The 51172-nt window shown below is 58.0% G+C and carries 56 protein-coding genes and 1 tRNA gene (1 of these 57 running past the window's edge); 32 read left to right on the forward strand and 25 right to left on the reverse strand.

What is annotated here, in order from left to right:
* From ED661_RS18230 to ED661_RS18240, 3 genes are all read right to left on the reverse strand, one after another.
* Positions 1-334, reverse strand: partial view of a methyl-accepting chemotaxis protein gene (locus ED661_RS18230; RefSeq protein WP_122075775.1) — the beginning only. Its footprint begins 1856 nt before the window's first position; 334 of the gene's 2190 nt are visible here — the first part of the coding sequence; its start codon is at positions 332-334; the stop codon falls past the left edge of the window.
* A 352-nt stretch (positions 335-686) separates the two neighbouring features.
* Complete coding sequence (katG, locus tag ED661_RS18235) at positions 687-2903, reverse strand: catalase/peroxidase HPI (protein ID WP_122075777.1); 2217 nt, start codon at positions 2901-2903, stop codon at positions 687-689.
* Between the two features lie 302 nt (positions 2904-3205).
* Entirely contained in the window at positions 3206-4774 is a 1569-nt protein-coding gene (locus ED661_RS18240; RefSeq protein WP_122075779.1) for a hypothetical protein, read from the reverse strand.
* A gap of 66 nt (positions 4775-4840) precedes the next feature.
* Between ED661_RS18240 and ED661_RS18245 the strand changes: the two genes are divergently transcribed.
* Positions 4841-6265, forward strand: a complete 1425-nt coding sequence (locus ED661_RS18245) for an Ig-like domain-containing protein (RefSeq protein ID WP_122075781.1) — start codon at positions 4841-4843, stop codon at positions 6263-6265.
* Between the two features lie 198 nt (positions 6266-6463).
* Here the strand turns inward: ED661_RS18245 and ED661_RS18250 are convergent.
* Positions 6464-6539: transfer RNA gene (locus tag ED661_RS18250), tRNA-Ala, on the reverse strand.
* Between the two features lie 227 nt (positions 6540-6766).
* Positions 6767-7093 (reverse strand): TIGR02300 family protein, encoded by a 327-nt coding sequence (locus tag ED661_RS18255; protein WP_122075783.1) that lies wholly within the window; start codon positions 7091-7093, stop codon positions 6767-6769.
* 100 nt (positions 7094-7193) lie between these two features.
* Here ED661_RS18255 and ED661_RS18260 point away from each other — a divergent pair, with 100 nt between their 5' ends.
* From ED661_RS18260 to ED661_RS18270, 3 genes are all read left to right on the forward strand, one after another.
* A complete protein-coding gene (locus tag ED661_RS18260) occupies positions 7194-7883 on the forward strand; it encodes a M48 family metallopeptidase (RefSeq protein WP_122075785.1) in 690 nt (229 codons plus the stop codon).
* A 70-nt stretch (positions 7884-7953) separates the two neighbouring features.
* On the forward strand, positions 7954-8619 hold the full coding sequence (locus tag ED661_RS18265; protein ID WP_122075787.1) for a GntR family transcriptional regulator: 666 nt from the start codon (positions 7954-7956) through the stop codon (positions 8617-8619).
* Positions 8616-9098, forward strand: a complete 483-nt coding sequence (locus tag ED661_RS18270) for a GNAT family N-acetyltransferase (RefSeq protein ID WP_122075789.1) — start codon at positions 8616-8618, stop codon at positions 9096-9098. The genes ED661_RS18265 and ED661_RS18270 overlap by 4 nt, the downstream gene beginning before the upstream one ends.
* A 126-nt stretch (positions 9099-9224) precedes the next feature.
* On the opposite strand, the gene ED661_RS18275 is transcribed toward ED661_RS18270, so the two are convergent.
* Positions 9225-10187 (reverse strand): acetyl-CoA carboxylase carboxyltransferase subunit alpha, encoded by a 963-nt coding sequence (locus ED661_RS18275; RefSeq protein WP_122075791.1) that lies wholly within the window; start codon positions 10185-10187, stop codon positions 9225-9227.
* A gap of 211 nt (positions 10188-10398) precedes the next feature.
* On the opposite strand from ED661_RS18275, the gene ED661_RS18280 reads away from it, so the two are divergent.
* Positions 10399-11232, forward strand: a complete 834-nt coding sequence (locus ED661_RS18280) for a GyrI-like domain-containing protein (protein ID WP_122075793.1) — start codon at positions 10399-10401, stop codon at positions 11230-11232.
* A gap of 35 nt (positions 11233-11267) precedes the next feature.
* Here ED661_RS18280 and ED661_RS18285 read toward each other — a convergent pair whose 3' ends face one another.
* Positions 11268-11861 carry a LysE family translocator gene (locus ED661_RS18285; RefSeq protein WP_122075795.1) on the reverse strand — a complete coding sequence of 198 codons (594 nt, stop codon included), beginning with the start codon at positions 11859-11861 and terminating at the stop codon, positions 11268-11270.
* A gap of 72 nt (positions 11862-11933) precedes the next feature.
* Here ED661_RS18285 and ED661_RS18290 point away from each other — a divergent pair, with 72 nt between their 5' ends.
* The gene (locus tag ED661_RS18290) at positions 11934-12386 is read left to right on the forward strand and encodes an Lrp/AsnC family transcriptional regulator (RefSeq protein ID WP_122075918.1); all 453 of its coding nucleotides are present in this window, start codon (positions 11934-11936) and stop codon (positions 12384-12386) included.
* Positions 12387-12449: 63 nt separating this feature from the next.
* Here the strand turns inward: ED661_RS18290 and ED661_RS18295 are convergent, their stop codons facing one another.
* Positions 12450-13088 (reverse strand): hypothetical protein, encoded by a 639-nt coding sequence (locus ED661_RS18295; RefSeq protein ID WP_122075797.1) that lies wholly within the window; start codon positions 13086-13088, stop codon positions 12450-12452.
* A gap of 260 nt (positions 13089-13348) precedes the next feature.
* Entirely contained in the window at positions 13349-14308 is a 960-nt protein-coding gene (locus ED661_RS18300; RefSeq protein ID WP_122075800.1) for an L-malyl-CoA/beta-methylmalyl-CoA lyase, read from the reverse strand.
* Positions 14309-14485: 177 nt separating this feature from the next.
* Between ED661_RS18300 and ED661_RS18305 the strand changes: the two genes are divergently transcribed.
* The 4 genes from ED661_RS18305 (at position 14486) to ED661_RS18320 (ending at position 18860) form a co-directional block, all read left to right on the forward strand.
* Complete coding sequence (locus ED661_RS18305) at positions 14486-15754, forward strand: MFS transporter (protein ID WP_122075802.1); 1269 nt, start codon at positions 14486-14488, stop codon at positions 15752-15754.
* A gap of 113 nt (positions 15755-15867) precedes the next feature.
* Positions 15868-16869 carry an N-acetyltransferase DgcN gene (gene dgcN / locus ED661_RS18310; RefSeq protein ID WP_122075805.1) on the forward strand — a complete coding sequence of 334 codons (1002 nt, stop codon included), beginning with the start codon at positions 15868-15870 and terminating at the stop codon, positions 16867-16869.
* A gap of 151 nt (positions 16870-17020) precedes the next feature.
* Positions 17021-17986 (forward strand): N-acetyl-D-Glu racemase DgcA, encoded by a 966-nt coding sequence (gene dgcA, locus ED661_RS18315; RefSeq protein WP_122075807.1) that lies wholly within the window; start codon positions 17021-17023, stop codon positions 17984-17986.
* A gap of 10 nt (positions 17987-17996) precedes the next feature.
* Complete coding sequence (locus ED661_RS18320) at positions 17997-18860, forward strand: D-amino-acid transaminase (protein WP_122075809.1); 864 nt, start codon at positions 17997-17999, stop codon at positions 18858-18860.
* A 60-nt stretch (positions 18861-18920) separates the two neighbouring features.
* Here the strand turns inward: ED661_RS18320 and ED661_RS18325 are convergent, their stop codons facing one another.
* From ED661_RS18325 to ED661_RS18340, 4 genes are all read right to left on the reverse strand, one after another.
* On the reverse strand, positions 18921-19730 hold the full coding sequence (locus ED661_RS18325; protein ID WP_254054883.1) for a dioxygenase: 810 nt from the start codon (positions 19728-19730) through the stop codon (positions 18921-18923).
* A 121-nt stretch (positions 19731-19851) separates the two neighbouring features.
* Positions 19852-20166: a DUF1244 domain-containing protein gene (locus tag ED661_RS18330; protein WP_122075920.1), complete on the reverse strand. Its 315-nt coding sequence runs from the start codon at positions 20164-20166 to the stop codon at positions 19852-19854.
* Between the two features lie 96 nt (positions 20167-20262).
* On the reverse strand, positions 20263-20514 hold the full coding sequence (locus ED661_RS18335) for a DUF6868 family protein (protein ID WP_254054884.1): 252 nt from the start codon (positions 20512-20514) through the stop codon (positions 20263-20265).
* A gap of 127 nt (positions 20515-20641) precedes the next feature.
* The gene (locus tag ED661_RS18340) at positions 20642-21379 is read right to left on the reverse strand and encodes an N-formylglutamate amidohydrolase (RefSeq protein ID WP_122075816.1); all 738 of its coding nucleotides are present in this window, start codon (positions 21377-21379) and stop codon (positions 20642-20644) included.
* A gap of 154 nt (positions 21380-21533) precedes the next feature.
* On the opposite strand from ED661_RS18340, the gene pyk reads away from it, so the two are divergent.
* The 8 genes from pyk to pheT all read left to right on the forward strand — a co-directional run bounded on the left by pyk (position 21534) and on the right by pheT (position 28791).
* Positions 21534-22979, forward strand: coding sequence for a pyruvate kinase (gene pyk, locus ED661_RS18345; protein WP_122075818.1), 1446 nt, complete (start codon positions 21534-21536; stop codon positions 22977-22979).
* Positions 22980-23018: 39 nt separating this feature from the next.
* Complete coding sequence (locus ED661_RS18350) at positions 23019-23240, forward strand: hypothetical protein (protein ID WP_122075820.1); 222 nt, start codon at positions 23019-23021, stop codon at positions 23238-23240.
* Between the two features lie 115 nt (positions 23241-23355).
* Positions 23356-23556, forward strand: coding sequence for a 50S ribosomal protein L35 (gene rpmI / locus ED661_RS18355; RefSeq protein WP_009809912.1), 201 nt, complete (start codon positions 23356-23358; stop codon positions 23554-23556).
* 14 nt (positions 23557-23570) lie between these two features.
* Complete coding sequence (rplT, locus tag ED661_RS18360) at positions 23571-23936, forward strand: 50S ribosomal protein L20 (RefSeq protein ID WP_009809911.1); 366 nt, start codon at positions 23571-23573, stop codon at positions 23934-23936.
* A gap of 217 nt (positions 23937-24153) precedes the next feature.
* A complete protein-coding gene (locus ED661_RS18365; RefSeq protein WP_122075822.1) occupies positions 24154-24537 on the forward strand; it encodes a heavy metal-binding domain-containing protein in 384 nt (127 codons plus the stop codon).
* Positions 24538-24770: 233 nt separating this feature from the next.
* Complete coding sequence (gene pheS, locus ED661_RS18370) at positions 24771-25844, forward strand: phenylalanine--tRNA ligase subunit alpha (protein ID WP_122075824.1); 1074 nt, start codon at positions 24771-24773, stop codon at positions 25842-25844.
* Positions 25845-26144, forward strand: coding sequence for a hypothetical protein (locus tag ED661_RS22010; RefSeq protein WP_162930180.1), 300 nt, complete (start codon positions 25845-25847; stop codon positions 26142-26144).
* 250 nt (positions 26145-26394) lie between these two features.
* Positions 26395-28791 carry a phenylalanine--tRNA ligase subunit beta gene (gene pheT, locus ED661_RS18380; RefSeq protein WP_122075828.1) on the forward strand — a complete coding sequence of 799 codons (2397 nt, stop codon included), beginning with the start codon at positions 26395-26397 and terminating at the stop codon, positions 28789-28791.
* Positions 28792-28951: 160 nt separating this feature from the next.
* On the opposite strand, the gene ED661_RS18385 is transcribed toward pheT, so the two are convergent.
* The gene (locus ED661_RS18385; RefSeq protein WP_122075830.1) at positions 28952-29329 is read right to left on the reverse strand and encodes a VOC family protein; all 378 of its coding nucleotides are present in this window, start codon (positions 29327-29329) and stop codon (positions 28952-28954) included.
* A gap of 39 nt (positions 29330-29368) precedes the next feature.
* On the opposite strand from ED661_RS18385, the gene ED661_RS18390 reads away from it, so the two are divergent.
* The 4 genes from ED661_RS18390 to ED661_RS18405 all read left to right on the forward strand — a co-directional run bounded on the left by ED661_RS18390 (position 29369) and on the right by ED661_RS18405 (position 31640).
* The gene (locus ED661_RS18390; RefSeq protein WP_122075832.1) at positions 29369-29911 is read left to right on the forward strand and encodes a winged helix-turn-helix transcriptional regulator; all 543 of its coding nucleotides are present in this window, start codon (positions 29369-29371) and stop codon (positions 29909-29911) included.
* Positions 29912-30088: 177 nt separating this feature from the next.
* A complete protein-coding gene (locus ED661_RS18395) occupies positions 30089-30538 on the forward strand; it encodes a YtoQ family protein (RefSeq protein WP_122075834.1) in 450 nt (149 codons plus the stop codon).
* Complete coding sequence (locus ED661_RS18400) at positions 30535-31068, forward strand: GNAT family N-acetyltransferase (RefSeq protein ID WP_122075836.1); 534 nt, start codon at positions 30535-30537, stop codon at positions 31066-31068. Before ED661_RS18395 ends, ED661_RS18400 begins: the two co-directional genes overlap by 4 nt.
* 119 nt (positions 31069-31187) lie before the next feature.
* Positions 31188-31640: a hypothetical protein gene (locus tag ED661_RS18405; protein ID WP_122075838.1), complete on the forward strand. Its 453-nt coding sequence runs from the start codon at positions 31188-31190 to the stop codon at positions 31638-31640.
* 103 nt (positions 31641-31743) lie between these two features.
* Here ED661_RS18405 and ED661_RS18410 read toward each other — a convergent pair whose 3' ends face one another.
* The 3 genes from ED661_RS18410 to ald form a co-directional block, all read right to left on the reverse strand.
* Complete coding sequence (locus ED661_RS18410; RefSeq protein WP_122075840.1) at positions 31744-32550, reverse strand: mechanosensitive ion channel family protein; 807 nt, start codon at positions 32548-32550, stop codon at positions 31744-31746.
* A 135-nt stretch (positions 32551-32685) separates the two neighbouring features.
* Positions 32686-33120 (reverse strand): large conductance mechanosensitive channel protein MscL, encoded by a 435-nt coding sequence (gene mscL / locus ED661_RS18415; RefSeq protein ID WP_122075842.1) that lies wholly within the window; start codon positions 33118-33120, stop codon positions 32686-32688.
* A 199-nt stretch (positions 33121-33319) separates the two neighbouring features.
* Positions 33320-34438: an alanine dehydrogenase gene (ald, locus tag ED661_RS18420; protein ID WP_122075844.1), complete on the reverse strand. Its 1119-nt coding sequence runs from the start codon at positions 34436-34438 to the stop codon at positions 33320-33322.
* 136 nt (positions 34439-34574) lie between these two features.
* On the opposite strand from ald, the gene ED661_RS18425 reads away from it, so the two are divergent.
* The 3 genes from ED661_RS18425 (at position 34575) to ppk2 (ending at position 37896) form a co-directional block, all read left to right on the forward strand.
* On the forward strand, positions 34575-35033 hold the full coding sequence (locus ED661_RS18425; protein ID WP_054463497.1) for an Lrp/AsnC family transcriptional regulator: 459 nt from the start codon (positions 34575-34577) through the stop codon (positions 35031-35033).
* A 107-nt stretch (positions 35034-35140) separates the two neighbouring features.
* Positions 35141-36730, forward strand: coding sequence for a GMC family oxidoreductase (locus ED661_RS18430; protein WP_122075846.1), 1590 nt, complete (start codon positions 35141-35143; stop codon positions 36728-36730).
* Positions 36731-36978: 248 nt separating this feature from the next.
* Positions 36979-37896 carry a polyphosphate kinase 2 gene (gene ppk2, locus ED661_RS18435; protein WP_122075923.1) on the forward strand — a complete coding sequence of 306 codons (918 nt, stop codon included), beginning with the start codon at positions 36979-36981 and terminating at the stop codon, positions 37894-37896.
* 126 nt (positions 37897-38022) lie between these two features.
* Here the strand turns inward: ppk2 and ED661_RS18440 are convergent, their stop codons facing one another.
* Positions 38023-38535, reverse strand: a complete 513-nt coding sequence (locus ED661_RS18440) for a MarR family winged helix-turn-helix transcriptional regulator (protein ID WP_122075848.1) — start codon at positions 38533-38535, stop codon at positions 38023-38025.
* An 81-nt stretch (positions 38536-38616) separates the two neighbouring features.
* On the opposite strand from ED661_RS18440, the gene ED661_RS18445 reads away from it, so the two are divergent.
* The gene (locus ED661_RS18445; protein WP_122075850.1) at positions 38617-39789 is read left to right on the forward strand and encodes a cytochrome P450; all 1173 of its coding nucleotides are present in this window, start codon (positions 38617-38619) and stop codon (positions 39787-39789) included.
* A gap of 466 nt (positions 39790-40255) precedes the next feature.
* Here ED661_RS18445 and rpsU read toward each other — a convergent pair whose 3' ends face one another.
* On the reverse strand, positions 40256-40462 hold the full coding sequence (gene rpsU / locus ED661_RS18450; protein ID WP_008207378.1) for a 30S ribosomal protein S21: 207 nt from the start codon (positions 40460-40462) through the stop codon (positions 40256-40258).
* 153 nt (positions 40463-40615) lie between these two features.
* Between rpsU and ED661_RS18455 the strand changes: the two genes are divergently transcribed.
* From ED661_RS18455 to ED661_RS18465, 3 genes are all read left to right on the forward strand, one after another.
* On the forward strand, positions 40616-41308 hold the full coding sequence (locus tag ED661_RS18455) for a COQ9 family protein (RefSeq protein ID WP_122075852.1): 693 nt from the start codon (positions 40616-40618) through the stop codon (positions 41306-41308).
* A gap of 248 nt (positions 41309-41556) precedes the next feature.
* Positions 41557-42006, forward strand: coding sequence for a hypothetical protein (locus ED661_RS18460; RefSeq protein WP_162930181.1), 450 nt, complete (start codon positions 41557-41559; stop codon positions 42004-42006).
* Positions 42007-42120: 114 nt separating this feature from the next.
* Positions 42121-43110 (forward strand): NAD(P)H-quinone oxidoreductase, encoded by a 990-nt coding sequence (locus ED661_RS18465; RefSeq protein WP_122075856.1) that lies wholly within the window; start codon positions 42121-42123, stop codon positions 43108-43110.
* A gap of 117 nt (positions 43111-43227) precedes the next feature.
* On the opposite strand, the gene ED661_RS18470 is transcribed toward ED661_RS18465, so the two are convergent.
* A complete protein-coding gene (locus ED661_RS18470) occupies positions 43228-44085 on the reverse strand; it encodes a DUF2189 domain-containing protein (protein WP_122075858.1) in 858 nt (285 codons plus the stop codon).
* A 449-nt stretch (positions 44086-44534) separates the two neighbouring features.
* Positions 44535-45182: a ribonuclease T2 gene (locus ED661_RS18475; protein ID WP_122075860.1), complete on the reverse strand. Its 648-nt coding sequence runs from the start codon at positions 45180-45182 to the stop codon at positions 44535-44537.
* Between the two features lie 146 nt (positions 45183-45328).
* Between ED661_RS18475 and ED661_RS18480 the strand changes: the two genes are divergently transcribed.
* Positions 45329-46093 carry a DUF1013 domain-containing protein gene (locus ED661_RS18480; protein ID WP_122075862.1) on the forward strand — a complete coding sequence of 255 codons (765 nt, stop codon included), beginning with the start codon at positions 45329-45331 and terminating at the stop codon, positions 46091-46093.
* A 110-nt stretch (positions 46094-46203) separates the two neighbouring features.
* Here the strand turns inward: ED661_RS18480 and recR are convergent, their stop codons facing one another.
* Positions 46204-46803, reverse strand: coding sequence for a recombination mediator RecR (gene recR / locus ED661_RS18485; protein WP_122075864.1), 600 nt, complete (start codon positions 46801-46803; stop codon positions 46204-46206).
* A 540-nt stretch (positions 46804-47343) separates the two neighbouring features.
* On the opposite strand from recR, the gene ED661_RS18490 reads away from it, so the two are divergent.
* On the forward strand, positions 47344-47550 hold the full coding sequence (locus tag ED661_RS18490; protein ID WP_009809887.1) for a cold-shock protein: 207 nt from the start codon (positions 47344-47346) through the stop codon (positions 47548-47550).
* Between the two features lie 323 nt (positions 47551-47873).
* On the opposite strand, the gene ED661_RS18495 is transcribed toward ED661_RS18490, so the two are convergent.
* From ED661_RS18495 to ED661_RS18505, 3 genes are read right to left on the reverse strand one after another with little or no spacing between them, the layout of a single operon-like run.
* Positions 47874-49046 (reverse strand): aminotransferase class V-fold PLP-dependent enzyme, encoded by a 1173-nt coding sequence (locus ED661_RS18495; RefSeq protein WP_122075925.1) that lies wholly within the window; start codon positions 49044-49046, stop codon positions 47874-47876.
* On the reverse strand, positions 49046-49777 hold the full coding sequence (locus ED661_RS18500; protein ID WP_122075866.1) for an HAD-IA family hydrolase: 732 nt from the start codon (positions 49775-49777) through the stop codon (positions 49046-49048). The genes ED661_RS18495 and ED661_RS18500 overlap by 1 nt, the downstream gene beginning before the upstream one ends.
* Positions 49778-49786: 9 nt before the next feature.
* Positions 49787-50500: a class II aldolase/adducin family protein gene (locus ED661_RS18505; protein WP_122075868.1), complete on the reverse strand. Its 714-nt coding sequence runs from the start codon at positions 50498-50500 to the stop codon at positions 49787-49789.
* A gap of 149 nt (positions 50501-50649) precedes the next feature.
* Between ED661_RS18505 and ED661_RS18510 the strand changes: the two genes are divergently transcribed.
* On the forward strand, positions 50650-51172 hold a 523-nt coding region (locus tag ED661_RS18510), incomplete at its 3' end, for a LysR family transcriptional regulator (RefSeq protein WP_162930183.1).

The raw sequence follows: 51172 nt of genomic DNA on the forward strand, positions 1-51172 counted from the left end.
GCAGAGGCTCAACTTGACCTCGCATGCTATCAAGCAGGGGCATTTCTTCTTCAAGCGAGTGCTCTGTATCATATAGGTGCTGCATCGCGCTGGCGTGACGATCAACATATTTGGCGTCACGTCGCAGGAGAAAGTCCTTTTCAAAGCGTCGCGCCATGAGGAACTCGATCTCCATTTTGTCCAGAGACTGGTAGATATGTTCAATGACCAGAACATCTTCCTCCAGCTCATCGCGCATCTCGTGTGTGTAGTAAGAGAATCCAGCAAGTCCAAACATGACAGCACCGGCCATCATGATGAAGAAGAGGAAGACAAAGTTAACTGAAGCTTTCATGGTGTTGCACTCGTCAGTAGGAAAATCTGTTCAGCGCTTAAGATGAGGGGGAAAGGTTAATTTGGCATGCGGCCTTCTGGAAACGGGGCAGAGCCTTCGGAGAGCTGGCCTGGTGACAAACTGTTGTCAGGCAAGAAATATTCTCAGAATGATACTTATTGAAGCCGCGACTTTCACCTATCGGTTGATGTTAACTATCCTGGGTTGCCTTGTTGCGAGGGTGGGACTCCAAAAAGGCGCATTTGTGACGGTGGGTATTGGGGAGAATTGTAACTACTTTGCACAAAGGCCTGCCAAGAATTGACAGGCCTCCGTAGCATTTTGGTGTTTTTCGTTGTCTGGAACGGCTGTTCTAGGTCAGATCAAAGCGATCTGCGTTCATCACCTTGACCCAGGCCGCGGCGAAGTCCTGAACAAAGCGTGCCTTGGCATCGTCCTGTGCGTAGGTCTCTGCAATGGCCCGCAGTTGTGAGTTGGAGCCAAAGGCCAGATCAACCCGGCTGGCGGTCCATTTGGCCGCTCCGCTGGCGCGATCTGTTCCGGCGTAGCTGCCATCCTTTTGGGGCGCCCACTGGGTTCCCATATCGAGCAGATTGACAAAGAAGTCGGTGCTCAGGCTGCCGGGATTGCTGGTGAAGACGCCCATGGAGGAGCCACCATAGTTTGCCCCCAAGACCCGCAAACCGCCAATCAGAACAGTCATTTCCGGCGCTGTCAGGGTCAGCAGTTGAGCCTTGTCCAGCAACATCTCCTCGGGGGCGATGCTATACCGTTTCTTCTGGTAGTTGCGGAAGCCATCGGCCTCTGGTTCCAGAACAGCAAAGCCATCAACATCGGTCTGCGCCTGGCTCGCATCGGTGCGGCCCGGTGCAAATGCCACCTGGACATCCTGACCTGCTGCTTTGGCCGCCTGTTCCACAGCGGCAGAACCGGCCAGAACAATCATATCCGCCAATGAGATCTGACGATCCCCGGATGCGGCGTTAAAGGCGCTGCGGATGGCTTCAAGCCCCTGCAGGACGCTGGCCAGTTGGGCAGGCTGGTTTACCTCCCAGTCTTTCTGTGGGCTGAGCTGGATACGCGCGCCATTAGCGCCGCCGCGTTTGTCGGAGCCCCGGAAGGTTGAGGCAGAGGCCCAAGCGGTGGAGACCAGATCGGCAACCGAGAGGTCGGAGGCGAGAACCTGCGCCTTCAGAGAGGCAACATCAGCCTCATTGACCAGGGCGTGATCCACTGCCGGAACGCAGTCCTGCCAGATCAGCTCTTCTGCCGGGACTTCCTCGCCGAGGTAGAGTGACCGTGGCCCCATATCGCGGTGGGTCAGCTTGAACCAGGCGCGGGCAAAGGCATCCGCCAGCTCTTCTGGGTTCTCGTGGAAGCGTTTGGAGATTGGCCCGTAGATCGGATCCATCCGCATCGCCATATCCGCCGTGGTCATCATGGTCTTGACCTTCTTGCTGGCGTCATGTGCCGCTGGGGCCATGTCCTCTTCGCGGACATTGACCGGCTCCCAGATCCAGGCGCCAGAGGGCGATTTGGTCAAGTTCCAGTCGTAGCCGAACAACAGGTCGAAATAGCCGTTGTCCCACTGGGTTGGGTTGGCGGTCCAAGCGCCCTCAATACCGCTGGTGGTGGTGTCATCGCCTTTGCCGCTTCCGTGGCTGTTGATCCAGCCCAGACCCATGGTCTCAATCGGTGCGGCCTCTGGTTCTGGGCCAACCAGCGCAGGGTCGCCGGCACCATGGGCCTTACCAAAGGTATGCCCCCCGGCGACCAGCGCCACGGTTTCTTCGTCGTTCATCGACATACGGGCAAAGGTATCGCGGATATCACGCCCTGAGGCCAGCGCATCGGGCTGTCCGTCGGGGCCTTCGGGGTTCACATAGATCAGACCCATCTGCACGGCCGCCAGTGGGTTCTCAAGATCACGCTCGCCGGAATAGCGGCTGTCCTGTGCTGAGCTATCCGCCAGCCATTCGTCCTCGCGGCCCCAATAGACATCTTCTTCGGGCTCCCAGACATCGGCACGACCACCGGCAAAGCCAAAGGTCTTGCCGCCCATGCTTTCAATGGCGCAATTGCCGGCCAGGATCATCAGGTCAGCCCAGCTGATCTGGTTGCCGTATTTCTGCTTGATCGGCCACAGCAGTCGCCGCGCCTTGTCGAGGTTGCCATTGTCGGGCCAGCTGTTGAGCGGCGCAAACCGTTGCTGGCCGGTGCCGCCACCACCACGGCCATCCGAGGTGCGATAGGTGCCGGCACTGTGCCATGCCATACGGATGAACAAGCCGCCATAATGGCCATAATCGGCAGGCCACCAATCCTGACTGTCCGTCATCAGCGCAACCAGATCCTGTTTCAGGGCCTTGAGGTCCAGCGATTTGAAAGCCTCGGCATAGTCAAAATCAGAGGCCATTGGATCGGACTTGGCAGAATTCTGATGCAGCAGCTTCAGGTTGAGCTGGTTGGGCCACCAGTCTTTGTTCGATCTCACACCGGTTGAGGCGCTTTGGGCGCCGCTGTGCATCACCGGGCATCCACCTGATTTTGAGGCGTCGTTTCCGTCCATTTTGATCTCCGATCTGGCTTTTTTATGGGCTAGGTGGGCGGGGCAACTGGCCGCTTGGGCCTCCTCCCCTGAAACTATGCTGGCAGGTTACCAAGGTCATGCAATAAAATGAAATTGAACTTATGTATGGTTTTGATAAGAAAGCATTATGATTGGGTGAGCTCTGAAGCCGCTCAAAACACCCGGTAAGATCAGGAGCCGCGCCACTTTTTGGACTGGCGGCGCGGCACTGTTTTAGGGCGAGAGGGGCAATTCAGCCTTCAGTGAGGCAAACGGTCCGGAAGGGATCTTTTGGGCAGAGGTTAGAACCGGGGAAGCAATTGCTCGATGCGATCACAGATCTGGAAATAGCTGGTCGCGCCTCTAAAGTCAGAGGCCAGAACCTGTTTCAGACCGATGCCGTCGAACCTTGCTGAGCCGTTGATAAGACGAGATAAAAAGGCATGGATGTTGCGATCATCGGCAGCCGAAATCCGTTGGGCTATCGCCTCATCCAGGAAGACGCCCTGAAAATTGGGATCGTAGTCCAACAGCGCGGGATAGAGCCGGTTTTGCCAGATTTCATGGCCAATATTGTAGCGGCGGGACCTGCTGGATGAGAGATCCGCTGCGGGCAGGCGCCCATTTGGCAAGATACGCACCATGGGGACGATCTGGGCACCAAAGGTGCTTGTTTCATGGCGCTCCAGGCGGGCGATCTGTTGCGGTTGGGGGGCGGAGCTATCAGCCCAATGTTGAGGATGCGGCCAGAGGGGCGAGGGCGTGGCCTCGTCGGCGTTATGGGAAAACGTAGCCTGGGCTTTTTGGTGATGGGTGAGCACAGCGCTTTGGCTGTTTTGAATCAGAAGATCCTCAAAACTGGCCAGCCGCAGCTTCAGTTTCTCAAAAATGGGCTCTATCTCGCAGGCGATAACGGCCTGCTTGTTGCGACCAGTGGCCTTGGAGGATGTAATTTGTCCGCCAATCTCGCCGCCAATCTGCAAAGCCACGGCATCGCCGGAGGTGGTGGAAACCCAGGCGGAACCGCTGTCGCCGGCGAAAGAGGCCCTGCCACTATCAACTGGGACATCGTCGTCATAGACTAGGTTAAGCCCCTCGATGTCGCGATACTCCAACATGCCAGGGCGCGTTTCATATTGTAGGCGATACAGCCCTCGACCATCGACCCGGGCCTGAGCGCTGTTGGGGGAATGCGAGGTCTTGTTCAGAAGTTCACCAAGTTCGGCGGATCGGGTGCTGCTGATAGAATCAAACCCACCAAATTGCAGGGGCAACCAAGGCTGGTCTGGCAAAAGCTCGGCCAGAGCCGCATCGCCGCTGCGATCCAGCATCCAACGCTTCAGATTGGCAATGTGATTGCGGGGATCAAATTCATCATTACGCTCCTCCACCTGCATTATCGGATCATTGCAGCGCGCTCTTGGGCCGGCCAGAACATGCCAGTTTGACAAAATGCCTGGCTTGCCGGTGGTTTTATCGATGACCACCAGACCAATTGTTCCTGCCCCTTCACCTGATCTCCCACAGGACAGCCCGCCCATGGTAAAGGGTTGCCGCGCGGTTGAACGACGCGCCGCACCGGGCTCCAGTGAGGGTTGATAGGCGGCCTCGATCACATCAAGTGCAATGCCATCGACATGTGTTGGCAACACCTGCGAGGGGAGTAGGGCGTCAATGGGCAATTTGCGCTGCACATGCAGGCGCAGACAGATATCCTTGGTTCGTTGCCCGTGTTGCCAGCGGTACCCGATGTCGACGCCGCAGAAATTAGAACGATTGGCGAAGGCCTGATAGGCCTTGTGCAGGGCATTTTTCATATCCGCAGGCAAAGCTGTTTTGCCGATTGTGTCAGCTGTATGCAGGTCAGCCATATCTCTCTCCCGATTTCACCCTATTGGTGCTTTGGAGAGAGCGTAAATGCAGCCTGTGAAAGCTGCGTGATTTTGCAAATCACAGACCGGAAAGCAGGTGTAGAGGTCACCGGCGCCTCGGCGGCTCTCTCGGCGGCCTCAGCTGTGACGGATGCCTCGGGTCTGGCCTCGGTGACGGCAACGGCCAATGCGACGGCGGGGGGGTATAATGTCACCGCCTCCAGCACCGGTCTGACCTCTGTGACATTTGGGCTGACCAATTTGGATGTCGTGGCCCCCACTGTAACACTGACAACAAGTGCAACATCGGTTTCACCGGGAGAGAGTTTTGACGTCACCGCGACCTTCTCTGAGACTGTGACCGGGTTTTCCATCGTTGATGTCTTGGTCAACAATGGCTCGGCCATTGCGCTTTCCGGGAGTGGGGCTCTCTACACGATCACTGTTCAACCTTCGGGCGCTGGTGATATTGGCATCTCAATTGTGGCTGGGGGGGCACAGGATGTTTCGGGCAACGGCAACCTCGCTTCGGGTGCCATCGCCGTCCAAAGCACCACAATAGAAGAGACCAGCCAGCTCATTGGTCAGTTCATGAATACGCGCGCAACCCAGTTGATCAGCCATCAACCTGATCTGACCGGATTTTTGTCTGGTAACGGAGCTGTGCAAGGGCAGGGGCAGTTTAATCTGGCAGTGACCCGTGGGCAGGGGAACTTTGATATCTCGACCAAACCGGGGTCGCGTGTCTGGACCCGGTTACAAGGCGCTATCAGCCATGAGGGGACCAGCGATAGTGCTTATGTTTTTGGCGCTATTGGCAGTCACTTTGCGGTAAATAGAAACCTGCTGGTTGGTGCAATGTTGCAGCTCGACTATCTGGATCAGGACGATGGTGCGGCGAGTGTCAAAGGTAAGGGCTGGTTGATTGGCCCCTATTTTGTCACCAAGTTCCCTGATCACGACATCTTTGTTGAGGGGCGGTTGCTTTATGGTGAAAGCTCAAACGATGTCTCCCCCTTTGGCACCTATACCGACAAGGTTGAGACTGAGCGCCTGCTGGCCATGTTGAAGGTTTCAGGTTCGATGCTTTACGGCAAAACCACCCTGATTCCGAACGTGAAGCTTACCTATACGACTGATGATCAGCAGGCCTATCGCGACAGTCTTGGCAATCTCATCCCAAGCCAGGGAGTGGCCTGGGGGCAGATTGAACTGGGGCTTGATTTTGAGAAGCCGCTTGAGACCCGCCGCAACACTGGTGAGTTGCTGCTGTTTGGTGGAATCAGTGCAATTGGCAGCTATCTGGAAAACTCTGGTGGTGCGCTAGCGGTCTCGTCAGAGGTGGAGGGCGCGCGTGCGCGGGCTGAACTGGGGCTAAGCTATAAATTCGCTGATCAGGGCGTTTTTCAGGTTGAGACCTTTTATGACGGGCTCGGCATGAGCGGCTATGAGAGCTATGGGCTCCAGGTTGGGCTTGATCTCAAGTTCTAGGCTCTGGTTCTTAGCAACAGTGAAAAGGTGCCCCTCCTAAGGGGGTGCCCTTTTTGCAAGAAAGGGCGGGGATTTCATAGTGCTCAGTACTGCAGAGAAATAACAGCCTGTTGGGGCGGTGCTTGTGTACATTGAACCCAAACAAGCGGCCAGAAACCGCGTACAGGGTTTCATGTTGTGCAAATTTCAAGAGGGATTTGGTGGAGCCTAGGAGGATCGAACTCCTGACCTCCTGCATGCCATGCAGGCGCTCTCCCAGCTGAGCTAAGGCCCCAAATCACACCGTTGCAACGTCCTGGCCATATGGCCGCTCCGTGTCGCGGTGTGAGGGTGATTTAAGGGACGATGCAGCAGGTCGCAAGTGGAAAATGCACCATCGTCGTGAGTTTTTTTGTCAGACGGTTTTACACCGGTTTTGACAGGCCTTTTACCAGCGCCGCCAGCCTGATCCCCAGGCAGCCATAGGGCTGCTTGGGAGAGCTAAAATCACATGAGGTGATTTTAGGAGTCGTCGTCTTCCGATGCGACATCCGCGATCTCTTCGAGAGGTACGGTATCGGTGTCATCGTCATCGTCCAGAACGTCATCGCCCAGATCCAGATCGACATCTTCGTCATCTTCCAGAACGTCGCTGTCATCTGCGTCGTTTTCTTTGGCTTTGGCGCTTGCTGCATCCGCGGCATCGGCTTCGATCATCCGGCTTTTGCCGGTGCTCAGCTCGACCACTTCGCCCGTGTAGGGGCTGACGATCGGATTTTTGTTTAGGTCATAAAACCGCTTGCCGGTGGTTGGGCAGACGCGCTTTACGCCCCATTCTTCGTTGGGCATGTGGGTCCCCTTGATTTACTGGTGAGTCGTATCGACGATTCAGTTGCCTTGCCATATGAGGTGAGCACTGTCAAAGCCTTTGCCATGAAGGGGCGCCGCCATGAGCGCATATCACCTGCCAGGAAGCCCGCCGGTTCCTCTTGTCTTGCGCCGTTCAGCGCGGGCCAAACGGATCAGTCTGCGGATTTCTGCCTTGGACGGGCGGGTCACCCTGACCCTGCCTGCCCGGTTGCCTGCGCGTGAGGCCCTGGACTTTGCCGCCGAGAAGGAAGATTGGATTCGCGATCACCTGGCGCGCCACCCAGAAGTGGTTGAGGTCGGCTTTGGCACGAAACTTCCTGTCGACGGACGGCAGCGGGAAGTCGTCGCAGGACCAAAGCGCGGTGTGCGGCTGGAGCCAGAGACGATTGAGGTTGGCGGGGATAAGCCGGCACGGTCGTTGGAGCGATACCTGAAGGAATTGGCGCGTGATCGGCTGGCCGCCGCCTCAGATCACTATGCGGCCCAGGTGGGGCGCTCCTATGCCAAGCTCAGCCTGCGCGATCCCCGTTCGCGCTGGGGATCTTGTTCTTCGGCAGGGACTTTGATGTATTCCTGGCGGCTGATCCTGGCCCCCACCGAAGTCCTGTCCTATGTGGCCGCGCATGAGGTGGCACATTTGGTCGAGATGAACCATTCCGCAGATTTCTGGGCCGTGGTTGCGCAGCTTTATGGCGACAGTTCTGGACCACGCCAATGGCTGCGCAGCGAAGGCAGCGGGCTGCACCGCTATCGGTTTGCCCCCCGTTAGAGGCGCAATACGGGCTGCGTGACAATTTCTGCTGTTGACCAAGGGTGGGTTTGTGATCACAGCATAGGCCATGTCTATTTCTGCCAAACCCACCGCTTCACCCTCCTCCGATACCACGGCCTCGGCGCATGATCGGGTGTACCGCGCGCTGCGGGCGCGGATCATGTACGGCGATATTGCTCCTGGTGAAGCCCTGACACTGCGCGGTATTGGCCGCGAATTTGGTGTGTCGATGACCCCGGCGCGGGAATCCCTGCGGCGTCTGGTGGCTGAAGGGGCTTTGTCGCTGTCCTCTTCGGGACGGGTTACAACGCCAGAGCTCAGCAATGAGCGGATAGAAGAGCTGGCAGCCCTGCGGGCTTTGCTGGAGGTGGAGCTGTCCAGCCGGGCGCTGCCGCGGGCGCATATGGCGCTGATTGATCGGTTGCACAGCATCAATGTGACCATCGCCGAGATGGTCTCGAAACGCGATGCAGTTGGCTATATCCGCACCAATCTGGAATTTCACCGCACACTTTACCTGCGTGCCCAGGCACCAGCGATGCTGGCCATGGCAGAAACCGTCTGGCTACAGCTGGGTCCAACCATGCGCGCCCTCTATGGACGTCTGCGGCGCACTGACCCGCCGCAGAACCACCGCCTGATTATCGCCGCCCTAAAGGCTGGAGATGAGCCGGGTCTGCGTCTGGCGGTCAGGTCTGATGTGACGCAGGGGCTTAGACTGTTAGTGGTATGATGGAAAATAGATCTTTGGGCATCAGCTATAGGCGTTCTCAGAAAGAGGATGCCAAAGCCGTTTTTGATCTTGTTTCCGCATCCGTTGCAGCGCTGACCCCCAAGCCCTACGCGCCGGAGGTGGTCGCAAGCTGGATGACAGGACGCAGTGTTGCAGACTATGTAGCTGATTGCCAAAGCCAAGAAATCTGGATCGCGCAGGCAGGCGACGCGCCCATTGGCTTCTCGCATGGGGTTTCGGGAGAAGTGGTGCGTCTGTTTGTGGCGGCAGGTCAAACCGGAAAAGGCGCCGGCATCGCGTTGTTTGAACGCGCTTTGGCGGATGCACGCACCGACTGGGACGGGCCAGTCACTATCGAGGCCACTTTGAATGCAGTGTCTTTTTTTAAGAGATTTGGCTTTGTTGAGATCGGGCCTAGCGTCTTTGGCGGGCGCGGGTCGGAGCTCCCGGCGATCAAAAAAATTGTTCATAAGGGGTAGATTCGACCCAAAGTCAGGTCCGCTTGAAGGGGTTCCCATGACCCTTTTGGGCAAGGGCTGATGGAAAAAAAAAGGCCCAATCCCTTTGCCGGGATCGGGCCTTTGAAACCTAAGAGCCGGGGGGATTTACGCGGCGAGGCCTTTGGAGCCGATGTCGAGGAACTTTTGGCGGCGGTCCTTGATCAGCTCAGCGCCATCTTTGTCTTTCAAATCGTCCAGCATCTCCTGGATGGCATTGCCCACCGCGGTCATGGAGGCCTTGGCGTCGCGATGCGCCCCGCCCATGGGTTCGGGGATGATACGGTCGATCACCGCCAGCTCATGCAGGTTCTGCGCCGTGAGACGCAGGGCCTCGGCCGCTTCGCGCATTTTCTCGGCGTCTTTCCACAGGATCGAGGCGCAGCCTTCGGGGGAAATCACTGAATAGACAGCATGTTCCAGCATCGCCACGCGGTTGGCGGTGGCAAAGGCCACGGCGCCGCCAGAGCCGCCTTCGCCGATAATCACGGAAATCACTGGCACACCGATTTTCAGGCTCATCTCAGTTGAGCGGGCAATCGCCTCGGACTGGCCGCGCTCTTCGGCACCTTTGCCGGGGTAGGCGCCCGTGGTGTCGACCAGTGTCACAACCGGCAAACCAAAGCGTCCGGCCATCTCCATCAGGCGCACGGCTTTGCGATAGCCCTCGGGGCGGGCCATGCCAAAGTTATGCAGGATGCGGGCCTTGGTGTTGGAGCCCTTTTCATGGCCGATCACCATCACTGGCTGGTCGTTGAACCGTGCCAGTCCACCCATAACGGCGAGATCATCGGCAAAGTTACGATCTCCCGCCAGAGGCGTGTATTCGGTGAACAGCGCGTCGATGTAATCGCGGCAATGGGGCCGATCGGGGTGACGAGCCACCTGACATTTGCGCCAGGGGGTCAGCTCTTTGTAGAGATCTTTCAGCAGCTGCTCGGCTTTGGCGTCCAGCGCCGCGGCCTCATCCGCTATGTCCATCTCCTCGTTGGCCCGTGCCAAGGCTCGGAGCTCTTCTGCTTTGCCTTCAATTTCGGCCAGCGGTTTTTCAAATTCCAGGTACTGAGTCATATCGCCTCGCTCACGCGGTTTTGCCGTATATGGCCTTCTGTGCGCGCAGATGCAACTCTGTGCCTTGCCTTGGGTCAACGAAATGCACTTGGCTTGGCGTGCTGCGGCCCTGTCACGGGCCAATATTGTGCAACAGCGCAGCAGGTCAGCAAGATTTGTGATCCCGACCCGTGGCACATCTCCTCCGGCAAGAGAGAAGGATATCCCGGTAATGACCGCCACCTATGAAAAGCGCATCCTGCGGGTGCTCGACTATATCCATGACCACCCCGCAGGGGATCTGTCGCTGGACCAGCTGGCAGATGTTGCGGCGATGTCGCGGTTTCACTGGCACCGGGTGTTTCGTGCGGTCACCGGCGAGACCTGTGCGCAGGCGGTGCGTCGCATTCGCCTGCATCGGGCCGCCAGTGCGCTCCTGTTGACCCAGGACAGTCTCGCGCAGATCGCCCAGGCGGTGGGCTATCCCAACCAAGGCTCCTTCTCTCGCGCATTCACCGAGGCCTATGGTGCCAGCCCTGCGGGCTTTCGCAAGGCGCCGTCCCATTTCCCCTCTCGACCTGACTTTAAGACCGGAGATTACCCCATGCATCCTGTTGCTTTACGTGAAGAACCCGCGCGCCGTCTTGTGGGCCTTGCCCATCAGGGCAGCTATCATTTGATCGGCAAACGCTTTGAGAGCTTTGGCGCTCTTTGTGAAACACGCAGTCTTTGGCCTCAGATGGGCCCGCTGACGGCGATTTACTACGATGATCCTGACAGCATCCCGGAGACCGCGCTGCGCAGTTTTGCCGGCGGTGTTTTCACCGGCGCAGAGATCCCTGAAGGGATGGAAGAAAAGCAGATTGTCGGCGGCAAGACAGCAGTGCTCACCTATAAGGGGGCCTATTCCGGGATATCAGCTGCCTATCACAGCCTGTTTGGCGGTTGGCTGCCTTCCTCGGGCGAAGAGCCCGCCGAGGCGCCCTGTTACGAGATCTATCTCAACAACCCACGCGAGGTGGCCCCCGAGGAGCTGCTGACTGAGATCTGCCTGCCGCTCAAATAGGACAGGCTGATCTGCTCAGGATCTGGCCATGACAGTTATGGCCAGATCACCGGATAGAGCGAAGCCACCAAGAGGGCGGCCATGAGCCAGTTGAACTGGGTGAGCCGGCGGGGGTTGGTGAGAAAGCGCGCCATTTGTTGACCCAGAACGGTCCAGGATCCAACTGAGGGCAGGTTGATGGCGCCAAACACTGCGGCCACCACAAAGATCGCCCAAAGCGTTTGACTCGGCGTATAGGCGCTGATCGCGGTGAGGGCCATGGCCCAGGCCTTTGGGTTGACCCATTGAAAGGCGGCAGCCTGCAGAAAGGTCATTGGCGTGCCGCTGCTTCCGGAAGCCTCTGCCGGGCCCGCATTGGCAATTTTCCAGGCGAGGTAAAGCAGATACAGCACCGAAGCCAGCTTGAGAATGGTGTAGCTTATGGGGAAGGCGTCAAAGATCTGTACCAATCCTGCGCCGACGAGGATCACCATAAAGACAAAGCCAAGCGCGACCCCCAGCATGTGGGGAATGGTACGGCGGAAGCCAAAATTGGCGCCCGACGCCATCAGCATCAGATTGTTGGGGCCGGGGGTGATTGAGGACACAAAGGCGAAGAGCGCAAGCGCGAGGAAGAGTTCATAAGTCATGGCGCATAAATGACGCGTTTGACCCCGAATGAAATTGCGTTGTTGTGCGGTTTTTGGCTAATACTGCAATCCATGGCGAAGAATGATAAAATAAACCAACAAATATTGCAGGAATTGCTGCGCGATGGGCGTATCAGCAATCTGGAGCTTGCGGACCGGGTTGGCCTGTCCCCCTCTGCCTGCCTGCGTCGAGTGCAGGATCTGGAACAGGCCGGAGTGATCACGGGCTACCGAGCGGTTTTGGATCGCGATGCCATGGGCGCGGGCTTTGTCACCTATATTGGTGTTGCTCTGGGCGAACATACCAAAGAGGCGCAGCAGGCCTTTGAGCGGGCGATGGATGAGGCGCGTGAGGTGGTGGAATGCCACAATATCACGGGAACGATCGAATATCTGTTACGGGTCGAATGCGCTGATCTGCCCAGCTACAAACTGTTCCATACCGATATTCTCGGCACCTCGCCCTTTGTCACGGCGATTACTACCTATGTGGTAATGGGCTCGCCCAAAGACCTGCGTGGCTAGACCCTGCAGGGGGTGTTTTTTGAATATTTATAGAAAGGTGATGGGAGCGGTAGAGTAATTTGCCTATGCACCTTTTGGGGAGAGGGAGTCATGGCCCGCGGGCAGCAGGGCCTGCAGGGCGGTCTCGGGCGAGGTGAGGACGGGGATATCCAGCTGAGAGGCCAGGTTGGGGCCTGCCTCTTTCATGGAGGCCTGAGCCAAAACCACAGCGGAGGTTTTAGGGCGGGTTGCAAGCGCCGCGAGAACGGCTGTTGTGATGGCCTCGGCAAAGGCGGTCATGTCGCCTGTCTCGAACAGATGCCAGAGATCTGTGAGGTTGAGGAGGGTGAAATCTGGTGACGCTCCGATTTCAGAGAAGGCGCGGCGGAGCAGGGCGCTGGAGGGGGTACGTGTGCTGTCCAGGCAATAGGCCATCAGCACCGGGCCGCCGGTCAGAGCTGCCTGTTGCATCATTGGCCAGTCGATCCGGGTGGCACCTGCGATTTCGGCCACTTCCCCGATGGTGGTGCAGCTGCACAGAACCGGGCCTTTCAGGCCTTTGATGGTGCTGGCGATTTCATCACGCAGGCTATCATCAATGCCGTCTCGCGCGCGGGCCAGCCAATCGGCGCGGACAATTTGGCTGAGGCTTGCGTCGGGCGCCAGTGAGGCAAAGCTGGCAACATGTACCTCGGCTGTGTGTATCAGCGTTAGATCTGCCATATGAGTTCCCCTGTTCGCGGTGTATTTATGAAGCAGTATCCTATCTGTTCCCGGGGGTCTTGGACTAAGGGTTTCTTACTCTGGTCGCAGGGACCAGCCCCAAGGGTCTGGCGATGGTTCATTGGAGTGACTTGCCCCGTTTCCGGAAAGCGGGAACATAGAAGGGCGGCACACAGAAGAGGCGCCCCAATTGGAGCGCCCCGAAGTGGAATTTAGAAGAAAACAAAGGCCGACTTGTTAACGGGTCCAGCTGCCAAAAATCAGCCGTTGGCGATCAGTTCGGACTGGGCCACGATCACTTCGGCCTGCTTGATTGAGGCGATGTCGACCAGGCGGCCTTTGTAGACGGTGGCGCCTTCGCCGTTGGCCTTGGCCTGTTCCATCGCCGCGAGGATCTCACGGGCCTCTGCAACGGCTTCCTCAGATGGGGTGAAGACCTCATTGGCCAGGCCGATCTGTTTGGGATGGATGGCCCATTTGCCAACCATGCCGAGGGTGGCAGAGCGTTTTGCCTGGGCGATATAGCCCTCATCGTCAGAGAAGTCGCCAAAGGGACCATCAACGGGCAGTACCCCATGGGTGCGGCAGGCGGCGACGATGGCGGCCTGGGCCCAGTGCCAGGGGTCGGACCAGTGCTTTTCGCCTTCGCGCAGCATGTAGTAGTTTTCCTGAGTGCCGCCGATACCGGTGGTCTGCATGCCCATCGAGGCGGCAAAATCCGCCGCACCCAGCGACATGGCCTGCATCCGGGGGCTGCTGGCGGCAATGGCCTCTACATGGGCGATGCCGGCAGCCGATTCGATGATGACCTCAAAAGACACGGGTTTGCTGCGGCCCTTGGCGCGCTCAATCGCAGTGACCAGCGCATCCACGGCATAGACATCTTCGGCGCAGCCCACCTTGGGGATCATGATCTGATCCAGACGGTCACCGGCCTGTTCCAGCAGATCGACGACATCGCGGTACCAGTAGGGGGTGTCGAGGCTGTTGATCCGCACCGACATGTATTTGTTGCCCCAATCCACGGTATTGAGCGCCTCAATGACATTGGCACGGGCCACGTCCTTATCGGTGGGGGCAACCGAATCTTCGAGATCGAGGTTGATTACATCAGCAGCAGAGGCCGCCATTTTGGCAAAGAGTTTGGTGTTGGAGCCTGGGCCAAACAGCTGGCAGCGGTTGGGGCGGGCAGGGGCGGCGGGCTGAAGGCGAAAGCTCATCGGTAGTGTCTCCCAAAGGTAATGAAATTGCGTGACGTTTGTGTTGGGTGATATTTAGTTGCGCCCCGCTTCGCAAGTGAATTGTGCATCCGCAGAAATACGACGCTGCGATGCGGCGGCGTATTTGTTGCCGCAAATAAGCAAGCTTGCCAGAGGTAATCCTGTCAGCTCTGCGATATGAAACGCGCATTCCTTGAAAACTGGGCCCTGTTCCTGGGCATGATTCTTTTGATGGTGGCCAATGGGCTGCTGGTTACTTTGCTGACAATCCGGGGCGCCAGCCTCGGGTTTTCGGAGTTCACAATCTCGCTGATGCAGGCGGCCTATCCGCTGGGAGCGCTGATCGGCACCGCAGTGGCGCCGCGCATGGTGGAAAAGGTCGGCCATATCCGCGCCTTCTCGGCGCTGGCCTCATTGGTTTCAATCGCGGCGATCTTGCATCTGTTGACCTCGGACCCAATTTCCTGGTCGGCGATGCGGTTCCTGGCCGGATTCTGCTACCCTGGTCTCTATGTGATCACCGAAAGCTGGCTGCAAGCCAAGGCGGAGAACCACAACCGGGCTCAGATCCTGTCGATCTATTTTATGATCTGGATGGCGGGACCGGCTATTGGCACCGCCATGGTTGCCCTGCCGGACCCAGGCGGCAATCTGTTGTTCGGTGTGGTATCCATCCTGATATCCCTGTCGATTGTTCCTCTGCTATTGTCCGGCAATAGGGCGCCTGACTATGAGGTGCCTGACCGGATGTCGGTGAGGAAGCTCTATAAGGTGTCGCCCATGGCTGTGGTTGGCAATCTTGTCAGCGCCATGGCCGTGGCCGCCTGGTTTATTACCCTGCCACTGTATGCCCTGTCTCTGGGGATGAGTGCGGCCCAGGCCTCTGGGGTTCTGGTGGTGGCGATGGTGGTCGGGGCATTGGTGCAATACCCGGTGGGCTGGGTAAGCGACAAGACGGATCGCAGACTGGTGCTTTTAGGGCTTGGCCTGACTGGGGCCGGGGCCTGCTTCTGGATGTTGATCAGCCCCTCGCAGACCTCGGTGGTGATCGGTTTTGGCCTGCTCGCGGGGGCCAGCCTGCCAATGTATGCGGTCTGTACCGCCCATGCGAATGACCAGTTGAAATCTTCACAGATCGTGCCTGCGAGCGGCACCATGTTGTTCCTGCTCAATCTCGGCCAGTTCATTGGCACTTTGGTGGGGCCAAATACGGTCAGCATTGCTGACGGAAAGGGCTTCCTCCTGGTGCTCGCGGCCCTGTGTTTACTGGTTGTTGGAGTGGCAATTCTGCGACGTGGTCAGGAGGAGGCTCCGGAAGAAACTGGCAGTTTGCAGGCCATTGCGGTGCTTGGTGCTTCGCAATCCGGGGTGTTGCAGGCCGAATCCTGGTTGGAGGAGGAAGAAAGTGGCGCAGAGCCGGACCTATCGGAGAAATCTTCGAAATAGCCTCAATGCCATCGCAGAATCTTGCGTCAAGAGGCGGAGAATCTGCAAAAAGGGTATGAACTTGCGGCAAATTCCTCCGAAAATCGGCGTTAAGATAGCAAAGGAAACCCGTCATGATCGAGACACCATATCTGTTGTTCCTGGGCGATGCGCCCGACATGTTGGCAGCCAAGGTTGCCATTGGCATCCGCGACTGGCGTCCGGATCACGCGGTAGGTCAGATCCGCCTGCCCGGTTGTGGTGCCGATCTTGGTCTGACCGAGATGACCCTGGCCGAGGCCAAGGCGGCAGGCGCCAAGACACTGGTGATTGGCGTGGCCAACCGGGGGGGTGTTATTTCCGCCGCCTGGAAAGAAGTGCTGATCCAAGCGCTGGAGATGGGCTATGATCTGGCCTCGGGCCTGCATAACCTGCTGCGCGACGAAGGCGATCTGGTGGCTGCGGCCCAGACCCATGGCGGCACTCTGCATGACGTGCGCGTGCCCACCGATGGCTATCCAATTGCCAATGGCGTGACCCGCACCGGCAAGCGTTGCCTGGCGGTTGGTACCGATTGCTCGGTTGGCAAGATGTACACGGCTTTGGCAATGGACGCCGAAATGCAGAAGCGCGGTATGAAATCGACCTTCCGCGCCACCGGCCAGACCGGCATCCTGATCACCGGCCACGGCGTGCCGCTGGACGCTGTCATTGCCGACTTCATGGCGGGTTCGGTGGAATATCTGACCCCCGACAACGATGAAGACCACTGGGATCTGATCGAGGGCCAGGGCTCTCTGTTCCACGTCTCCTACTCCGGCGTTACCATGGCGCTGGTGCATGGCGGTCAGGCTGATGCGCTGATCCTTTGCCACGAGCCAACCCGCTCGCATATGCGTGGTTTGCCGGGTTATACCGTGCCCTCGCTGGAAGAGCTGCGTGACGTGGCCTTGCCGCTGGCACAGCGGGCAAACCCGGCTTGCAAGATCGTGGGCATCTCGGTGAATACCCAGCATCTGTCTGAAGATGAGGCGGTGAAATACCTGGCCGAGACTGAGGCGCGTATGGGCCTGCCGGCGGTTGACCCCTATCGCCATGGCGCTGGCCGCCTGGTGGATGCGCTGGCTGCCTGCTGATCCAGAATTCTGACCGGAGGCCCTGATCGTCAGGGCAGGAGCCTCCGGCGGGAATATTTTTTAGAAAGATGATATAGCAGAAGGCCGGGTTAGGCTGGCCTTCAAGCGCGGCTTTTTGTATCTGCAAAGAGTAGCAATAAAGGGCAGGACCATGAAAATCACCGTTACACCGGATGTCTTTAAACTGGCGCAGGTTTTTACCATCTCACGCGGATCGCGGACCGAAGCCAAGGTGTTGACGGTAAAGGTAGAAAAAGACGGTTTTGTGGGCTGGGGCGAATGTGTCCCCTATGCGCGCTACAATGAAACGCTGGAGAGCGTGACGGCCGAGATCGAGGGTCTGCCTGCCGAATTCAGCCGCGATGAGTTGCAGGATCTGCTGCCAGCGGGTGCGGCCCGCAATGCGGTTGATTGCGCGCTTTGGGATCTGGAGGCCAAACAGGCGGGCAAGCGCGTTTGGGAACTGGCCGGGCTGCCCGCGCCGGGGCCTGAGATTACCGCCTATACCCTGTCGCTGGCCAGTCCTGAGGAGATGCAAAAACAGGCGGCGGAAAATGCCCATCGTCCGCTGTTGAAAATCAAACTTGGCACCCCTGATGACATGCCTCGGCTTGAGGCCGTGCGCGCAGGGGCGCCCGATGCCAAGATCATCATCGACGCCAATGAGGGCTGGTCGGCAGAAGTCTATGCTGAGCTGGCGCCGCATCTGGTGCGGCTGGGCGTGGAGCTGGTCGAGCAACCCCTGCCGGCGGGCGAAGATGCGGCCCTGATTGGCATGGAGCGCCCGGTGCCAGTCTGCGCCGATGAAAGCTGCCATGATCGCGCCAGCCTGCCCAAGCTCAAAGGTAAATATGATGTGGTCAACATCAAACTGGACAAAACCGGCGGGTTGACTGAGGCGCTGAAACTGCGGTCTGAGGCGCTGGCGCTGGGCTATGATGTGATGGTTGGCTGCATGGTTGGCTCCTCGCTGGCGATGGCCCCTGCGACATTGCTGGCACAGGGTGTTTTGGTGACAGACCTTGACGGGCCGCTTCTCTTGGCAGAAGACCGCGAGGAACCATTGAAATTTGACGCCGCCGGGGTGCATCCGCCCAAGGCTGAACTCTGGGGTTGAGGAGACCACGATGACCCGTACCGTTTATGTAAATGGCGAATACCTGCCCGAGACAGAAGCAACTGTTTCGATCTTTGACCGTGGCTTTCTGATGGCCGATGGCGTCTATGAGGTGACTTCCGTTCTGGACGGTAAGCTGATCGATTTTGAGGGCCACGCCGTACGTCTGGAGCGCTCGTTGAACGAGCTGGAGATGCCCGCAGCTTGCTCCAAGGAAGAGCTGTTGGAAATCCACCGTGAGCTGGTCAAGCGCAACGAGATTGTCGAAGGCCTGGTCTATCTGCAGATCACCCGGGGCTCCGACGGCGATCGCGATTTTGTTTTCCCCGATCCGGAAACCACCAAGCCGTCCATCGTGCTGTTTACCCAGAACAAGCCGGGTCTGGCCGACAATCCTGCTGCCAAGAAGGGCGCCAAGATTATCTCGATCGAGGACATCCGCTGGGGTCGTCGCGATATCAAGACCGTGCAGCTGCTCTACCCGTCGATGGGCAAGATGATGGCCAAGAAGGCGGGCGCCGATGATGCCTGGCTGATTGAGGATGGCTATGTCACCGAGGGCACCTCGAACAACGCCTATTTTGTCAAGAAGGGCAAGATCGTGACCCGGCCGCTGTCAAACGACATCCTACATGGCATTACCCGCAAGGCGGTCCTGCGCATGGCGGAAGAGGCGCAGATGGAAGTGGAAGAGCGCCTGTTCACCATTGATGAGGCCAAAGAGGCGGATGAGGCTTTCACCACTTCGGCCAGTGCCTTTGTGATGCCGGTTGTGGAGATCGATGGTGTGGCCTTGGGCGACGGGACCCCTGGCCCCATCGCCAAGCGCCTGCGCGAGATCTACCTGGACGAAAGTATGAAGGCCGCGATCTGACTTTCAAGGAACGCAAGCGTTTCAAGGACCCGCGTCTATGCTGATGCGGGCCTTTCCTGTTCAGCCGAAGCGGTAGCCAGAGGCGGTCACCCCGCCAAAGATATTCTTTTGGTGATAGATCCGCGTTGCGGGTTCGTTCTCGGCCGCGCCGAGAGCTGCAAAGATGGGTGCAAGGTGGTCCTCTTTGGCGTGGCAGATGTGGGCGGCTGGGGCCTGTTCCCAGTTGAGCAGGGCGGAGTTGCGTGCCTCTTTGGGCAAGGCAAGGGCGCGATGCAGCCAGCTGTCGAATTGCTCTGATGGGTCTTTTGCCGCAGGTCCGAACAGGGCCAGGTTGTGATAGCTGAGCCCGGAACCGATGATCACGACGCCCTCCTCGCGCAATGGCGTCAGGGCGCGGCCCATTCGCAAATGTTCTGCGGGATCGTAGCCATGCCGCAGCGATATCTGCAAGAGTGGGATATCGGCCTTTGGGTACATCACAGCCATCGGGACAAAGGTGCCGTGATCAAACCCCATGTCAGGATCCGGTCTGGTCGGAAGCTCCGCCTGAGCGATCAGCTCCGCGCAGCGTGCGGCAAGATTCGGCGCGCCGGGCGCGGGGTAGGTGATCTCATAGGTGTCCTGCGGAAAACCGTGATAGTCATAGACCATTGGCGGCCTGGCGGCGGACATTACAGAAAAGCTGCTGCTTTCCCAGTGGCCGGAGATCACCAACACGGCTTTTGGTCGGGCCGGCAGCTGCGCAGGCAGCTTGGCCAGAGAGGCTTCGAGTGGAGTAAATTCTAAGCGCCAATCGGCCATCCAGGGCCAGGGGCCGCCGCCGTGAGAGATGAAAAAGGCCGGCATACGGTTGGGATGTGGCTGGGGCAAGGTTTCACTCCGGGGTCAAGGCTATTGCCGTTGACCCTAGGCATTGCCGCAACCCCAAGACAGATGCCGGTCTGCACAGGGGCTGTGTGTGGCCGCGCTGAGGGGCCGCCCACCGCAGACCTTAGGACTTGTCGGTGACGTTCTCTTTAAAGGCGGCTTCAAACTCGGCCTGTTTTTCGGGGCCGGCCTCTGTTTGGTAGTTGGCTTTCCACTCGTCAATGGTCATGCCGTAGTAGATCTCGCGGGCTTCGACCTTGTCCATCGCGATGCCGCGTTCATTGGCGGCCTCTTGATACCAGCGGCTGAGACAGTTGCGGCAGAATCCGGTCAGGTTCATCATGTCGATGTTCTGCACATCGGTGCGGTCTTCCATCAGGTGCTTTTGCAGACGACGAAAGGCGGCGGCCTGGAGTTCGATCTCAGTCTGTGGGTCGATCTGCTTGTCCATTGCTCTGCTCCTGATTTGGCTGGCGTCCTGAGATGTCTTAGCAATCCAGATCGACCAGCACAATGCGCGGCTTTGACCCCGCGGTTATAGGAGCTTGAGCGCTAGATAGGGTATGAGAGCGGTGACAAAGATGAGAATCTTATAGGTTGCGAGATAGGAGAAATATCCATTCTTCACGCTTGTCGCATCCATTCCGAGCAGGGCGCCATGCAGGGCGGCGAGCCGGTCGCGAAATCCCAGAAGGATCAGAGTTGTGACGCCGAGAAATCCAATATGGAGCACGGTCATCCATCCAAAGAATGCAGTCAGGGTTTCAACAGTGAGGTCCCGTATCACAATGATCTCCTTTCACGAGTTCTCAGAGCAGATCTTACCTCTATAAATGGTTTCCCTGGTGCCTGACCACAAGGGGCATGGGTCGGAAATCAACCCACCTTTCCACTCTTTGTGACATCCGATTTGACTACAGATGTGACATCGCCAAAGCCTGCGGCAGAACATCTGCCAAGCGGTCTGCCCAGTATTCTTGCCCGGCCGCCTCTGCGATCAGGTCATTGCGCAGCTCGATTAGGGTGTTGGGGCGACCCATCTTGGTGCCATGGGTGTCGATAGCATCGCCCGGCAGGTAGCCGGTATAGGGCTCGTTGATGCCGACACATAGGTCTCCGGGGGCCTGGAGCGCGGCGATCAGATGCGGGGAGAACCGTTCATTGTCTGAGTGCAGGATGCCGATCTCCCAGGGGCGTGGCTCACGGCCACGCAGCTGTGGCGTAAAGGAGTGAACCGAGACGATCACAGTATCCGGGCGAGCGGCGAGTTTGGCCAGAGCCGCGTGATAGGGGCGATAGCAGCGATCCAGGCGGAGCGCGCGCTCCGTCGCATCGACCTGGCGGTTGGCGGGAATGATGGTGCCATCATAGAGCTGCATCACTAGGGTTGGATCGTCTTCGCCGCGATTGGGGTCGATCACCAGGCGGGAGAAATTTGACGCCACAACAGGGGCATCAAGGCGCAGGCCCAACAGTTGGCACACTGCTAGTGCACCAGGGTCATAGGCGATATGGCGCTGCATATCAGCGGACGGTAGTCCGAGATCCCCATTGCCTACAAATGGCGGGACCATATTGCTGGCATGATCGCAGGTGATAAGCCAGCGGGCAGGGCGGTCGGCCCCTTCGATAAAAAATGGTGTGTATGTCATGGATATGTCGCCTGTTGTTGCGAATACCTTTACTGCAGTTGCAGCAGAATGGGAATTGGGCGATAAGGCCCCAAAAGTTGTTTGCGGTAACATTTTGTTTTACTGTCACATGTTTTGCCCTGTGATCCATGATATGCCCTAGAGGAGAACCCTTATGAAACGCTCGCGCAATGTGAAGATTGTCGCCACTCTTGGGCCCGCATCGGAAACCTACGACAGCATTCGGGCCCTGTTCGAGGCCGGCGCGGATGTGTTTCGCCTGAACATGTCCCATGGGACGCAGCCCGAGATCGCAGAAAAGCACGCGATCATTCGACAGGTGGAGCAGGATCTGGACCGCTCCATCGGCATCCTGGCGGATCTGCAGGGACCAAAGCTGCGGGTTGGCGTTTTTGCCAATGGCTCTGAAGAGCTGGTGCCCGGCGCTGCCTTCCGAATGGACCTCAATGAGGCCGAAGGCGACCTCTCACGTGTTTGCCTGCCGCATCCAGAGATTTTTGCAGCTCTTGAGCCGGGCGCGCATCTGCTGGTCAATGATGGCAAGATCCGTCTCAAGGTCACGGCCTGTGGCGCTGACTTTGCCGAGTGTGAAGTGGTGATTGGCGGGACAATCTCCAATCGCAAAGGCGTCAACGTTCCGGATGTGGAATTGCCTCTGGCGGCGCTGTCTGAAAAAGACCGCGCAGATCTGGAATTCGCCTGTGGACTTGGCGTCGACTGGCTGGCCCTGTCCTTTGTGCAACGGGCAAAGGATGTGTTTGAGGCCAAAGGATTGGCAGATGGCCGGGCAGCGGTGCTCTCCAAGATCGAAAAACCCTCTGCCGTAGACCGCTTTGATGAAATCCTTGACGCCTCAGACGGCATCATGGTGGCGCGCGGCGATCTTGGCGTGGAACTGCCAGTGGCTGCGGTGCCTCCCATCCAGAAACGCCTGGTCCGCAAATGTCGTGCTGCGGCCAAACCGGTGATTGTAGCTACCCAGATGCTGGAGAGCATGATCGAAAGCCCGATGCCAACCCGGGCTGAAGTGTCTGATGTGGCGACCGCCATCTATGAGGGCTCTGATGCCATCATGCTGAGCGCCGAGTCAGCGGCTGGCAGCTATCCGATCGAGGCCGTACAGACCATGGATCAGGTCGCGACCGAGGTCGAAGCCGACCCGACTTATTCGCAAATCATCGCGGCCTCGCGTTCGGCAAAAGGCGACACCGTTGCGGATGCCATTGTGTCAGCCGCGCGTGAGATTGCCGAAAAGACTGAGATCAAGGCGATCTGCTGCTTTACCCATAGCGGCACCACGGCCCTGTTGACCGCGCGGGAGCGTCCCGGTGTGCCGATCATCGCGCTGACGCCTTTGCAGCGCACTGCCCGGCGTCTGGCGCTGAGCTGGGGCTGCTACTGTGTGCTGACCTCAGATCAGTCGCGCTTCAAAGGCGCGGTTGTGGGGGCTGCGCGGGCGGCGCGGGCTGGGGGCTTTGCCAGTGAGACGGACCAGATCGTGGTGACGGCCGGGGTGCCCTTTAACGTGCCGGGTACCACCAACATCCTGCGGGTTGCCCCCTGTGATGAGCGTTTGATTTACAGCACCGACCCGGAGTAGACTCACAACATATTGTTTGAATGTGTTGTAAGAGGTGAAATGGATACTGATCTGGCGTTGATCTTGGGGATCGTCCTGGGGGGGCTTTCTGTGCCCTCCATTTTGTCAGCCATGAGCGAGGCGCGCCCACCGCGGGTCTCCAGCCTGTTATTGCTTTCCGGCGTTGGTTTGATCGCCTATGCGGTGATGACCCATCCGGGCGGTTACCGCCTGGAACAGATCCCGGATATCTTTTTCTCGGTTCTGGGGCGTTTTGTCTGATAAAACACTTGCCCTTTCTGGGCAGTTTTCGTACATGGCGCACCTGTTCGCGTGGCCGGCCCGAAGTGGCATGCCGAGTCGCGCATCGACCGAACCCGCATTGAAGGAGACGGAAATGCCCAAAATGAAGACCAAATCGAGCGCCAAAAAGCGCTTTAAGGTGACAGCGACCGGCAAGGTCCTGGCAGCTCAGGCCGGCAAACAGCACGGCATGATCAAGCGCACCAAGAAATTCATCCGTAACGCACGCGGCACCTCGGAGCTCTCCGCTCCCGACGCCAAGATCGTCAAGGGCTATATGCCCTACGACCGCTAAGAGGAGTTTGAGATATGTCCCGCGTTAAAGGTGGTACCGTAACCCACGCCCGTCACAAGAAGGTCATCAAGGCAGCCAAAGGTTATTATGGCCGCCGCAAGAGCACCTTTAAAGTCGCCCGTCAGGCCGTCGACAAGGCAAATCAATACGCAACACGTGACCGGAAGCAGCGTAAGCGCAATTTCCGCGCTCTGTGGATCCAGCGTATCAACGCCGCCGTCCGCAGCCACGACGAAGCCCTGACATACAGCCGCTTCATCAACGGTCTGAACCTAGCCGGTATCGAAGTTGACCGTAAAGTTCTGGCCGATCTGGCCGTCCACGAGCCCGAAGCCTTTGGTGCCATCGTGCGCCAGGCCCAGTCCGCACTGGCAGCCTAAAGCTTTTACGGCTTAGAAAATTTTAAAGGCCGCTCCTTTGGGGCGGCCTTTTTCGTATGCGCCGTGGCGTAATCGAAAGCACAATTGACGCAATTTTAGCGAATGTATATGTCCTGAAAGGCAACCTATGTGCTGCTCTGCATATCGCTCCAGCATGTGAATTTCTCCAAGAAAGAACCTTTGTTTTACTCAGGGTACTTTTGAGCAAGGAACTACAATGAAACGAATTCTTCTGACGCTACCTTTTTTGATGCTTGCGGCTTGCGCCGATCAAATGACCTACCCGGCTGGGATTGAACGCGACGCTCAGGCGGTTGCTCAGGTGAGCGCGACGCCGGTAGAGCAGCTGCCGGTCCTGGTGTCGGACACAATCAATGGCGGCAAGTTCCAAGTCGTTGGTGAACTATCCACCACAGTTGGCAAGGCCACGGCCTTCCACCCGAACCCAACCCCCGCACAGGCACGTAGAAAGCTTCAGGTCGAAGCCGCTGAACTTGGTGCGGATGCGGTGATCAATGCGCGCATTGGCAATATTCAGGTCTGCCCCTTTAGCTGGGCTTGCCGGGTGTCCACGGGAACTGCGGTCAAGCTGTTGAACTAGACCTGAACGAAGGCGCGCGTGTTGGGCCCGAGTTTCGCAAAGGTGATCGAGTCCGCTCCTCTGGGGCGGGCTCATTGGTTTGTGATTTGCCCGATCTCCGGGGGCCAAGCTGCAGTGATAAGCGCCGCCATAGCGCCATAGCGCCAAGGCATCTTTTGTCTCTGGGGTCAGTCCCCCTTGCTTTCGCCCGTTCTTATGATAGCAGAGCCTAAGCTCAAACTCAGGGGACCGTCATGGACGATCTTAAAGCAAAATACCTCGGGCAGATTGCCGATGCTTCGGATGAAAACGCGCTGGAGACCATCCGGGTCGCCGCCGTGGGTAAAAAAGGCGAAGTCGCACTGAAGATGCGCGAGCTGGGCAAGATGACGCCCGAAGAGCGCCAGGTGGCTGGCCCGGCACTGAATGCGCTGAAGGATGAGATCAACTCGGCCCTGGCCGCCAAAAAGTCCGGTCTGGCTGATGCCGCCCTGGATGAGCGTCTGCGCACCGAATGGCTGGATGTAACCTTGCCGACGCGCCCCGCGCGTCAGGGCAGCCTGCACCCGATCAGCCAGGCTCAGGAAGAGCTGACCGCCATTTTTGCCGAGCTGGGCTTTTCCGTCGCTGAAGGCCCGCGCATTGACACCGACTGGTATAACTTTGACGCGTTGAACATCCCCGGCCACCACCCGGCTCGCGCCGAGATGGACACGTTTTACATGCACCGTGCCGAGGGCGACGACCGCCCGCCGCATGTGCTGCGCACCCATACCAGCCCTGTACAGATCCGCTCGATGGAAAAGATGGGCGCGCCTTTGCGCATCATCTGTCCCGGTGGTGTGTACCGCGCAGATTATGACCAGACCCATACGCCGATGTTCCACCAGGTCGAAGGTCTGGCATTGGACAAGAACATCTCGATGGCGAACCTCAAGTGGGTGCTGGAAGAGTTTGTCAAAAGCTTCTTTGAAGTGGATGATGTCGAGCTGCGCTTCCGCGCGTCACACTTCCCCTTCACCGAACCCTCCGCCGAGGTCGACATTCGCTGTTCCTGGGACAATGGTCAGCTGAAGATCGGCGAGGGTGACGACTGGATGGAGATTCTCGGCTCCGGCATGGTGCACCCCAAGGTGATCGCAGCTGGCGGAATTGACCCCGATATCTATCAGGGCTTTGCCTTTGGCATTGGTATCGACCGTCTGGCGATGCTGAAATACGGCATCCCCGACCTGCGCGCCTTCTTTGACAGCGATCTGCGCTGGCTGCGCCACTACGGCTTCCAATGCCTAGACGTGCCAACGTTGCATGGCGGTTTGAGCCGTTAAATGTATGTGCTCAGCCTGTACCTCTCGCGCTATGTGAGCTGGTGTCAGGCAGTTTCAAAACGAACGCCCCGCTGGAAAATCAATCTGGCGGGGCTGTTGTTTTTTGCGATGACCGTCGTTCTCATTACTGCGACGCCCGAAAAAATAGCGTGGCCAATAGTCTTTCTTGCAGGGGCTCCAATCAGCGTGTTCTTTGAACTGGATCGACGCGCGCGGAGGGAGCGGGCGCAGCAAAAAAGGCATGCCAGTGCGCAACTCCGCAAGACTCAAAGCCTGCTTGGAGGCTTCAAACACAAGTAGACAGATCTTCCGCCCGGCGGCACCGCCGGGCCGCGCCTGACCTTTCCCCCGGGAAGGCGCTTTGCACCTCCCCAAGGTCAGGCACTGCCCTTTTCTCAATTCCTTTCGGTTGCGATAGATTTACGCCACGCATTTCAGCCGCAGTTGCGTGCTGACGGTCAGGGGAGCGCCAGCAAGACTTGCGCCGGGCGTCATTCTTTGTCATTGCCTATGCCTGTATACGCATGGCTTGCCATAGGACCCTTGACCGATGAAATTCACTCTTTCCTGGCTGAAAGATCACCTCGACACTGACGCATCAGTGGATGAGATCGCTGAAACCCTGACTGACCTCGGCCTTGAGGTCGAAGAGATCAGCAACCCCGGTGATCGGCTCAAGGATTTTACCCTGGGCTATGTCAAACACGCCGAAAAACACCCCGATGCGGATAAGCTGCGGGTCTGTCAGGTTGTGACCGATGAAGGCGAGATGCAGATCATCTGTGGCGCGCCAAACGCACGGGAAGGCATCACTGTGGTTGTCTGCAAACCGGGCATGTATATCCCCGGCCTCGACATCACCATTGGTGTTGGCAAAATCCGCGGTGTTGAGAGCTTTGGCATGATGGCCTCCGAGCGTGAGCTGGAGCTGTCGGACGAACATGACGGTATTATCGAGCTGGCTTCGGGTGAAGTGGGCGACCGCTTTGTCGACTGGCTGGCGGCGAACCAGCCCGCCAAGGTGGATCCGATGATCGAGATCGCCATCACCCCGAACCGCCCCGACGCGCTGGGTATTCACGGCATTGCCCGCGATCTGGCGGCACGTGGTCTTGGCACCCTTAAAACACCGGAATTTGCACCAATTGCCAGCAGCTTCCCCTGCCCAATCAAGGTCACCATCGATGAGGACACATTGGATGGCTGCCCGCTGTTCTCTGGCCGCCTGATCAAAGGCGTCAAGAACGGCCCCAGCCCGCAATGGCTGCAGGACCGCCTGACCGCGATTGGTCTGCGCCCGATTTCGACCCTCGTCGATATCACCAATTTCTTCACCTATGACCAGAACCGCCCGCTGCATGTCTTTGATGCGGCCAAGGTTTCTGGCGATCTACGGGTGCACCGGGCTGCCGGTGGTGAAGTGCTGAAGGCGCTTGACGAAAAAGAGTATACCTTTGCGGCTGGGCAGATGGTGATCTCAGATGAAAACGGCCCCGAAAGCATCGCGGGTATCATGGGCGGCGAAGAAACCGGCTGCACCGATGAGACCGTTGACGTCTTCCTTGAGAGCGCCTTTTGGGACCATGTGCAGATCGCGCTCACCGGCCGCGCGCTCAAGATCAACTCCGATGCACGCTACCGCTTTGAACGCGGCGTTGACCCGGAATTCACCATCCAGGGTCTGCATCTGGCGACCCAGATGATCCTTGAACTCTGCGGTGGTGAGGCCTCGGAGGTGATGATCGCCGGTGATGTGCCGGATCATTCCCGCGCCTATAAGCTGGACGCTGAACGGGTGCAGTCACTGGTGGGGATGGATATCCCCGAGAGCGATCAGCGCCAGACCCTGACCCGCCTCGGCTTTCGCCTTGAAGGCAATATGGCCAATGTACCCAGCTGGCGCCCCGACGTGCAGGGCGAAGCGGATCTGGTTGAAGAGGTCGCCCGGATTGCCTCGCTGACCAAATTGCAGGGCATTCCGCTGCCGCGCGCCACCGATGGTATCCCCAAGGCGGTAATGACACCGCAGCAACGCCGCCAGCAGATGGCGCGGCGCACCGCTGCCAGCCTCGGCTACAACGAGGTGGTGAGCTATACTTTCATCGACCAGCCTTCGGCGGCGCTGTTTGGCGGTGGCGATGATGCCACCATGCTGGCCAATCCGATCTCATCCGAGATGTCGCATATGCGTCCGGCCCTGCTGCCGGGCCTGTTGCAGGCGGCCGCGCGCAACCAGGCGCGCGGTTTCATGGATCTGGCCCTGTTCGAGGTTGGCCCAGCCTTCCATGGTGGCGAGCCGGGTGAGCAGCACAATCTGATCACCGGCATTCTGGTTGGCGACACCGGCCCTAAGGATGTGCATGGCACCGCACGCGGCGTTGATACTTTTGACGCCAAGGCCGATATCGAGGCCATCCTGGCCGCCATCGGTGCTCCGGCCAAGGTGCAAATCCTGCGCGGCGCGCAGGACTGGTGGCATCCGGGCCGTCACGGCAAGATCTGTTTGGGTCCCAAAAAGGTGCTCGGCATCTTTGGCGAGCTGCACCCCAAGGTGATCAATTCCATGGGTGTCAAAGGTCCGGTTGTGGCCTTCACCATCTGGCCCGATGAAGTGCCATTGCCCCGCAAGAGCGGCGCTACCCGTGCCGCCCTGGGCCAAAGCGATCTGCAGGCGGTCGAGCGCGATTTTGCCTTTGTGGTCGATGCCGAGGTTGAGGCGTTGACGCTGGTCAATGCCGCTGCCGGTGCCGACAAGGCGCTGATCACCGATGTGCGCATCTTTGATGAATTCATTGGCGGCTCACTGGGAGAAGGCAAAAAGAGCCTGGCTCTGACCGTGCGTCTGCAGCCCAGTGATAAGACGCTGAAAGAAAAGGACATCGAGGCAGTGAGTGAGAAAATCATTGCCAAGGTGACCAAGGCCACAGGTGGCACCCTACGGGGCTAAGGCGCGCGTTAAGGCCGCTAAAAATTGCAAAGGCGTGTCCATAGCGGCACGCCTTTTTTAGGTCATGTTTACAGGTGGTGTAAGTCTGCATCGTGCCCAAAGGCATTATGCTGCGCGGTGTTCGAATGGCAGCTAAATGGACTGCGCTTTTCGGGGATAATCAGGATCTACCCGTCAAATCTTCTGCGAGCATGAGAGCGTTTCCATCGGGGTCATAAAAAGTTGCTGTCTTGACCATACCTTCGACAACATCTGTTTCACCATCGAATTTAACTTTAGCTTGCTCCAGCTTCTGCCTCGCCGCGTCCAGGTCAGCTATCCCAAAGACGGGCACGCAGTTGCCGGGTGCAGGTTCGACATGCTCGCCAAGCCCAATGGTAACGCCGACAGTATTCGTTTGAAGTTCTGACCAACCTGCGTCGTCTGCGTGGTAGATGGTCTCAAATCCCAACATGCTGCCGTACCATTCAGCACTCCTGTGGCGATCCCTGACGGACAGAGAAATATTGATGGTTTTGTCGGGCGAAATAAGCGACATGGTCTTTCCTTTTCGTGCTAAATATATTAACTATACTTTATGGACATAATGCTGTTTGTCAACATCACTTCAAGAGCTTGGGCACTGCCCATTCTATCGAAGCTGCACGAAGGTATTGCAGGTCGACAGGCGCCTTTGCTGGCAGCAACTGGTGCGAGCAGGACCGCTTTTGCCCAAAGCTTGGATCATCTCATCACGATGGGGTTGCTAGAACGCAATCCTGGCTACGGTCACCCTCTGCGCCCAGAGTTTCGGCTTACATCGGTGGGAATGTCCGCCGCTGCAATTGCCAACAGAATTCAATGCGCAACCGCTGATGCCGATCAAAGCCTGCTCCGTCGATCATGGACACTCCCGGTGTTAACATCGCTTCATACACCGGTCCGCTTCAATGACATCAAGCGAAATTTGCCGTCCATTACGGATCGAGCATTGTCGCAATCATTGAAAACGCTGGAAGTCAGAAGCTGGGTTTCTCGTCGCGTTGATGAGACTGCTCGCCCACCCAGACCAATTTACGCTGCTGTGAACACTGGCCAAGTGATAAGTAAGGTAACTGCAACCGAAATCAGCTTCGTCTAGCAAAACCAGGCTTTCACTTGGAAGCGCAGGTGGGCAGCACTTTCCGCATAGCCAGCCGCAGGGGTTTGCAGATGTCGTTCTGGTTTTGAGAGATCCGCGATGACTGGTCTCCGCTCTGGATCCGTTCTATCCATTGTCCAACTCAGGCTGATAGCGAGCACAGAAGGAAGCGTACAAATGACACTCAAGGTTTATCTTTCCGGGGAAATCCACACCGATTGGCGTGAACAAATCACTGAAGGTGCCGAGGGGTTGGATGTGAGCTTTCAAAGCCCGGTGACGGATCATGCTTCGAGCGATGACTGTGGCGTGGCCATTCTGGGGGGCGAGGACAGTAAATTCTGGCATGACCACAAGGGCGCCAAGCTCAACGCCATCCGCACCCGCAAGGGGCTGGAGGAGGCCGATGTTGTGGTGGTGCGCTTTGGCGAGAAGTACAAACAATGGAACGCCGCCTTTGATGCGGGCTATGCGGCAGCTCTGGGCAAATCCATCATCGTGCTCAGCCAGCCGGAACATCAGCACGCCCTGAAAGAGGTGCATGCCGCCGCCCTGGCCGTAGCGGATGAGCCGCGTCAGGTGGTGGAGATCCTCACCTATGTGCTGAAGGGCGCACTGCCGGTATGACTACGCCGACCCTCCAGACCGACCGCTTGATCCTGCGCCCCCACGGAGTGGAGGATTTTGATGAAGTCGCGGCACTGTGGGCGGATCCACAGGTGGTGAAATATATCGGCGGTGCGCCCAACAGTGCTGAACAGTCCTGGGCGCGCTTGCTGCGCTACATAGGTCATTGGCAGGCTCTGGGCTTTGGCTATTGGGCTGTCTGTGATCGTGAAAGTGGCGAGTTTCTGGGTGAGGTTGGTTTTGCCAATTATCGCCGCGAGATCTCACCCCCCTTGCCGGAGGTCCCCGAGGCAGGATGGGTTCTGGCGACCAAGGCCCATGGGCGCGGATTGGCCAGTGAGGCGGTGGGCTGCATCCACCACTGGGCTGACCAGGTGCAGCACTGGCCACAGACCGTGGCAATCTTTGCGCCTGAGCACGCAGCCTCGCAGCAGGTCGCGGCCAAACAGGGCTATCAGACCTCCGGGGAGGCAGCCTACTTTGACGAAAAGATCCTGGTGATGTCGCGCCAAAGATCTGCTTCTGTTTGAACCGCAAGGGAGGGTGGTGAAACCACTCGTTAACGGGCGCCGCGTAGACTGTGCCGCAGCACATATACCCCACAAACACTTGGGGGGCCTCGCCTTAGGGGCCCTAACGGACACTATCTATGCAGAACCGTCGACGCGCGCCCAATGAAATCACCCCCCAAAGTGAAGACACGGGTCTGTTCAAAAAAGACCTGGGCCAGTTCCGGGTGTCCCTGGTGCCACATATCAAACGCAGCAGCCGTGGGGATCTGGTGGTTCGCGGATACCTCAATGACAAGCAAGAGATTTTTGTGGTCTTTGCAGGACGGCGGGCCAAGGATGCCCTGGCAGTGGAGACCCGGGTGAATTCCATGTTTGCCAAAGCAACACAAGCGGCAGTTCGCTCGGGCAGCAGACCGCCAGAGGTCAACCAAATTCGCTTAGGCGTTCATGTCGAAGGCGCTTGGAGGTCTCGCTTTCAGCGCGATGTCTCCGGCTGGGACCATCGCAGCTATCAGCTCCTGGCCTCTCGTTGGGCCTTTGCGGATGCTGAAGGCATGACCAATCTGGGTGGCCGGCCGCCATTTTCCTGACAGCACCCTGCCTTTGGCGGGGTGCCGGGCCCAACGGGAAGAGGCTTTTCAAAAAAAGCCGATGACGGGCGGGAGCCCCCCCTGTTGACTTCTGATCCGAGCCTTAGGCCTCGCGTTTGATTTCCACCGTGTGCGGGTAGGGGATCGAGATGCCCTTGGCGTCAAAGGCTTCTTTTACGCCCTGGGTCATGGCGAATTTCACCTCCCAATAATCCGCAGCATCCACCCAGATACGGGTGGTCAGATCGACCGAGCTATCGCCCAGATTGGTCACCCGCACCCAGGGCTCGGGGTCTTGTTTGATCCGGCTGTCAGCGGCGGCCTGGTCCAGAATGATCGCCTTGGCCTCATCGGCGCTGTCGCCGTAATCAATACCAAAGACCAGATCTACACGCCGGGTCTCATGGTGCGAGAAATTGGTGATCACTGCGCCCCAGGCCTGACCATTGGGAATGATGATCTGCACATTGTCCGGGGTTGCCAGTTCGGTCACAAACAGGTTGAGATCTTTGACCGTGCCTGCGGTGCCGCCAATGTCGACATATTGGCCGATCTTATAGGGGCGAAACAGCACCAGCATAAAACCAGCCGCCAGATCGCTCAGCGTGCCTTGCAGGGCCAGGCCAATGGCCAGAGTGGCGGCACCCATCATGGCCACCAGGCTGGTGGCTTCGATGCCAAAGATGCCGAGGACGGCAATCAGCACCACGGCGATCAGCACCCAGCGCACCATGCTGGCGACAAAATTGCCAAGGGTGGGGTCGATTTCTGGTGTCGCATTGATGCGTTTGCGAATGGCGCGGCTCACCATGCCTGCCGCTATCCAGCCAATAATCAGTACGGCCAGCGCCTTGCCGCCGTTCAAGACCATAGGCCAATAGGCAAAGCCCTGTTCGATAATGTCTTCCATGTCCGTGTCACTCTTTCGAATTTGTGATTTTGCGCGGATGAAGCACATTCGGATTGCCCCCGGCAAGGGGGAGATTGATAAGAAAAGGCCCCCAAAGTGATTTGGGGGCCAGGGTGCTGTGCTCACCACATGTGTTTACTTTTTGAGCGCGTCGCGAATTTCCATCAGGATATCCAACTCACTGGGGCCTGCTGGGGCTTCTGGCTCCGGTGCGGCTTCTTCTTTGCGGGCGGCGGCCTCTTTCACCTGGTTGACGTAGCGCACCAGCATGAAGACAACAAAGGCGATGATCAGGAAATTGATCACCGCCATGATAAAGGCACCATGGGCAAAGACGGCGGCCCCTGCCTCGCGGGCGGCTTCCAGACTGGCTCCGGCGGCGACTTCTCCAGACAGGACAATATAGGAATTGGTGAAATCAACCCCACCGGTGAACAGCCCAACAAGAGGATTGATCAGATCCCCAACCAAGGATTTGACGATGGCGGTAAAGGCGGCGCCGATGATGATCCCGACGGCCATGTCCATGACATTGCCCTTGGCGATGAAGTCTTTGAATTCTGATAGCATCTGTTTCCCCTGTTTCTGACTGCGCCCTTCGGGAGTTCTGTCCTCTGGCGCGATCTTTTAAGAGGACTGCAGAATGTGTCTTTCTGGCTAGGGGAAAAATTGCGTTCGGCCATCGCAATGCAAATTTTGGGTCAATTGGACACAAAAAGCCCGCCAGTCGGGAGAAACTGGCGGGCCATGAGCTTTTAACGCGTGTTGATCAGGATTTCAGCGCCAAGCTCGGGGAGATCACATCCAGGCCCAGAGCCTTGCCTACCGCATAATAGGTCAGCTTGCCTGCGTGCACGTTCAGGCCATTCAGCAGGTGCGGGTCATCTTCGCAGGCCTGACGCCAGCCTTTGTTGGCCAGGTTCAGCATGAAGGGCAGGGTGGCATTGCCCAGAGCCTGGGTCGAGGTGCGGGCCACCGCGCCGGGCATGTTTGCAACGCAGTAATGCATGATACCGTCGACCTCATAGATCGGGTCGGCATGGGTGGTGGCGCGGGAGGTTTCAAAGCAACCACCCTGGTCGATGGCGACATCCACCAGAACCGCGCCGGGCTTCATCTCGGACAGCTGTGCGCGCGACACCAGTTTGGGCGCTTCGGCGCCAGGGATCAACACCGCGCCAATCACCATATCTGCTTCACGTACCAGCTCGGCGGTGGCGCCAGCGGTGGAATACTGGTTCTTGAAGTCGCGGCCAAAGACATCGTCGAGATACTTTAGACGGGGCAGCGAGCGGTCCAGGATGGTCACATCCGCGCCCATGCCAGCGGCGATCTTGGCCGCATGGGTGCCCACAACGCCGCCACCAATGACCACAACCTTGGCCGGGGCAACACCGGGCACGCCGCCCATCAGCACACCGCGGCCACCATTGGCCTTTTGCAGGGTGTAGCTGCCCACCTGCGGGGCCAGGCGGCCGGCCACTTCGGACATCGGTGCCAGCAGCGGCAATCCGCCCCGGTCGTCAGTCACGGTTTCATAGGCGATGGCGGTACAGCCGCTTTCCAGCAGGTCATGGGTCTGCTCTGGATCGGGAGCGAGGTGCAGATAGGTGAACAGCAGCTGACCTTCGCGCAGCATCTTGCGCTCAACCGCCTGGGGCTCTTTTACCTTCACGATCATATCGGCCGTGGCAAAGATCTCTTCAGCCGTGTCGAGGATCACAGCACCGGCAGCGGTATAATCCGCATCGGTAAAGCCCGCGCCCATCCCGGCGCCCTGCTGAATGACAACCTGATGGCCATTGTTGACCGCCTCGCGGGCGGCGTCAGGCGTCATGCCAACGCGAAATTCCTGGGGTTTGATCTCTGTGGGGCAACCGATTTTCATGATGCTTCCTCCATTTCCTTTGCGTCAGTCTGACGCAGCTTTGGAAAAAGATGCTGCTTTTTTGAGCATAATAAAAACATGACATTCGAAGATTCTTCACCTAAATAGGCGAAACCTAGCAAGGATCTTTGAAGAAATGTCTCTGGATAACACGGATCGTCGGATTCTACAGGTGCTGCAACGGCAGGGGCGGATTTCCAATGCCGAGCTGAGCGAACGGGTCAATCTGTCGGCCTCGGCCTGTCATCGCCGCGTACAGCGGCTTGAAACTGATGGCTATATCAAAGACTACGTTGCATTGTTGGATGCTCGCAAGATGGCCGTGCCCACTACGGTGTTTGTAGAGATCACCCTGCAAAGCCAGGCGGATGAGCTGCTGGACGCATTTGAGCGCGCGGTGGCGCGTATTCCGGATGTGCTGGAATGCCATTTGATGGCAGGATCGGCGGACTATCTGCTCAAGGTGGTTGCCGAAAATACCGATGACTTTGCCCGTATCCACCGCCAGCACCTGACGCGCCTACCTGGGGTGGCGCAGATGCAGTCGAGTTTCGCGCTGCGAACGGTCTTCAAGACCACCGCGCTGCCGGTCTAGAAAGGTCCGCACAAGCCTCTGAGAGAAAATGGGTTTTGCAGATTTCCCTCTGTCGTGACTGGCGCAACTGTGGTCTGTTGCCAGGGGATTGAGGCAGGAGATTTACAATGGAGTGGGACTATATCGTGGTGGGCGCGGGCAGCGCCGGATGTGTTGTCGCCAAACGGCTGAGCGAAGCGGGCCATAGGGTACTGTTGCTCGAAGCGGGGGGCAAGGATAATTACCACTGGGTCCATATCCCCATGGGCTATCTCTATTGTATCGACAATCCCCGCACCGACTGGATGTATCGCACCGCCGCCGAAACTGGCCTGAACGGGCGCAGCCTGCTCTATCCACGTGGCAAGGTTCTGGGCGGCTGCTCCTCGATCAATGGGATGCTTTATCTGCGTGGCCAGGCGGCGGATTATGACGGTTGGCGTCAGCGCGGGCTGGTCGGCTGGGGCTGGGATGATGTGCTGCCCTATTTCAAGAAATCCGAAGACTATGTCGAAGGTGCCTCTGATATGCATGGCGCTGGTGGCGAATGGCGGGTGGAGAACCAGCGCCTGCACTGGGATGTGCTGGATGACTGGATGGAGGCCGCCGCCAGTTGGGGGATGCCAAAGGTCACTGATTTCAACACCGGCACCAACGAAGGCGTTGGCTATTTTCGGGTCAACCAGCGTTCTGGCTGGCGGATGAACACGGCCAAGGCCTTTTTGCGGACCGTCACCGGGAATACACTCAAGGTCGAAACCAAGGCCCACACCCGTCGCATCCTGATCGAAGAGGGGCGCGCGGTTGGCGTGGAATATGACAAGGGCGGTGCGACCCACCAGGTGCGGGCGCGCGGCGAGGTGGTGCTCTCGGCTGGGGCGGTGAACTCGCCGCAGATCCTGCAATTGTCCGGTCTGGGGCAGGGAGAGTTGTTGCAGGAACACGGCATCGCAGTTGAGCGCGACATGCCCGCCATTGGCGCCAATCTGCAAGATCACCTGCAGCTGCGTTGTGCCTGGCGCCTGGGCAAGGGCAAGACGTTGAATACCCTGGCAAACTCGATGCTGGGCAAGGTCAAGATTGGCCTGGAATATGCGCTGAAACGCTCTGGCCCGATGTCGATGGCACCCAGCCAGTTGGGGGCCTTTTCGCGTTCACGCCCCGATCTGGCAACGCCGGATCTGGAATACCATGTGCAGCCGCTGACGCTGGAGGCCTTTGGCCAGCCGCTGCATGATTTTCCTGGGTTGACGGCCAGTGTCTGCAATCTACGCCCCGAAAGCCGCGGTACGGTGCAGATCACCTCAGCTGATCCACATCAGGCGCCCGAGATTGCCCCGAACTACCTGTCGACCGAAGGCGACCGGCAAGTGGCGGTGGCAGCAATCCGTCAGGCGCGGGCAATCATGGCGCAGCCTGCGATGCGGGGGTATGCACCACAAGAGATGAAACCCGGTGGCGCCTCGGATGCGGTGGAGGATCTGGTGCAGGCGGCCGGTGAAATTGGCACCACAATTTTCCACCCCACCTGTACGGTGCATATGGGGGTTGATGAGGCTGCGCCACTGGATGGCGAGCTGCGCCTACGCGGTGTTCAGGGGCTGCGGGTTGCCGATGCCAGTGTCATGCCGACAATCCCCAGTGGCAATACCAATGCGCCCAGCATCATGATCGGCGAGAAGGCCGCTGATCTGATTTTAGCCGCTGCGCGCGGCTAACACCTGTATGAGGGAGCGGTGCGCCCGGCAGTGATGCCGGGATGTCGCATCCGCAGAAATTGCGGTTGCACCTCAGGCTGAAACGCGGTTCCATCTGAGCATGGCGCAAAGCAGCGAAGGGCCCTGATTTGGGAGCTTGGGCTTTGCCAAGGGTCACGATTTGGCAGGGTTTTCCGCCCGTGACATCAAAGGATCACACTGGCTTGGTAGTGGGATCCGCACAGACAACACAGTGAAGGAATATGCCCGTGACCAGCGATATCGACTCCGACTCCTATGACTGGCTTGAGGCTGAGCTTCAGGACACATTGGACGAGGATATCGAAATTGAGTTTGCCGAGCCGATGTTGTCGATGGAGCTGCGCAAGATCTACCGGGAGCAGCACCCCGAAATGCTGGATCGCAAAGTCTATTTTCGCAACCTGCTGCGCCTGCAGGCGGAGCTGATCAAGCTGCAGGACTGGGTGGTGGAAACCGGGGCCAAGGTTTTGGTGATCATGGAAGGGCGTGACAGTGCCGGCAAGGGCGGAGTGATCAAGCGGATCACCCAGCGGCTCAATCCACGGGTGGCCCGGGTGGTGGCGCTGCCTGCGCCCAGCCGGCGCGAGCAAAGCCAGTGGTACTTCCAGCGTTATGTGCCGCATCTGCCCTCGGCTGGCGAGATCGTGCTGTTTGACCGTTCCTGGTATAACCGGGCGGGTGTCGAGCGGGTGATGGGCTTTGCCGATGATCAGCAGGTCGAGAACTTCTTTCGCGATGTGCCGGAATTTGAACGCATGCTGGTGCGCTCAAATACCATCGTGCTGAAATACTGGTTCTCGATCACCGATGAGGAGCAGCAGCTGCGCTTCATGATGCGTATTCATGACCCAATGAAACAGTGGAAGCTATCGCCGATGGATCTGGAAAGCCGGATCCGCTGGGAGCAATATACCAAATCCAAAGAAGAGATGTTTGAACGCACAAATATCCCCGAGGCGCCCTGGTACATTGTTGAAGGCAACGACAAAAAGCGAGAGCGGCTGAACTGTATCGAGCATCTGCTGAGCAAGATCCCCTATCGGGAGGTGGAAAGCGAGAAGGTCTCACTGCCGGACCGCGAATATAATCCGGATTACGAACGCCGGGTGCTGCCAGACGAGCTGCATGTGCCAAAGATCTACTAGCCACCACGGCCAGAGAGCCCTGCCAATGAGGAAAGGGGGGGGCTCCCGCCACCTTAGCGACCTTCTGACGAAGGCCGTATAGTGTTGGGCCTGGCACTGTGCCTTACGGCACAGTGCGGCAGCGCCTTAGTCTGATGGCTCGATATTGGCGAGAAACCGTTGGAGATAGTCGGTGAAACGGGCGATCTCATCCTGGGAAAACCCCCGCAGCAGCCCGTTCTGGCGTTCCAGCGCGCGTGGCAGGATTCTGCCGTGCAGCTCCTGCCCCTTTGGGGTCAGGCTCCAGGATTTGCGCCGCTCGTCCTCTCCCAGAGCTTGGGACTGTGCCAAACCGTTCCCTTCTAAGCGTTGCAAGGACCGGCTGACGGCCGCCTTGTCGATCCCGGTAATGCGTGCGGCCTCGGCGACAGAGCAGCCAGGGCTGCGTGTCAACATTACCAGCATGCGCCAATCCATCACGCCGATGCCAAACTCCGCCTGATAGGCACGGGTTGCTTCCCGCGTCAGCCGGCTGCCGGCAAAACTCACCAGCACCACCGGGCTGTTGCGCAGGCTCAGTGTTGGGGCGGCAGGATCATCCGGGCTGCCATCGGCAGTGACCAGGAACATATCATCGGGCAGGGAAGGGGCTTCGCTCATATGCCCATCTTATGTTGGGCGTGTTGACATATCAACTCATTCATCCTTCAGTGAGGTGACCAGAGCGTAGGGGAGGGTGAAATGGCACGGGCTGAACAGTATAACGTTGATCTGGAACGTTTTTGGCAGGACCCCTATCCTGACCTTGCAAAGATGCGGGCGCGGGCTGCGGTGGTCTATGTGCCACAGCTCCAAGCCTATCTTATCACCCGTCGTGACGATATCTTTCGCGAAGAAAAGAAGGTGGAGGTGTTCTCCTCTGCGCAGCCGGACGGGTTGATGGTCCAGTTGATGGGCGAGAATATGATGCGCAAAGATGGCGATGCGCATATGCAGGAACGCCGGGCGATTTTCCCCACGGTCTCTCCCAAAACGGTACGCGATCACTGGCTGGCCCAGTTTCGCGCCGTGACGCAGGGCGTACTGGCCGAGCTGGAACCAAAGAAGAGCTGCGACTTGGTGCATGACTACGCCATGGTGGTTTCGGGCGAGGCGCTGAAACGGATCACCGGGCTGACCAATTTGACGGCGCAGGAGATGGACCAGGTGAGCCAGCATATGATTGATGGCTGTGCAAACTATGGGGCGGATCGCGAGGTGGAGCAGCGTTGCCACGCGGCGACCAGAAGGATTGATGACTGTATCAGTACCAGGTTGGCGGGAGATTTGGACCCTGATGATCTCTCCCTCTTGGCGGTGCAGAAGCGGGCCGGGCTGGAGGAGGCTGCGATCCGGGCGAATATCAAACTTGCCATCTCGGGCGGTCAGAACGAGCCGCGTGATGCCATCGCCGGCACGGCCTGGGCCCTGTTGCGCCACCCCGACCAGCTTGCCGAGGTCCTGGCGGGAGGTGCCACCTGGATGCAGGCCTTTGAAGAATATGCGCGCTGGATCTCACCGATTGGCATGTCGCCACGTCGGGTTGCCAAAGAATATGCGCTGCACGGCGTGACCCTCCTGCCTGAAGATCGGGTATTCTTGATGTATGGGGCGGGCAACCGGGATGAACGGGTCTTTGCGCATCCTGAGGTCTTTGATTTGCATCAGGAGTCTTCGGCTGCGATTTCATTTGGGGCTGGGCCACATTTTTGTGCCGGGGCCTGGGTGTCCAAGGCGCTGATCGCCCAGGCTGCCCTGCCCATGCTGTTTGAGGCGATGGAGGGGCTGCATCTTACAGAGGAAGCGTCGTTTGGCGGTTGGGCCTTTCGCGGGCCACTGTCGGTTCCCGTTGCCTGGTCTTCAACGTCAAGCTGACGAGCCAGTCCCACAGACCGGGAGCCCCCTTCGGAGCGGGTGAGACAAACTGGGAAATATGGGAGGGGGCTGGGGTCCCGAGATGACAAATGCCTTGAGCGCAGGGGGGCAAGGCGCGCCGTTTTGACTAGGGGCGCTATGTCACCTCGGGTAGAGCCGGGTGTTCCAGATCCGGCTACAAGCACATGGGCGGGGAAACCCAGAGGTGCCGCCCAGTACAAACACCTTAAGGGAATTTGTTTTCAAAATACACGTTAAAGTGTAGTTTTTGGAACTTTTTTGTGCCAGGCTTTTGAGGGATAAGGGAAACCGGGCTTGCCAGGGGCAAAGGGATTTCCTCCGCATGGAGCCTTGCGGGCAGAAAAACGGGGCTCCAAAAATGACAAACCCCCGAGCCCAGGGCGCGGGGGTCATCAACTTTGTGTCCAGAAAAGAACTGGAAGCCAAAAAAGCGGATAGAAGGAGCTTAGAGCATACCTTCGCGCTGTGCTTTCTTACGTGCCAGTTTACGGGCACGGCGGATCGCTTCAGCTTTCTCGCGCGCTTTTTTCTCGGACGGCTTTTCGAAATGTTGCTTGAGCTTCATTTCGCGAAAGACGCCTTCACGCTGCAGCTTTTTCTTCAGAGCGCGGAGCGCCTGATCGACATTGTTGTCACGAACACTAACCTGCATGTGGTTTTCACCACCTTTCTAGATAGAGTTGCAAGGATTTGCAGGAAGTGGCCATATAGCAAAGCTCCTGTTTGTTGTCTAGTACTGTGATATCAAGGCGCGACTCCCTACCTATTGAGGGAGACCTCACATTTTCATTTCGGGAGAAACCCCATGAGCAGCCAGGAAAATCAGACAACTTCTGACACCGATCTGGTGACCCAATTGCTGGATGCAGCCCTGCTGCATGTGGTGTTTGATGGCTGGTCCGAGGCTACATTTGAGGCCGCAATTGCTGATGCTGGCGTTAATCCGGTGCTGGCGCGGGCGCTCTGTCCGCGTGGTGCGGTAGATCTGGCGCTGGCCTATCATAGGCGCGGCGATCAGATGATGTTGGCGCGGCTGGCAGAGGCGGATCTGTCTGAGCTGCGGTTTCGTGACCGAATCGCCGCCATGGTCCGGTATCGATTGGAAGCCGCCGAGGATAAGGAAGCCGTGCGCCGTGGTGTGACGCTTTTTGCCTTGCCACAACATGCCGCCGCAGGGGCCAAGGCTGTTTGGGGCACCTGTGATGCGATCTGGACGGCGCTGGGTGATCGTTCCGATGATCTGAACTGGTATAGCAAGCGCACCATCTTGTCGGGGGTTTACTCTTCAACGCTACTGTATTGGTTGGGTGATGACAGTCCCAACCATCAGGCGACCTGGGAGTTCTTGGATCGCCGGATCGACAATGTGATGCAGTTCGAGAAGGTCAAAGCGGACATGCGCAAGAACCCTCTGCTGAAACCCCTGATGGCAGGGACGGGGTGGCTGTCGTCGCAGGTCAAGCGCCCCGCTTCCAGAGATGATCTGCCGGGGCGATAGAAAACCCGGCACCTCTTCCAGCGGAGCCAGTGTCTTTTTCTGCAATCTCGGCCATGTCGGGATGCGGTTTTCCAAATGTAAAGAATAGAAACGTCCGGGTGACTACCATCAGAGTGACACTGGTGGGCGCAGGGATGGGGTTGGCAGCTTTAAGCTGTATTGGTGATGTGCTGTTGATCTTGTGCGGGAAAAGGTGGCTTGATAGGTAATCCCTTCAATGTAAATCTAAAATTTGAACGGGAAAGTTAATGGCTAAGCACCTCAGAGGGCTCTGTATTGCATTTTGTGTATTAGGAGTTGCGGCTTGTAATACAACCACCGATCAAGACACCACCAGTGCGCCACCGCAAACAGAGGCTGTTTCACCTGACATGTATAAGGAGAATGGTTTCCAAGAGTTTTCCTACAGAGCCTCCGGGAAAACCTATACTCTTTTGGTGCAAAGGAAGGCCAAGGGGAACTTCGGCTTGGACCGCGTTCATGCTCATGTCAGCAAAGGCACCCCGTTTACTGCTACAGTAGCGGATGATGCTGAGGTGCAGAATATGGTTCGAGATGCCTATAGATCGTTGAAGCTCTGTCCGGAAAGCTTGCATCCTGGCATTGTCAATTTGGGCTATGGTCCGCTCATGGTTGGAGATAAACCCACCTGGAATGTTTTCCTGCGTTGTAGTGAAAAACTTCAGGAAAACATCTAGTTGAAATCCAACGTCTGAGGGGCGCGTCGGTATTCCGGGCGTCCTGCCTTTTTTCGTTTGTGCTACGCGCCGCTGATGGTACGCAGTTGGCAAGGATCAAAAGGATGTATTCCCATGACCAAGATGATGCGGGCGGTGGAAATCGTAAAGCCAGGTGGACCAGAGATGCTCACACTTTGTGAGCGGCCCTTGCCTGAGCCGGAGCATGGCCAAGTGGTGCTGAAAGTGGCCTATGCGGGGGTTAACCGCCCGGATGCCCTGCAACGGGCGGGCGCCTACAATCCGCCCCCCGGTGCCAGCGATCTGCCGGGGCTGGAGGCTGCGGGCGAAGTTGTGGCCCTTGGCGCTGGTGTCACTGGGTTGGAAATTGGCGATCGGGTCTGCGCCTTGCTGCCCGGTGGCGGCTACGCTGAATATGTCGCCACCCCGGCGGCCCATTGTCTGCCCATTCCAGAGGGGATGAGCCTGAAACAGGCGGCCTGCCTGCCGGAGACCTGCTTTACCGTCTGGTCCAATGTCTTCACCCGTGGCGGGCTGGAGGCTGGCGAGCGGTTTCTGGTGCATGGTGGCTCTTCGGGGATTGGCACAACGGCGATCCAGCTGGCCTCGGCGCTGGGCGCGCGGGTTTTCACCACTGCTGGCTCGGATGAGAAATGCCAGGCCTGTCTGGACCTGGGGGCTGAGCGCGCCATCAACTACAAAACCGAGGATTTTGTCGAGGTGCTGCGCGCTGAGGGTGGCGCTGATCTGATCCTCGACATGGTCGGCGGGGATTATATTCCCCGCAATATCAAAACGCTCGCGGATGATGGCCGTATGGTGCATATCGCCTTTCTGTCCGGTCCCAAGGCAGAGCTGAACTTTGCTCAGATCATGGCCCGCCGTCTGACGGTGACAGGATCAACCCTGCGGCCGCAAAGCGATCTGGCCAAGGCGCGTATTGCTCAGGATCTGTTTGAGGTGGTCTGGCCGCTGATCGAAGCCGGCAAACTGGCCCCGGTGATGGACAGCGAATTCCCGCTGGAAGAGGCCTCTGCGGCCCATGCCCGCATGGAGAGCTCGGGCCATATCGGCAAGATCGTGTTGAAGGTCGCGGGGGACTGAAACCAGAGAAGAGGCCTGCTGTAGTCCACGACTGGAGGCAAGTCTGTTCAAAACCCTAACAGAAAGGCGCGCCCCGGGATGAGGGCGCGCCTTAGGTGCTTTGCGAGGGATGATCGCTCAGCACACTGCTTGTCTGTATAGATGCCAACTGGCATGACCCAGGACCGGGATCACCAGCACCAGCCCGGCAAAGGCGGGCAGGGAGCCGAGGAAAATGGCCACAGCAACAATGGCCCCCCAGGTAAGCGTCACGAGCGGGTTCTTGCGCACCACGCTGATGGATGTGGCAACTGCAACAGGCAGCCCCACATTGCGCTCCAGCAGCAGCGGGAAGGAGACCAGACTGATGGCAAGCGCCGTAACGGCAAATACCGTCCCGGCGAGGCCTCCCCAGAACATCATTTTCCAACCCTCGGATTGCTGAATGATCGCGAGCAGGAAAGAGCTAACGGAGCTTGGTGCTTCCGGACCGAGTGTTCTGCTGTAAATGCCATTGGCGACCAGCAGCCAGGCGGTGAACAGAACTGCCAGATAAAAGCCAAGGGTCAGGATCGACAGCAGCGCGGGGGAGCGCAGGACGTTGAAGGCATCACTCCAACGCGGAGGGAAGCCAGCAGCGCGGCGCGCCGACATCTCATATAGCCCCACTGACGCGGCAGGCCCGACCAGGGCAAAGCCCAGGATCATTGGGAAGATCAGTGGCAAGAGATTGACCTGCAGGCTGAGGATCACCAAGCCAATACCAATCAGGGGATAGCACAGGATCAGGAACATGGCGTCACTGCGACAGGCAGCAAAATCCTCAACCCCGGCCTTGAGTGCCGCCCGCAGATCCGAAAACTCCAGATAGTTCACAATTGGCGCCGCACTCGCCTCATCACTGCCGAGATGCGTGACAGACTTCGAGACATGCGCCGAGGTTAAGCCTAGGCTCTGGGCCAGCCAGCTGAGCGGGTTTCCAATTGTCTGTGTCATGGCCGTGCTCCCTTTCGCCCCCTTATTGAGGTTTGTTTAACGAATGCCGCAAAGGGGTGTGTTCCGGATGAGAGCCGGGACACACCGGGGGGTGTGCAGGCCGATGCGACACGTGAACCATCCTAACATGAGCTAGTGCAGTCCCGGATCACATCCAGCCCGCGCAGCCTCACATCTTTGCCAAGGTGGCGTGAGGTGGGGTTTCAACACGGGTTTAAACCCAAAGAGATAAACCAGCCTGCGCAGTCTTCGGGGGGGCGGGGCAAGGGAGTTTTGTTTAAGGGGGCAAGACTGATGAGGATGCCGGGGGGAATGAGACGCTGCATAACGCTCAACGTTTGGTGAGCCACTGCTGTGTCGCAAACTGGCCCACAGTGAATCCAAACCCCCCGCAGGGCGGCAGGGTTTGTCATGGCAAGGCGGGAGGGGGCTGGGCCCCGAATCTTAGGCTATCGTACCGGGGTAAACCGCGCGTCCTTCAGCGTGCAATCCTTGATCACATCGCGACCGCAAGGCACGGGTTGCATGTCACGTGACAGGCACAGGCGGACCTCTTGGATGTGGTGGTCGCGGCAGGTCACCGTGACACTATCGGCTTCAAACTCCGGGTTGGCCCCCAAAAACGCCTGTTCAATCAGGCTGGCGGGCAGGGTCACAGAGCGTTCCAGCTTGCGAAAGACCGCTGGGCGGTTGACGCTGTCATAGGCCGTGCGGGACAGATCCAGATAGGCATGAGCCGGGAGGCCAGAACAGGTGCCGTGTTTCTTCCACTGGTGCCATGCCAGGCCGGGAGTCCCCATGATATCAGCCATTTCGGCGGTCTCGCTGCGCCGGGGCGGGGCCTCGGGGGTGTTGCAATAGCTGGGCCAGCCGCGATGAAACTGCGGCCAGAGCCCATGCAGGGTCCAGCCATGATCATGGCGCGGGTCACATTGATCGGAGCCTTTGGCATCGCCTTCGATTTCACACCAATTGGGCGACCAGCTGAGCGCTAAGACGTAATAGTCGAACTCCCCCGCCGTTTCGCCATCTGCCTGAACCGCAGGGGCCAAGATCGCGGTAAGCGCCAAAATTGCTGCGAATAAGAACCTGTGCATCGCCTCTTTCCTTATGAAAACAGCGCGACTATATAGGACTGAAGTTCCCCGACAATGGAAACCGACCCCAAACCACCGGGGCAGCCTAATTCAGGCGACGGGAAAGTTGTATTTCGGGACAGGATGTAGGTTTAGGAGATGAGCACATGGCAAAACCATTGATGGCCAAGGCAACCGCCGTGTGGCTGGTGGACAATACGACGATCAGCTTCAAGCAGATCGCGGATTTCGTCGGCATGCACGAGTTGGAAATTCAAGGCATCGCGGATGGCGATGTGGCGACTGGTGTCAAAGGTTTTGACCCGGTGACCAACAATCAGCTGACCCAGGAAGAGATCGACAAGGCCGAGGCCAGCCCGCTCTACAAACTGAAGCTCAAGTTCTACGCCGCAGCTGCGGGGGAAGAAAAACGCCGCGGGCCGCGCTACACGCCGCTGTCCAAACGTCAGGATCGTCCCAACTCGATCCTGTGGCTGGTGAAATTCCACCCAGAACTATCGGACGGCCAGATTGCCAAGCTGGTAGGCACCACCAAGCCAACCATCCAGTCGATCCGCGAACGCACCCATTGGAACATTTCCAACATGCAGCCGATTGATCCGGTTGCCCTGGGGCTTTGCAAACAGTCTGAGCTGGACACGATCGTGCAAAAAGCCGCCGCCAAGAAGGCTGCCGAAGGTGGCGTGATGAGCGATGACGAGCGTCGCAAGCTGGTTTCCACCGAGCAGTCGCTTGGCATGGACGCAGAGCCCAAGATCCCTGCCGGGATTGAAGGTCTCGAAGGCTTCACTCTGGGTGGCGGCAATGAACGTCCCTCGGCTGATCCCGTGGCCGATGCGGATAGCTTCTTTAATCTGCCGGATGCGGATGATGAGAACGAAGAGGACAACTCTGACGATCCACGCGGCTAATACCTTGCGCTGTATCGCAGATGTTTCAAAGGCCATGCCCCTGGGGTGTGGCCTTTTTGCTGAGGGCCGCTGCGCCCGGGCGGGACTGCGGAATACCAAAGCCCTTGGGTTTATAGCATCTTGCGGGCCTTCAGGGCTGCGATAATGGTGCCATCATCCAGATAGTCCAGCTCCCCACCAATTGGCACGCCCTGCGCCAGGGTGGTGAGCTGCACCTGACCTTCCAACTGATCGGCAATGTAATGCGCCGTGGTCTGGCCGTCGATGGTCGCATTGAGGGCCAAAATGACCTCCTTCACGCCTTCGCTTGCAACCCGGTCTATCAGTCGGGGAATTCGGAGTTCCTCTGGGCCTATGGCATCCAGCGCCGACAGGGTGCCGCCCAAGACGTGATAGCGCCCTTTGAAACTCGCGGCCCGCTCCATCGCCCAGAGATCCGAGACGGTTTCCACCACGCAGATTTCCCCGTTTGCGCGTTTCTCATCCGTGCAAATCCCGCAGATGTCGCGGGTGCCGACATTGCCGCAGTTCAGACATTCGCGCGCGCTGGCAGCCACCTGACCCAGGCTTTCGGCAAGCGGGGTCAGCAACAGCGACCGTTTGCGAATAAGATGCAGCACCGCCCGGCGCGCCGACCGTGGCCCCATGCCAGGCAGTTTCGCCATCAGAGCAATCAGATGCTCGATCTCGCTGATGCTGTCGTCATTCATATTTGCGGTCCTTTGCGGTTGACGCATATAGGCGCAAAGCACCGGGGCGCCGCAAGGCCCAAGGGGTGACTATAGGGCTTTGTTTCCAGGCTCGGTCCAGGAATTCAATGGCAGGTGCTTGTTTTGCCAATAGGGCTTTCGAATCAATGCCGGGTTGGGAAAGCGGGGTCCTTGAGACGGGCTTCAGTTGTTTTTGCTGCGTTTTCTTACCCAATCGTGGCAAGATACCGCTGCTTAAAGGGGCGAAAAACAGCTGGACTGACCGCAACATGACAGAGTGTAGGCACGGTTTAGGGTATATTTATAAGCATTATTGGTGCCACCTACTGCCAAGATGCGCATTGCTCTGAATAGGCAGCCGCAAACCCTGATCGTATATTCACCCTTGAAAAAAGTAGAGCCCGCGCGCATATAGGCTGGGCTAACGTTTTTCTTTTTCGACCCACTGTCTCCCGTTCACGGCGTTCAGTCTTTCGATCCAGACCTACCACGCCGGGCTGCCGCACCAACGCGGGCAGCAAATTATAGGAGACTACGGACATGGCTTCAGGCACCGTAAAATGGTTTAACTCGACCAAAGGCTTCGGCTTCATCGCACCCGATGGCGGCAGCAAAGACGTATTTGTACACATTTCTGCTGTTGAGCGTTCCGGTCTGACCGGTCTGGCCGACAACCAGAAAGTGACTTTTGACATCGAACCCGGCCGTGACGGTCGTGAGTCCGCTGTGAACCTCGAACTGGCCTAAGCCTTTTTCGAGTGAGAGTTTAAGACGCGGTCTCCCTGGTGGAGGCCGCGTTTTTTGTTGGCTGGTTCCCTACGCCCTGACCAGGCCCTGTTGCTGGAAGGGTAATTAGCCAGGATCGCGTTTTCGGGGTTGCGAGTTATCTGCCTACGCCCTCAGGCAATCGCGGGCCTTGCTGCGTCAAAGGGTCGCCTGCAACTGCGCCTGAGTCGACGGGGCGCTGTCAAAGCGCGTTTTGACAATTCGTGAAACTAGATCCGACGGCCTTCGGAGGCTTGCTATGGGGACGAACCTGCCGTTCGACGTTGAAGGGCGAAAGTCTGCTTCTAGTAAATCGCCTTCACAGCATCGACAAACCGAGCGATCTCATCCTGCGTGTTGAAGTAATGCACGGATGCCCTGATCATCGCCGGAAGGTTGCGGGCTTCGAAATCCAGTCTGGCTCCGGTAACAGGAGCGACCGACACATTGATCCCTTGGTTGCGAAGACTGTCGGCGATTGCTTTGGATTCGATGCCATCTTTGGTAAATGTGACAATCCCGGACTTCCTTAGGCCGAGGTCATGTACTGACACGCCATTTACCGTTGAGAGTTCATCGCGCAGGCCCTGCGCAAGCGTGGTTACGCGATCCTCAATTTGAGGCACCCCCACGGCACGGGCATATCGCACGGCTTCCATCAAACCAACGCGACCGGCGACGTAACTCTCCCAATTCTGAAAACGCCTCGCGCCGTCCGCCAGCTCGTATCCGTTTTTCTCGGTCCAGGTTGCAGAGTGCAGATCAACAAATGGTGGGTCGATCTGGTCGAGGATTTCCTTTCGGACATAGAGAAACCCAGTCCCTCTGGGACCGCGTAAAAACTTGCGCCCCGTGCCGGAAAGCATGTCACATCCGATCTCTGCGACATCAACATGAAGCTGACCAACAGACTGGCAGGCATCAAGCAGATAGAGAACGCCGTGCTTCTTTGCGATTTTCCCAACTTCAGCGGCGGGGTTCACAAGGCCTCCCTGTGTCGGCACATGGGTGATCGCGATCAGTTTTGTTCTTGGTCCAATCATGCCGTCCAAGGCTTCCACGTCGATTTGGCCTGAGGCATCAGACGGCACCAGATCAATCTCGAATCCGAGACGCCGAGACTGTTGCAGGAAGGCGAGGTAATTGGACGCGTATTCGGACTCGTGGGTGATCACCCTGTCACCCGCTTTCAGGTTCAGCCCGTAGAAAACCATATCCCAGGCCCGCGTGGCGTTCTCGATATAGGCGATCTCGCTAGGATCGGCGTTCAGCAGACCTGCAAACTCGGTGTTGAAGGCCTGAATATCTTCTTGGGCACGCCGTTCCGCCTCATAACCGCCAACCTCGTTTTCGTCGCGCAGGACGCGCTGCAGCGCATCGAAAACCGGCGCGGGCATCAACGACGACCCTGCGCTGTTAAAGTGTAGAACGTGCTTGCAGCCGGGAGTTTCGGAGCGGATTCTTTCAATATCTATCATCATTTACCTGCTTTGATTTGATTGTTTGCCACGAGGCTGGACTGTGTGGCCTCGACAATTGCCATGAGATTTGACGCGGTGGCATGTGGGATGGCCTTGCTGCCGTCATCGGATCGCTTTGAGCGCTTCACCCAGATACTCTTCATGCCCAACTCGGTGGCGGGCCGAGCCTCCCCGAGACCTTCTGCGATATGGATGATGCGACGCGGCTGCTCATCAAGTTTGCGTAGGGCAGCCTCGAAAATCGGCCTGTCTGGCTTGTAGGTTGAGGTCTGTTGAGAGGTGAAGACCTCATCGAAGGGCGCACTGATCTGGGTCAGCGTCCCGGCGATCAGGTCGTCATCGACATTCGAGATAATCGCGAGGCGAAAGTGCTTTGCAAGCTGCGTCAGCGCCTCATTGGTTTCCGCGAAGACTGGCCACGTCGGGAGGGACTGCGGGAAGGCCGTGCTGAGTTCGGGGATCGAGCTTCCGAGCAGCTTTTCGGCGATGCGATCAGCAACATTCTCGAGGACCGAACTGTAGGGAAATATCCCTTCGCGAATGACAAGCGCATCCAGCTCCAGAAACAAGCTTATAAGCACGTCCTCGGACACGAGCTGATCTGAAAAACCATAGATACTGCGCAGCGCCTTTACGGCTCCGCCTTCCCAATCCACGAGCGTTCCGTAGCAATCGAAGGTAAGGGTCGTTGGCCTGTTGTCTGAGAACAGCCTGTTTAGATCATCCATGTCGCTATCCTATTCCCTGAAATCCGGCTGTGTTCGCTCAAGGAGGCGCTTCATGCCGTCCAGATAACCGGGTTCGCCGTTGCACTCTTCCTTGGCGAGCATCTCAGCGAATTCTTCGCTCATGCGTTCGGTGCTGGCCCCGGTTGCTGCTGCGAGGAGCTGTAACTCGCAGGCCCGCTCAAGCTGGTAGGCCGATACCGAAGCGTCGGCGAGAGATGATGCGGCGATCAGGACGCCGTGGTTCTTCATGAAAAGAACCTTCTTTGTGCCGAGAGCCTCTGCCATTTCCTCGCCTTCAGCCGTATTGGTGCGCGGCACAGCGTAGGTCGTCAGATAGCTGATCTTCCCATGAAAGTAGGCTGCTGTTTGGCTCAATCGGGTGTCGAAGCGCATGTCTTGGAGAACCGTCAACGCTGTCGCGTGTGGAGAATGGAAGTGCAGGATGCAGCCAATGTCTGGCCGAGCTTCATAAATCGGAAGATGGATTGGCAGAGCGTCATGGTTCGCTTCACCGTCACCGGCGATCAGCTCACCATCCCGGCCATACAGGAGCAAGGATCTGGAGGAGACGATTGAAAAATGAGTAGAGCCGGGGGTGACGAGGTACTGTTCACCGCCTCCGAGCTTGCAGCTGAAGTGCGTCCAGGTCCCTTCATTCAAACCTTCCATTGCGGCGATCCTATGGACGGCAGCAAGATCTAGGCGTGCGTTTGCCTCATTCATGTTCTGATACCTTCCCAGTGTTGGCCGGTGTCGTCTCTCTCAGTCATGAGGCAGTGCGCGCACCAAGACTGGATCCGAGGTATCGCTCTTTCAGTTATATGTGAAACGAATTATATTTCTCAGATTGATGGCAAATGGAAATATCAATTATGCAGCGTGATCTGGAAATCGACCTTTTGCGGTCGTTCATGGCGGTTGCGGCTCACCTGAGCTTCACCAAAGCGGCACAGTCGGTCTCGCGGACACAGTCCGCCGTAAGTCTTCAGATCAAGCGTCTGGAAGAAATCGTGGGAAGGCCGCTCTTCGAGCGGACACGCCAATCGGTCGTCATCACCCCGACCGGGGAAGCCTTGAAGGTCTATGCGAAGCGCATCCTGCTCGCGAACGATGCTGCGCTTTCCCAGTTTCGGCATCCCGAGGCTGAGGGTCGCGTTCGCATCGGTGCGCCAGACGACTACGCAACTCTCGTGCTGCCCAAAATATTGTCGATCATCAGCGCGCAGCATCCACGGCTTCGGATCGAGGTTGTTTGTGAGAACACGCCGGATTTGCTTAGGGCACTTGATGGTGGCGACCTTGATATCGCGATTGGGGTTCACACGGCTGGCTCCGTGTCCGGGCAGATCATCTGCTACGAACCGCTCCACTGGGTGGCCGCACCCGGCTATACAG

This window comes from Pseudophaeobacter sp. EL27 (genome assembly GCF_900313025.1).
Taxonomy (GTDB): domain Bacteria; phylum Pseudomonadota; class Alphaproteobacteria; order Rhodobacterales; family Rhodobacteraceae; genus Pseudophaeobacter.

Bases quoted from the DNA above. Each gene is read 5' to 3' on its own strand.
- ED661_RS18340 (WP_122075816.1), bottom strand. From the start codon at position 21,379: ATGACATACACACCATTTTTTATCGAAGGGGCCGACCGCCCTGCCCGC.
- ED661_RS18470 (WP_122075858.1), bottom strand. From the start codon at position 44,085: ATGACACAGACAATTGGAAACCCGCTCAGCTGGCTGGCCCAGAGCCTA.
- ED661_RS18295 (WP_122075797.1), bottom strand. From the start codon at position 13,088: ATGGCAGATCTAACGCTGATACACACAGCCGAGGTACATGTTGCCAGC.
- ED661_RS18280 (WP_122075793.1), top strand. From the start codon at position 10,399: ATGACCGCCACCTATGAAAAGCGCATCCTGCGGGTGCTCGACTATATC.
- ED661_RS18305 (WP_122075802.1), top strand. From the start codon at position 14,486: ATGAAACGCGCATTCCTTGAAAACTGGGCCCTGTTCCTGGGCATGATT.
- mscL (WP_122075842.1), bottom strand. From the start codon at position 33,120: ATGCTATCAGAATTCAAAGACTTCATCGCCAAGGGCAATGTCATGGAC.
- ED661_RS18260 (WP_122075785.1), top strand. From the start codon at position 7,194: ATGAGCGCATATCACCTGCCAGGAAGCCCGCCGGTTCCTCTTGTCTTG.
- ED661_RS18240 (WP_122075779.1), bottom strand. From the start codon at position 4,774: ATGGCTGACCTGCATACAGCTGACACAATCGGCAAAACAGCTTTGCCT.
- pheT (WP_122075828.1), top strand. From the start codon at position 26,395: ATGAAATTCACTCTTTCCTGGCTGAAAGATCACCTCGACACTGACGCA.
- pyk (WP_122075818.1), top strand. From the start codon at position 21,534: ATGAAACGCTCGCGCAATGTGAAGATTGTCGCCACTCTTGGGCCCGCA.
- ED661_RS18265 (WP_122075787.1), top strand. From the start codon at position 7,954: ATGTCTATTTCTGCCAAACCCACCGCTTCACCCTCCTCCGATACCACG.
- ED661_RS18410 (WP_122075840.1), bottom strand. From the start codon at position 32,550: ATGGAAGACATTATCGAACAGGGCTTTGCCTATTGGCCTATGGTCTTG.
- katG (WP_122075777.1), bottom strand. From the start codon at position 2,903: ATGGACGGAAACGACGCCTCAAAATCAGGTGGATGCCCGGTGATGCAC.
- ED661_RS18300 (WP_122075800.1), bottom strand. From the start codon at position 14,308: ATGAGCTTTCGCCTTCAGCCCGCCGCCCCTGCCCGCCCCAACCGCTGC.
- ED661_RS18405 (WP_122075838.1), top strand. From the start codon at position 31,188: ATGCAGAACCGTCGACGCGCGCCCAATGAAATCACCCCCCAAAGTGAA.
- pheS (WP_122075824.1), top strand. From the start codon at position 24,771: ATGGACGATCTTAAAGCAAAATACCTCGGGCAGATTGCCGATGCTTCG.
- ED661_RS18505 (WP_122075868.1), bottom strand. From the start codon at position 50,500: ATGAATGAGGCAAACGCACGCCTAGATCTTGCTGCCGTCCATAGGATC.
- ald (WP_122075844.1), bottom strand. From the start codon at position 34,438: ATGAAAATCGGTTGCCCCACAGAGATCAAACCCCAGGAATTTCGCGTT.
- ED661_RS18365 (WP_122075822.1), top strand. From the start codon at position 24,154: ATGAAACGAATTCTTCTGACGCTACCTTTTTTGATGCTTGCGGCTTGC.
- ED661_RS18495 (WP_122075925.1), bottom strand. From the start codon at position 49,046: ATGATAGATATTGAAAGAATCCGCTCCGAAACTCCCGGCTGCAAGCAC.
- dgcN (WP_122075805.1), top strand. From the start codon at position 15,868: ATGATCGAGACACCATATCTGTTGTTCCTGGGCGATGCGCCCGACATG.
- ED661_RS18270 (WP_122075789.1), top strand. From the start codon at position 8,616: ATGATGGAAAATAGATCTTTGGGCATCAGCTATAGGCGTTCTCAGAAA.
- dgcA (WP_122075807.1), top strand. From the start codon at position 17,021: ATGAAAATCACCGTTACACCGGATGTCTTTAAACTGGCGCAGGTTTTT.
- ED661_RS18430 (WP_122075846.1), top strand. From the start codon at position 35,141: ATGGAGTGGGACTATATCGTGGTGGGCGCGGGCAGCGCCGGATGTGTT.
- ED661_RS18400 (WP_122075836.1), top strand. From the start codon at position 30,535: ATGACTACGCCGACCCTCCAGACCGACCGCTTGATCCTGCGCCCCCAC.
- ED661_RS18460 (WP_162930181.1), top strand. From the start codon at position 41,557: ATGGCTAAGCACCTCAGAGGGCTCTGTATTGCATTTTGTGTATTAGGA.
- ED661_RS18475 (WP_122075860.1), bottom strand. From the start codon at position 45,182: ATGCACAGGTTCTTATTCGCAGCAATTTTGGCGCTTACCGCGATCTTG.
- ED661_RS18395 (WP_122075834.1), top strand. From the start codon at position 30,089: ATGACACTCAAGGTTTATCTTTCCGGGGAAATCCACACCGATTGGCGT.
- ED661_RS18500 (WP_122075866.1), bottom strand. From the start codon at position 49,777: ATGGATGATCTAAACAGGCTGTTCTCAGACAACAGGCCAACGACCCTT.
- ED661_RS18480 (WP_122075862.1), top strand. From the start codon at position 45,329: ATGGCAAAACCATTGATGGCCAAGGCAACCGCCGTGTGGCTGGTGGAC.
- ED661_RS18425 (WP_054463497.1), top strand. From the start codon at position 34,575: ATGTCTCTGGATAACACGGATCGTCGGATTCTACAGGTGCTGCAACGG.
- rpsU (WP_008207378.1), bottom strand. From the start codon at position 40,462: ATGCAGGTTAGTGTTCGTGACAACAATGTCGATCAGGCGCTCCGCGCT.
- ED661_RS18285 (WP_122075795.1), bottom strand. From the start codon at position 11,861: ATGACTTATGAACTCTTCCTCGCGCTTGCGCTCTTCGCCTTTGTGTCC.
- recR (WP_122075864.1), bottom strand. From the start codon at position 46,803: ATGAATGACGACAGCATCAGCGAGATCGAGCATCTGATTGCTCTGATG.
- ED661_RS18275 (WP_122075791.1), bottom strand. From the start codon at position 10,187: ATGACTCAGTACCTGGAATTTGAAAAACCGCTGGCCGAAATTGAAGGC.
- ED661_RS18390 (WP_122075832.1), top strand. From the start codon at position 29,369: ATGGACATAATGCTGTTTGTCAACATCACTTCAAGAGCTTGGGCACTG.
- ED661_RS22010 (WP_162930180.1), top strand. From the start codon at position 25,845: ATGTATGTGCTCAGCCTGTACCTCTCGCGCTATGTGAGCTGGTGTCAG.
- ED661_RS18465 (WP_122075856.1), top strand. From the start codon at position 42,121: ATGACCAAGATGATGCGGGCGGTGGAAATCGTAAAGCCAGGTGGACCA.
- ED661_RS18455 (WP_122075852.1), top strand. From the start codon at position 40,616: ATGAGCAGCCAGGAAAATCAGACAACTTCTGACACCGATCTGGTGACC.
- ED661_RS18490 (WP_009809887.1), top strand. From the start codon at position 47,344: ATGGCTTCAGGCACCGTAAAATGGTTTAACTCGACCAAAGGCTTCGGC.
- rplT (WP_009809911.1), top strand. From the start codon at position 23,571: ATGTCCCGCGTTAAAGGTGGTACCGTAACCCACGCCCGTCACAAGAAG.
- ED661_RS18445 (WP_122075850.1), top strand. From the start codon at position 38,617: ATGGCACGGGCTGAACAGTATAACGTTGATCTGGAACGTTTTTGGCAG.
- ED661_RS18350 (WP_122075820.1), top strand. From the start codon at position 23,019: ATGGATACTGATCTGGCGTTGATCTTGGGGATCGTCCTGGGGGGGCTT.
- ED661_RS18320 (WP_122075809.1), top strand. From the start codon at position 17,997: ATGACCCGTACCGTTTATGTAAATGGCGAATACCTGCCCGAGACAGAA.
- ED661_RS18385 (WP_122075830.1), bottom strand. From the start codon at position 29,329: ATGTCGCTTATTTCGCCCGACAAAACCATCAATATTTCTCTGTCCGTC.
- ED661_RS18440 (WP_122075848.1), bottom strand. From the start codon at position 38,535: ATGAGCGAAGCCCCTTCCCTGCCCGATGATATGTTCCTGGTCACTGCC.
- ED661_RS18255 (WP_122075783.1), bottom strand. From the start codon at position 7,093: ATGCCCAACGAAGAATGGGGCGTAAAGCGCGTCTGCCCAACCACCGGC.
- ED661_RS18290 (WP_122075918.1), top strand. From the start codon at position 11,934: ATGGCGAAGAATGATAAAATAAACCAACAAATATTGCAGGAATTGCTG.
- rpmI (WP_009809912.1), top strand. From the start codon at position 23,356: ATGCCCAAAATGAAGACCAAATCGAGCGCCAAAAAGCGCTTTAAGGTG.